This window comes from Bradyrhizobium sp. ma5 (genome assembly GCF_042258955.1).
Classification (GTDB): domain Bacteria; phylum Pseudomonadota; class Alphaproteobacteria; order Rhizobiales; family Xanthobacteraceae; genus Bradyrhizobium.
In genome coordinates this window covers 3,187,724-3,245,394 of the sequence record NZ_CP170156.1, presented here as the reverse complement: position 1 = coordinate 3,245,394, position 57,671 = coordinate 3,187,724, and the positions used below count along the sequence as shown (strand labels likewise).

The following is a 57,671-nucleotide window of genomic DNA, read 5'->3' as shown; positions in this document are numbered from 1 at the left end:
CACCCACAAGGAGCGCATCCTGAAGCCGATGATCCGCGAACGGATCGAGGATCCCTGGCAGGAAGTGTCGTGGGACGAAGCGTTCAACTTCGCCGCCGCGAAGTTCAAGGGCATCCAGCAGAAATACGGCCGCGACGCGGTCGGCGGCATCACCTCCTCGCGCTGCACCAACGAAGAGACCTACCTTGTGCAGAAGCTGATCCGCGGCGGATTCGGCAACAACAACGTCGACACCTGCGCGCGCGTCTGCCATTCGCCGACCGGTTACGGCCTGTCGCAGACCTTCGGCACCTCGGCCGGCACGCAGGATTTCGATTCGGTTGAAGACACCGACGTCGTGATGATCATCGGCGCCAACCCGGCCTCGGCTCACCCGGTGTTCGCCTCGCGGCTGAAGAAGCGGCTGCGCCAGGGCGCCAAGCTGATCGTGCTCGATCCGCGCCGCACCGAGATGGTGGAATCGCCGCATGTAAAGGCGCTGCATCTGCCGCTGATGCCCGGCACCAACGTCGCGGTGGTCACGGCGCTCGCCCACGTCATCGTCACCGAAGGGCTCGTCAACGAGAGCTTCGTGCGCGAACGCTGCGACTGGAGCGAGTTCGAGGAATGGGCCGCCTTCGTCGCCCAGGAGAAATACAGCCCCGAAGCGACCGCGATCATGACCGGCGTCGATCCCAAGGATCTGCGCGAGGCGGCGCGGATCTACGCCACCGGTGGCAACGGCGCGATCTATTACGGGCTCGGCGTCACCGAGCACAGCCAGGGCTCGACCACGGTGATCGCGATCGCCAACCTCGCGATGGTCACCGGCAATATCGGCCGGCCCGGCGTCGGCGTGAACCCGCTGCGCGGCCAGAACAACGTGCAGGGCTCCTGCGACATGGGCTCGTTCCCGCACGAGCTGCCCGGCTATCGCCACATCTCCGGCGATGCGGTGCGCGAGCAGTTCGAGGCGATGTGGAACGTCAAGCTCAACAAGGAGCCGGGCCTGCGCATCCCCAACATGTTCGATGCCGCGATCGAAGGTACCTTCATGGGCCTCTATGTGCAGGGTGAGGACATCTTGCAATCCGACCCGAACACCAAGCATGTGGTGGCGGCGCTGTCGGCGATGGAATGCGTCATCGTCCACGATCTCTTCCTGAACGAGACCGCGAACTACGCCCATGTCTTCCTGCCCGGCTCGACCTTCCTCGAGAAGGACGGCACCTTCACCAATGCCGAGCGTCGCATCCAGCGCGTCCGCAAGGTGATGACGCCGCGCAACGGCTATGCCGACTGGGAAGTGACGATCCTGCTCGCCAAGGCGATGGGCTTCGAGATGCACTACAACCATCCGTCCGAGATCATGGACGAGATCGCGGCGCTGACACCGACCTTCACCGGCGTGTCCTACGAAAAGCTCGACGAGCTCGGCTCGGTGCAGTGGCCGTGCAACGAGAGGGCGCCGGAAGGCACGCCGATCATGCATATCGGCGGTTTCGTGCGCGGCAAGGGCAAGTTCATCATCACCGAATATGTCGCGACCGACGAGCGCACCGGCCCGCGCTACCCGCTGTTGCTCACCACCGGCCGCATCCTCAGCCAGTACAATGTCGGTGCGCAGACCCGCCGCACTGAGAACGTGGTCTGGCACGCCGAGGACCGTCTCGAGATCCACCCGCACGACGCCGAGCTGCGCGGCGTGCGCGACGGCGACTGGGTGCGGCTGGCGAGCCGCGCCGGCGAGACGACGCTGCGCGCCGAGATCACCGACCGCGTGGCGCCGGGTGTGGTCTACACCACGTTCCATCACCCGGACACCCAGGCCAACGTCATCACGACCGATTTCTCGGACTGGGCGACCAACTGTCCGGAGTATAAGGTGACAGCCGTGCAGATCTCGCCGTCGAACGGTCCGTCCGACTGGCAGAAGGCCTATGACGAGCAGGCCCGCCACTCGCGCCGCATCGCGCCGGTGGTGGAAGCCGCGGAGTAACGATGCGCGAGCCGGTCCACAAGGCGAACCGAAAGGTCTGGCGCGACGGCGTCTTCAGCGACGGCGCGCGCCTGATCCCGGAAGAGACGCCGCTGGCGCTGACCTATAATGGCGGCACCTACGCCGTGATGATGGGTTCGCCCGAGGACCTCGGCGACTTCGCGGTCGGCTTCAGCCTCAGCGAAGGCATCGTGCAATCGGCCGATGAGATCGAGACCCTCGACATTGTCGAGCTCGATGACGGCATCGAGCTCCGGATGTGGCTCAAGCCCGACAAGGCCGCGCGGATCGCCGAGCGGCGGCGCAACATCGCCGGCCCGACCGGCTGCGGCCTGTGCGGGTTAGATTCCATCAGCGAGGCGGTCCGGCCGGCCGCGGTGGTGCCCGCGGGCCGCGTCTTCGCGCCGCGCGAGATCATGACCGCGGTGGCCGCGGTCCCGCCGCTGCAGGAGATCAACCACCAGACCCGCGCGGTGCACGCCGCCGCGTTCTGGACCGCGGCGCGCGGCATCGTCGCGCTGCGCGAGGATGTCGGCCGCCACAATGCGCTCGACAAGCTCGCCGGCGCGCTGGCCCGCGACAAGGTCGTCGCAAGCGACGGCATCGTGCTGGTGACCAGCCGTGTCTCGGTCGAAATGGTGCAGAAGACCGCCGCGATCGGCGCGCCGCTGATTACTGCCGTGTCGGCGCCGACCGCGCTTGCGGTGCGGATGGCGGATGCCGCCGGCATCACGCTGGCCGCGATCGCGCGCGCCGATGGATTTGAAATCTTTACGCACCCGGAACGCGTCACAGGCGCGGTGCCCGGCAAGGAGACCGCTTATGTCGTCGTCGCCTGACAAACTGGTCTATATGGCGAACCAGATCGGAAAATTCTTCCAGAGCCAGGGGCACGACCGCGCCGTGCCGGGCATCTCCGAGCACATCTGGAAGTTCTGGGACCCGCGGATGCGCAAGCAGATCTTCGCCCATCTCGACACCGGCGGCGCCGGCCTCGACCCCGACGTCCGCGAAGCCTTGCAGAAGCTGCAGCAGCAGGCGTAGCAAGTAGCAACCACGCGAGGCTTTCTATCTCCGTCACCTGAGGAGCGCGTAGCGCGTCTCGAAGGGTCGACGGGTCGACGGCCCGACCGTGGCCGTGCATCCTTCGAGGCTCGCAAGGGCTCGCACCTCAGGATGACGGGTCGAGAATCGTGGGCGCTACCCCCCACCGACAATCGCGTTGAACACCCGGCGTACCTCGCTCTGGGTCTCGCGCAGGCGCGCTTCCAGCGCGGAGAAGTCCGGTGCGTCGCCCGCTCGCGCCATCACGCGCCGCAGATCCTCGCCCGCGGTCTCCGGATTGAACTTGCCGGTAACGCAGAGCCGCAGGATCTGCGTCAAATCATGATAGAGCCGCGCCGCCGAGCGCAGGATCTCGGCCTCGGACTGGCCGAGCAGGCCGAGCTTGGCGGCATGATCCAGTACCTGCAGCGTCGAGACGCTGAGGATCTCCGGCTTCACGGATGCGTGCGCGAGCTGGAGATATTGCGCAATGAAATCGATGTCGACGAGCCCGCCGGCGGCAAGCTTGAGGTCCCAGACATCGTCCTCGCCCTTCTCCAGCGCGATCGCGCGCCGCATGTCGGCAACGTCGGCCGCGGTCGAGGCCGGATCGCGCGGCCGGGTCAGCACGCTGCGGATGATCGCCTCGATCTTCTCGCGGAATTCCGCCGACGACGAGATCACGCGCGCGCGCGTCAGCGCCATGTGCTCCCAGGTCCACGCCTCGCGTTCCTGATAGTCGGAAAACGAATCGATTCGCGAGGCGACCGGGCCGGCACGCCCCGACGGCCGCAGCCGCATGTCGACCTCGTATAGGACGCCGTAATTGGTCCGGGTCGTGAACGCACTGATCAGGCGCTGGGTGAAGCGGGCAAAATATTGCGCGCCATGCAGCGAGCGCTCGCCGTCGGAGTCCGGCGCCTCGCTGTCGAAATCGTAGAGCAGGATCAGATCGAGGTCTGAGGATGCCGTCATCTCGCGGCTGCCGAGCCGGCCCATCGCGACGATCGCGGTCTCCTGCCCCTTGATCCGGCCATATTGCGCGGCGAACTGGTCGGTGACGAGACCATGCACGGTGTGCACGATACCTTCGGCGACATCGGCAAACGCCGTGCTGGCGTGCTGCGCCGACACGGTGCCGGACAGGATCCGCGTGCCGATCAGGAACAGGCTCTCCTGGCCGAACAGTCTCAGACGATCGAGGAAGTCCTCATAGGACGACGCATCCTGCAGCGTCGCCGCAAGCCGCTCCGACAGCTCCTTCTTGTCCGGCATCGCGCCAAAGAAGCGTGGATCGACCAGGCCGTCCATGATCTGCGGCTGCCGCGCCAGCATGTCGCCGAGCCGCGGTGCCGCGCCGAGGATCAGAGCCACCAGCGCGACGAAATCACGGTTCTGGCTGAGCAGCGAGATCAGCCGCCCGCCCCGCTGCAGCGCGCCCAGGAAACGGTCGAACGCCGCGACCGCATCGTCAGGTTCCTCGGCATCCGCGAGGCCATCAATCAGGCCGGGAATGAATTCGAGGAACGCCGCCCGCGTCGCTTCTACGCGCAGCGCGCGATAATCGCCCTCGATCCACTGCTGCACGGTGCCGGCGACCATGACCGGCTTCTTGAAGCCGAGACTGGCGAGATGCTCGATCAGGCGGCCGTCTTCGGGCCCCGCCCCGTAGTCGACATCCGGCAGCTTCGCGCTCCCGGTTGGATCGTCGCCCTCGAACAGCTTGCCGTAATGGTTCTGCACGATGTTGAGCTGGCCGAGCAGATCCCTAGCGAAGGCCTCGCGATTCTCGTAGCCGAAGAAATGCGCAAAACGCTCGACGTCCTCAGGCGCTTCGGGCAGCGAGTGGGTCTGCTCGTCGGCGATCATCTGCAGCCGATGCTCGACCCGGCGCAGGAATTCGTAGGCCTTGGTCAGCTCGTCGCGCGCCTCAAAAGTGATCCAGTTGCTGTCGGCGAGCACATTGAGCGCCTCCAGCGTCGGCCGCACCCGCAACTCCGGATGGCGGCCACCGGCGATCAGCTGCTGGGTCTGGGCGAAGAACTCGATCTCGCGGATGCCGCCGCGGCCGACCTTGACGTTGTGCCCCTCGACCGAGATCTCGCTCTGGCCGCGATAGGTCTGCATCTGCCGCTTCATGTCGTGGACATCGGCCAGCGCGGCAAAGTCCAGATGCTTGCGCCAGACGAAGGGCGCGAGCTCGCCGATCAGCGCGTCGCCGGCTTTGGGATCGCCGGCGCAGGGCCGCGCCTTGATCATCGCTGCGCGTTCCCAGGTACGCCCTTCACGCTCGTAATAATGCAACGCCGCGTCGGTCGAGATCGCGACCTGGGTCGAGGCCGGGTCCGGGCGCAGCCTGAGATCGACCCGGAATACATAGCCCTCGCCCGAGCGCTGCTGCAGCATCCGCGCCATCGCCTGGGTAACACGGACGAAGAACGGCTGCGGCTCGATGTCCTCGGCAAGCGAGGTGGCTGTGCGATCGAAGAACACGATCAGGTCGATGTCGCTGGAATAGTTCAGCTCGCCCGCGCCCATCTTGCCCATCGCAAGCACGATCAGGCCGGAGCCCGCTTCCGGATGGTCGGGATCGACGGCAGTCATGCGGCCGCGGGCGATTTCCTGCCGGAGCAGATATCGCAGCGCCGACTGCACCGAATTCACCGCGATGTCGGTCAGCGCCGCCGTCACCCGCATCACCGGCCAGACGCCGCCGATGTCGCACAGCGCGATGATCAGCGCGGCCTCCGCCTTCATGCGGCGAAGCAGGACCATCACGTCGGCCTCGCTGCCGGCGGCGAGCACGTCGCGCGAGGTGGTCTCGATCAGATTGGCCAGATGCGACTCCGGGTCGCATGACAGGATCCGGATCAACCGCGCGGCATCGGCCCGCGCGAGCTCGAATAGATAGGGCGAGAACTCGACAATGCCGCGCAGGATGTCTCGTGCGAACGGGTGCTCCAGCAGCACCGCGAGCGCAGCCGATTGCGCCGGTTCGAGCTCGGCGAACCAGTCGGTCAGACGCTGATCGGCAGATACGGAAGCGGCGACACGCGGTCCATCCGCGAACCGCGCGGCCAGATGGTGTCGATCCGCGTTTCCCGGCGCGGCGGCATTCATGCCGCCTTCTGTGGCACATCCTGCGTTTGAGCCGCAAGCCTGTCACTGCTGCCCGCCCGCGCCGGCAGCACCAGGGTGGCCACCAGCCCCGGATGGGCATCGCCGAGCCGCAGCTCGCCGCCGTGGAGCGTGGCAACCGCCGAGGCCAGGCTAAGGCCGAGACCGGACCCGGGTAAGGTGCGGCTGGCCTCGAGCCGGACGAAGCGCTCCACCGCGTGCTTGCGGTCGCCCTCGGGGATGCCCGGACCGTGGTCGGTGACGCTGAGCAGGACCTGATCGCCCTCACGGCGGGCCTCGATCAGGATCTCCCGCGCATCGGCCTTCATCGGCTCCACGCCCGGTTCGGGCTTGCCATATTTGATGGCGTTCTCGACCAGGTTGGCGACCGCCTGACTGATCAATTCACGGTTGCCGTGAATCGGCGCCGGCGCGGTCTTCACCTGCAGCGTCATGCCGTCGTCCTCGGCCAGCGGCTCGTACAGTTCGTGGATGCCGTTGGCGACGTCGGCGCCGTCGAAATCGTCCATGTTGCCGCGCGCCTGGCCGGACTCGGCGCGCGCGATCATCAACAGCGCGTTGAAGGTGCGGATCAGGCCGTCCGATTCCTCGATCGTCCGCTCCAGCGCCGCGCGATAGTCGGCCTCGCCGCCCGACCGCGCCAGCGCCTCCTCGGCGCGATTGCGCAGCCGCGTCAACGGCGTCTTGAGGTCATGGGCGATGTTGTCGGAGACCTCCTTCAGCCCCGTCATCAGCGCCTCGATGCGCTCCAGCATAACATTGAGATTTTCCGCGAGACGGTCGAGCTCGTCGCCGCTGCGGCCGACCGGCAGCCGGCCGGACAAATCGCCCGCCATGATCCGCTTGGTGGTGCCGGTCATGGCGTCGATCCGGCGCAGCACGCGGCGGGCGACGAAGATGCCGCCACCGATGCCGAGCACGACGACGACGAGGATCGACCATTGCGCCGCCTTGGCGACGATGCCGAACAGCCGCCGCCGCTCCTCGAGGTCGCGCCCGACCAGAAGGCGGAAACCGTTGTCCATCTCGGTGACCCGAACCAGCGCACGGTGATCGGTCTTGTCCAGGTCGTCGAACCGGCGATAGGCGGTCTCGCTCCAGCCCTGCACGCTCATCACACCAGGCGCCAGCGAGCCGACATTGCCGGCCAGCGCCTGCCCGTTCGGCGCCGTCAGGAGATAGAGGTTGGCGCCCGGCCGCAGCGCACGATTGCCCATCGTGGTCAGCAGGCCGTGCAGACCGCGGCGGTTATAGATGGAGGTGATCTCGCCGATCTCGACGTTGACGGTCGCCGTGATCTGCTCGGTGATCAGCCGCCGCGTATTCCAGGCGAAGTAAGCCAGCAGCGAGGCGGCAAACAGCGCGAACAGGAACAGGTAGACCAGCGTCAGCCGAAACGCCGTGGTCCGGATCAGTTTACCGAATGCCGTCACGGATCATGTACCCCGCGCCGCGGATGGTGTGCAGCAGCGGCCGCTCGAAACCCTTGTCGATCTTGGAGCGCAGCCGCGAGATGTGGACGTCGATGACGTTGGTCTGCGGATCGAAATGATAATCCCAGACGTTCTCGAGCAGCATGGTGCGCGTCACCACCTGCCCTGCATGCTTCATCAGATATTCGAGCAGGCGGAACTCGCGCGGCTGCAAGGTCAGCTCATCCTTGCCGCGGGCGACGCGATGCGACAGCCGATCGAGCTCGAGATCGCCGACTTTGTAGGTGGTCTCCTCGGCTGGCCCGACGTTGCGCCGTGACAGCACCTCGACGCGGGCGAGCAGCTCGGCGAAGGAATAGGGTTTTGGCAGGTAGTCGTCGCCGCCGGCGCGCAGGCCCTTGATGCGGTCATCGACCTGGCCGAGCGCCGAGAGGATCAGGACCGGCGTCCGGTTGCCCTTGTCGCGCAGAATGCCGATCAGCGACAGGCCGTCCCGCTTCGGCAGCATGCGATCCACAACCATCACGTCGTAATCGCCGGTTTCCGCCATCGACAGGCCTTCCTCGCCGTCGGACGCGAGATCGGCGATATAGCCGACTTCACGGAATGCCTTGACCAGATAGTCGGCTGACTCGCGGTCGTCTTCGATGATCAGGATGCGCATTTGCGGAGCGGTTGCGGTCACGGGAATGGGCCCTCTGTCAGCATGGCGCGGCCGGCCTGCACATGCAAGACGACCGCGAATATTCCAGATTGTTTGAAAAAAGTGGGCGGTGAAGCTGGGGGACCTCACCGCCCTGAGACCTTCCGACGGAGGGGGGCATATTCCATCGAAAGGCAACATAGGGAGCGAGCAAGGCGCCCGCCCCCCGGAACGCGCCGTCGGCGGGGGCGACTAATGCCGGCGACGCGTTCCAACTCATAGATAGTTATCCCTTGGCCAGCGGCACAGCCACAAAGCGCGACGAACCGCCGCTCTTCACGCGCATGAGAACGCTGTTCTTGTTGTCACTGCGCGCCGCGGTGATCGCATCACGCACCTCACCGGCGGTGCCGACGGTCTTGCCGGCGACCTCGAGGATCACGTCGCCTTCCTTGAAGCCCCGCTCAGCGGCAGCACTCTTGGGATCGACTTCGGTCACGACCACGCCTTCCTTGCCAGCGCCGGCCACGCTGTTGGCGGGTGCCACAGTGAGGCCCAGTTTCGGCACGTCGGTGCCGCGGGACGAGTTGCCCTTGTCGCTGTTGTCGGTGTCAGCCTTGGCCTCCAGGGTGTTCGGCAACTGGCCGAGCGTGAGGTTGACGGTCTTGTCCTGACCCTTGTGCAGCACGTTCAGCTTCACGGCATTGCCGGGCGCGAGGCCCCCGATGGTGCGGGCGAGTTCGCGCGCATCCTTCACCGGCTCGCCATTGACGGCGGTGATGACGTCACCGGACTCGATACCGGCCTTGGCCGCGGGGCCGTTGGCCTGCGGTTCGGCAACCAGCGCGCCTTCGGCCTTCTTCATGCCGAGGCTGTCGGCGATGTCGGAGGTCACCGGCTGGATCTGGACGCCGATCCAGCCGCGGCTGACCGAGCCCTTGTCCTTCAGCTGGGCAACGACGCTCTTGACGGTCGCAGCGGGAATCGAGAACGCGATGCCGACGCTGCCGCCGGACGGCGAGTAGATCGCGGTGTTGACGCCCATCACCTCACCGGACACATCGAACGCCGGGCCACCCGAATTGCCCTTGTTCACGGGCGCATCGATCTGGATGAAATCGTCATACGGGCCGTTGCCGATGTCGCGGCCGGAGGCCGAGACGATGCCCGCGGTCACGGTGCCGCCGAGACCGAAGGGATTGCCGACCGCAAGCACCCAGTCGCCGATGCGCGGCTTGGTGTCGGAGAGCTTGGCGAACTGGAAGTTGGAGCCGCCCTCGACCTTGATCAGCGCGAGATCGGTGCGCGGATCGGTGCCGATCACCTTGGCGGAAAAGGTCTTGCCGTCGTCGGTCGTGACCTCGACCTTGTCGGCGCCGTCGACGACGTGATTGTTGGTCACGGCGAAGCCGTCAGCCGAGATGAAGAAGCCGGAGCCCTGGCCCGTCACCACGCCACCGCCACGCGGTCCACCGCGCAGACCCGGGGGCAAGCCATCCGGACCGCCGAAGCGGCGGAAGAAGCGCTCCATCGGCGAACCCGGCTGGAACGGCGAATCGTCATTATTGTTGCTGTCGTCCTTCGCGACCTTCTCGCGAATGTTGACCTTGACCGAGATCACCGACGGCTTCACCCGCTCGACGATGTCGGCAAACCCGACCGGCTGCTGAACCTTCTTGACCTCGTTATTGACCTGCGCATGCGCGGGGGTCGTGAACAGGTCGGCCGGGTTGTGGGTGGGGCTGAAGCCGTAGGTGGCGGCACCAAGGCCGGCCACGACCGACGCCATCAGCGCGAGTTTGCGGGCAGAGAACAGCGAGCGCTTCGGCGCCTTGTAGGACGGAAGGGTCGAGAGGTCGGGACGGTCGGTCATGTCTTGAGATCTCCAGGGCCAGAATCATTCGGTGCGGGGGCAAGCACCTGATGCGTCTGAACATGGGGTCATCAGCCTTACGGCGCGCTGGCTGCGGAATTAAACTTTGGTAATTGAGCAATCCTGCGCTGCGGCAGAATAGCGCATGCAAATTAAGGGCTTAGAAAGGAACTAAAGCGGCTTGTCCGGCGCGGATTCGGCGGCCAGCAGCCGTTCCAGGCGCGCCTCTTCGTCGGGCGTCAGCCCTGGGGCGGAATCGCCCCCGCCGGGGAGCGGATTTGCCTTCCGGCGGCCAAGGCGCCAGAGCGCGAAACCGCCCAGCAGAAGCGCCAGCGGCGGGGTCAGCCACAGCACCAGCGTATGCTCGTTGAGGCGCGGCTTGAGCAGCACGAATTCGCCGTAGCGGGCCACCAGGAAATCGATCACCTGGCGGTCGCTGTCGCCCGCCGAGATCCGTTCACGCACCAGCAAACGGAGATCGCGCGCCAGCGGCGCCTCGGAATCGTCGATCGACTGGTTCTGGCAGACCATGCAGCGCAGCTCTTTCGAAAGCTCGCGCGCCCTCGCCTCCTTCGCCGGGTCCGCCATGATCTCGTCGGGCAGCACGGCCCGGGCCGGCATCGCACCGAGCATCAGGGTCGCCGCAAGCGCGGCGGCTGCAAGGGTGCGCGACCGCATCACTCGGCCGCCTGCAGCGCACGCGCCGCTGCTTTGGCCGGCTTCGGCGCACCGACCCGCAAGCGGCGGTCCGACAGCGACAGCAAGCCGCCGAAGGCCATCAGCACCGGGCCCCACCAGATCATCAGCACCAGCGGCTTGTGATAGATGCGCACCGCGATCGCGCCGGCGGCCGAGGTATCGCCGAGCGAGATATAGAGCTGGCTCGCGCCGCGCGTCAGCAGCGCGGCCTCGGTCGTCGAGGCGCCGCGGGTCGTGAAGTTGCGCTTCGACGGCGTCATCACGCTGACCTTCTCGCCGTCACGGGTCACGGTGAATTGCGCGACCATCTCGCGGAAGTTCGGCCCCTGCCGCGGATTCAACCCGTCGAGCCGCAGCTCATAGCCGGCGACCTTGGCAACGTCGTCCGGCTTCATCGAGCCGATATATTCGCTGTTCCAGGTGGTCTCGCAGACGATTCCGATCAGTGCGACGCCGAGGCCAGCATGCGCGAAGACCGTGCCCCAGGTCGCCCGCGGCAGGCCGCGTGCGCGGCGCAGCGAGAGCGACAGCGGAATCCGGAACAGCGCGATGCGGTCGGCGAGATCGCACAGCGCGCCCATGATCACGAAGGCGGCAAGCCCGATCGCGAGCGGCGCCAGGGTCGCGCCGCCATAGGTCCATGCAAACACCACCGCGATCGCAACCAGCGCGACGATGCCAGCGACCATCAGCCGCTGCGCCGCGCCGAGCAGGTCGCCGCGCTTCCAGGCCAGCAGCGGCCCGAACGGCACCGCCAGCAGCAGCGGCACGAACAGCGGCGCGAAGGTGAAATTGAAGAACGGCGCGCCGACCGAGATCTTCTCGCCGGTCAGGACCTCGAGCGCCAGTGGATACAGCGTGCCGATGAACACCGTCGCGCAGGCGGTGGTGAGCAGCAAATTGTTGAGCACCAGCGCGCCCTCGCGCGAGATCGGCGCGAACAGCCCGCCCTGCTTCAGCGCCGGCGCGCGCCAGGCATAGAGCGACAGGCTGCCGCCGATGAAGACGAACAGGATCAGCAGGATGAACACGCCGCGGGTCGGATCGGTGGCGAAGGCGTGGACCGATGTGAGCACACCGGAGCGCACCAGGAAGGTGCCGAGCAGCGACAGCGAGAACGTCAGGATCGACAGCAGGACGGTCCAGACCTTCAGCGCGTTGCGCTTCTCCATCACCAGCGCCGAATGCAGCAGCGCGGTGCCGGCCAGCCACGGCATCAGCGAGGCGTTCTCGACCGGATCCCAGAACCACCAGCCGCCCCAGCCGAGCTCGTAATAGGCCCAGTAGGAGCCCATCGCGATGCCGAGCGTCAGGAAGATCCACGCCATCAGCGTCCACGGCCGCACCCAGCGCGCCCAGGCGGCGTCGATCCGCCCTTCAAGCAACGCCGCCACCGCGAACGAGAACGAGATCGAGAATCCGACATAGCCGAGATAGAGCATCGGCGGATGCACGGCGAGGCCGATGTCCTGCAGCACCGGATTGAGGTCGCGTCCCTCGATCGGCGGGTTGGCGATCCGCAGGAACGGATTCGAGGTGATCAGGATGAACAGATAGAACGCGCTGGCGACCCAGGCCTGCACCGCCAGCACATGCGCGCGCAGCGACAGCGGCAGATTGTTGCCGAAGGCCGCGACGAGGCCGCCGAACAGCGCCAGGATCGACACCCACAGCAGCATCGAGCCTTCATGGTTTCCCCACACGCCGGTGATCTTGTAGAGCAGCGGCTTCAGCGAATGCGAATTCTCGAAGACATTGGCGACCGAGAAATCCGAGGTGACGTGCAAGGTCACCAGCGCCGCGAACGACGCCGCGACGAACAGCAACTGGGCAAGCGCAGTAGAGCGCGCGACATTCATCAACGCCGCATCGCGCCAGCGCGCCCCGACGATCGGCACGATCGACTGGATCAGCGCCAGCGCCAGCGCGAGCACCAGGGCATAATGTCCGCTTTCGGCGATCACCGCATCGCTCCCTGGGTCGGCGCCGCGGAGGCGCTCGGCATGCTGTTCGGCTTGGCGCCGTAGTCGTCCTTCCAATGGCCCTGCTTTTTCAGGGCATCGGCGACGTCCTTCGGCATGTAGGTCTCGTCATGCTTGGCGAGCACGGTGTCGGCACGGAACACGCCGTCGGCATCGAGCGCGCCTTCGGCAACCACGCCCTGCCCCTCGCGGAACAGGTCCGGCAGGATACCCTTGTAGGCGACCGGCAGCGTCGCGCCGCCGTCGCCGACGGTGAAGCTCACCGCGAGATTGTCGCCGCGCTTGAGCGAGCCCTGCTCAACCAGCCCGCCGAGGCGGAAACGCTTGCCCGGACCGAGATGCTTTTCGGCGACCATCGACGGCGTCGAGAAGAACACGATGGAATCGCGTAGCGCGTTCAGCACCAGGCCCGCGGCGATCGCGAGCACGACGAGCGCGCAGCCGATCAGTGTCAAACGCCGTTGCTTCCTGGTCATGGTGCTTCCTTGCGCAAGACGTCTGCCGAAAACCGCTGCACATGTTTCGGCATCATGCGTTATCCATCCAATCCGAGACTCTTCAGCCCCTCATTGAGCTGACGCAACCGGTCCGCATCATTGGCCACCGCCTGACGGGCATCCGCAAGCGCGCTGATCGCCTTGTCGCGCTCGCCCATCACGAGATAGGCGCGAACCAGCCGCAGCCAGCCCTCGACGTCGTCGCCGTTGGTCTTCAGCCGCGTCGCCAGCCGATCGACCATACCCTTGATCATGGTGCCGCGATCGGCCTCGCTCATGTCCTTGGCCGCCGCCACCGCGCCATCCGGCAGCGCGGGTGCGCTGACGCCACCGACCCGAACCAGCGCAGCCTGCACCAGCGGCCGCCACGGCGCATCCGACGGCGCCTTCGCCAGCATCTTCTGCCAGAGCGCAGCGGCGTCGGCCTTGCGGCCGTCCTGCTCGGCGGCGAGGCCGAGGAAATAATTGGCCTTGGCGTCGTCGCCATTCAGCGCGACCGAGCGCTCGAACTCCGCCTTGGCGTCGGCAGTGACGACGCCACCGGCGCTCCCCATCAACGCCTCGCCGAGATCGGCGCGGCGATCGGCATTGTCGCCAGCATAGGTGATGGCATTGCGATAGGCACGGACGGCATCATCGTAGCGGCCGAGGCGCGACAGCACCGGCGCCAGCACCGTCCAGCCGCGGCCGTCGGTCGGGTTCTTCTCCAAATGAGCCTCGACCTGCGCGACCAGATTGGTGAGCGGCTGGTTGGCATCGGCCACATGGCTGCGCTCGGCGAGCGGAAAGTCGCCAAGACGCGGCGAGCCGAGCGCGAGATAGAAGCTGGAGGCAATCACCGGCAGCCCAACCAGGGCCACGACCGCGGCAGCGCGCCGCAGCGTGATGCTGCCTGTCACCGGGGCGTCACGTCCGCTCTGGTCGGCGGCAGCCAGCAGCCGGCGGCTGATCTCGATCCGCGCGGCATCGGCCTCGGCGGCGCCGATGATGCCTGAGGCCATATCGCGGTCGATTTCGGCGAGCTGGTCGCGGTAGACCACGACCTCGCTGCCCCCGCTATCCGCCCGTCCGCGGCGGCTGAGCGGCCACAGCACGGCAAAGATCGCCGCGACCGTCATCAGCGCGAACACAAACCACAGCGTCATCAAGCGGTTCCCGGATGGAACGGCGGCTTCAGGCAAGCCGCCTTAGAATCGCTTTACACTACCGGCGCCAAGCCCGGCAATTGACAATTGCTGGATCGACCGAAGGTCGAAATCAGCCGGTCTCCGGTGCCGTTCCGGCGGTATTGCAACGGCGTCGCCGGGCGAAAAGGCGCATACGACCAAAATATCGAAAACAACCCCATGCACAGTAGCCGGCGGGCGCCCGCTGGCGCTCGAATGCCGACTTGACACGTCGGGCAAATCAGCGCCACACTTCCATTATTCCGAAATTGCGCAAATGCGTGCCGTCCCGACTTGGCGGCCTCGTCGGCTTGCCGTCGAAAACGCTCAGGACCTACGCTTGATCCATGAGATTGTCCGGCGGTGCTTCCCGTCAGGGCGCGACTGTGCGATCGAATGCACTGTCACCGTAATCCCCCAAGCAGCGCTTGCTTGTTATCGCATCGTCTCAAACGACGCAGCAACAACATCAAACAGTTCAATGTTGGCTCGAATTCCAAGAACTTCGTCGCTGGCATCCCCGCCGCCGCTGTACAATCGACTCCCGTAAACAAGCCGATCAAACGGATCGTTACCTCTCAATTCAAAAGCACATTCTGGATCGCTCTCATGGAATATCCAGAAAACCAACGGGTCCCCTACGCGCTTGGGATCGCCCCCAAGATCCAGTCCAACCTCGAAGATGAGACCGCAACCCAGCTTCTTTTGCCAGCGGTTCCGGCGACGCTTGAATGCGAGCGCGGTGCAGAATTGGTCGACGAGCGGAATGACCCCCCTCTTTTTTCCCGTCCATCCCGTCGTCTGGATCTCTAAACACTCCCTTTCGCGCTTTCTCCAACCCCTAATGGCGATTAATTCGTGCTCTCTAAATTCCCGATCATGCCAGTACTTCCTGAAATGCTCGAGCAGGCATCTGACAGGAGGTCCATTCGGAACATCCGCGTGAGGAAAATCTTTGCGGGCGAACAGCTCATCCAAGAAGGCCGAGCGATATCGCGGCTCAATGCGAAATGTCCTGTTGTCCGAATTCACCTTTCCAACGGCTCGCATCGTCTCCATCGCTACCTCATCCCAATAGCGATTAAGCAAGTCCGCTTGGCCTGCTCCGCAGAACTCGATCATCCTGTTCTGCCACGCAGCCGGCATCAAGAAGCCGCGCGCTTCAAACGCAAGCTGCGTCGAAACTCGGCCTGGCCAGTTTTCCAAGACATCAAAAATAGGGTGATCGTCCATTCAGTTAAGTCTCATGGGGATTACGGTGACACTTGGCTTCTCGTTGGCGATTGAGTGCATTGTCACCCAAATTCTTGCCGTCGAACATGCCCGCGAATTGCGCGGTCTCGCTACCCCGCGCGGGACGACTTCCGTTCGCCGGTCACGGCATTCTCCGCCGCCCGGTTCATCAGCGAGGCGTAGTCGTGGCCGAACAGCACTTCGCAGAAGCGGATCGCGGCCTTGACTTGCTGCTGGCGGAAGGTGCGGACCCGTGCGTCGCCGCCGCGCAGTGATTGCACCAGTCCCTCGGTCGACTGCTCGACATAATGTTGCAGGTCCGAGAAGGTTCGCAGCGTCACCTCGTTGATGGCGAGCTCGCTGGCATAGGTGCGGCACACCGCGACGAAATCGATCAGGGCGGCGGCATCCTCGACCTCGGACGCATCGATCTTGGCGCCGGCCGCAATGTCCTTGTCGGCGCGCTGGCGCAGGATACGGCGGACCCGACCCGGCACGCTGTCGATCTCCGATTGCAGCGCGTTGGAGGTATCGGCGCGCACCGAGGTGAGCTGGCGGCCCCAGGTGGAGTCGTTGCGCAGGTCGAGTTCGGTGCGCAGGCCGCGGACCCCGTCATGCAGGGTCTTGAGCTGGTCGCTGACATAATCGAAATGCCCGCGCTTGATGTCGGTGCGCAGACAGGCCGCGACGAATGACAGGTCGTGCAGCGCGATGGTGACGGCGATGCCGTACGGCGTGGCCGCGACCCGCAGCTCGTCGTCGGAGGCCGCCATCTTGATGGCGAGGCGGATGATCTGCCATGGCGCGGCGAGCCGCTGCGCAATCAATGACAGCGCGAACGGCAGCAGTTGCGGCGTCTGCAATGACGGCAGCTTGAGCGCCTCCATCGCCGAGGCGATCTGGGAATCGGAAAACACCCGGATCTGGCTCGGCAGCCGGCTGCCCAGGGTTTCCAGCGCCTCTCGCGCCTGCAGGACGAGGCCGATCGGCAGCAGGTCCTCGACAACGCTCGGCGGGCCCACGCGCGCCAGCGCGCGCTGGCGGTCGTCCTGCATCGGCCCCGCGACCTTGATGATGGCTTCCGCAGCCGCAAGCTGGAACCTGCGCGCAGCGATCTCCATCGGACCGCTTTCCGTGGCAGCCGCCAGCGCCGTCTCGAATTCGCGGGCGGCCTCGGGCGCGCCCTCGCGGGCCAGCCACTGCCAGATCGGCAGCAGCGAGGCACGCCGGAGCTGGCCCGGTCGGGTCGGGAAATTGGTCTCGGCGAGGAACGGCTCGAGCGGCCGGAACAGGAGCCGCGCCGGATCGTCGCTGCGCGGCTGGATCTGCTCGTCCTGCTCGGCCCCGCGCACGATCTTGCGCAGCTGCTCCAGGACCAGATTGGCGATCGCGACGTCGTCGCCGCGTTCCACGGCGCGCTCCAGCTCCCGCATCAGCAGCGCCTGCGATTGCGGCGGAAGCTGCGCGAGATAATCCCTCAGCCGCTCGATCGATTTCTGGCTCATGCCCGGTCGTGAAAGCTAGGTGCCCGGCAAACGCCGCAGCCCGTCCGCCCGCGATGATAGAGGTGGGCGCGTTAAGAAGCCGTTTAGGAATATTGACGGCAACGCCGCCCAAGAGGCTGCGCAGCATCCGTATGCCAAATCGCATATGATGTCTGCGACGATTGTCCGCGAGCTCCCCTCGCCTCTCCCGCTTGTGGGTGCTGTCCCAATGCGGGCACTCGCTCTGGGAACCAGGACACTTGTCAAACACCCGGGAAAGCGTGGCAGTTTATTTGCGTACGATTCACACAGGTGATTTCTGAAACCGCCCGCTGATTCGATCCTTTCGCGACTGGGCAGGGCGTTTCATTAAGATCAAATTACAGCCCGGAAGGGGCCGCCAATTATCGGCAACCGGCGGCTCGGCGTGAGAATGGGAATAAGAACGGCTCCAACATTACCTCCAAGGGTGCTGGGGCCGTTCGTTTTGCGCGCCACAGGAACGAGGCGTGCGGGCTGGCGGTTGTTTATGTCCGGCGTCCACGTCGGGTCCGTCGGATGACGTATGTCAACTCGGTCCCGGCTTGCCCCCTCGCTGGGGCCTTTCTTTTTCACGGCTAGGAACAGCCCCCGGTGACAAGGACTTCTGCGTCGCGTCAACAATTCAGCGCGATCCCGCCTGCTGCGTTGGAGCGAGCATATCATGCTGTTTGTGTACGACGCGATTGATGGCGACGTCGGTAAAGAGCCTTTAGGTCGTAGATGATTGAAGCCCCCCACCGCGCAGCCATTCGGTCATGCTGGCGCCAGCCTCAGCTTGCCGGGCTAGCTTCAGGAGCGCTTCTCTCTCGATCCCGGGGGCGAGCGCTGCGGCCTGTTCGCGTAGCTCTCTAGCTCTCTCAAAAAGGCGCGCTTCAAGTGAATTGGTGTGTCTGACCCGACGTCGAATTTGGCCCATATGACCTTTTTCCTCGCTCAGTTCCTTACGGGAACGGGGCTGTAAATCCACATGGGAACGCAAAGTTCCTATCCTGCTTCCTTCATGGTTCGCTCGACCTCATCGGCCAGCGTCCGGTGATGTGCGGCCAACCTGGCGAACAGCTCTTTCTTGGCCTTATTGGTCGCCAGCTTGCTGATTAACTCGCACTCTTCCGCCTCGACGCGAAGCTTCTCCAAGTGCGCCTGCATGTCCTTCATGGGCAGTCTCCCAAGATCGGGGATGATTGCACGCGCACTCGGTTCACCCACGGAGAAGCCCCGGATTGGATCTAAATCCTTTGATCTAGATCAGGGGCAAGAACAGATGGCGTCCCATCCGGGGCTTAAATACGGACGGCGCCTACAAGCGGAAGCGGGAGCGCACCGCCTTCGCGACCGCATGCAACCGAATTCCATCATGCCCTACACCGCCGGCAGCATGAGTTCGGCCCGCAGACCACCGATCGGCGCGTCATTCAGGGCGAGCTTGCCGCCATAGAGGCCGGCGAGATCGGTCACGATCGAAAGGCCGAGGCCCGAGCCGGGCTTCGATTCGTCGAGCCGCTGGCCGCGCCGCGACACCTGGGCGCGCTCGGCCTCCGACAGGCCGCGCCCGTCGTCGTCGACCACAATGCGCAGCCTGGGACCCGCGCCCGACGCCTCCGGCGGGACCACGCTGACTTCGATGAACACCTGCGACGCCGCCCATTTGCAGGCGTTGTCGACGAGATTGCCGACCATCTCCTCGAGGTCCTGTCGCTCGCCGCGAAACCGCGCCGCCGGGTCGGCCTTCGCCTCGATCGCGAGGTCGCGATCGCGATGGATCTTCTCCATGGTCCGGCGCAGCGCCTCGATGACAGGGGCGACGTCGGTGATGGTGCTGACGATGGTAGCCCGGGCGGCGATCCGCGCGCGCTCGAGGTGATGCGCGACCTGGTCACGCATCAGGTCGGCCTGCTCCAGCACCTTGCTCGCGAAGGGATCGCCGGCATGCGTGCCCGCTTCGTTCACGATCACCGACAGCGGCGTCTTGATCGCGTGCGCAAGATTGCCGACATGGGTGCGCGAACGCTCGACGATCTCGCGGTTGGCATCGATCAGCGCGTTGGTCTCGCGCGCCAGTGGCGCGATCTCGACCGGAAACTGGCCCTCCAACCGCTCGGCGCGGCCGGAGCGGATATCGGCGATCGAATCCGAAATGCGCTTCAGCGGCGCAAGGCCGTAGCGCACCTGGAAGATCGTGGTCAGCAGCAGCACGATGCCGAGGGCGGCGAAGGTGCCGCCGAGGTAATAGTCGAAGCTGCGCGTCTCATCGAATATCTCGGTGGCATCGCCGGCGACGCTGACCAGGAACCTGCCGTCGGCCCCGAGATCGACCGGCCGCTCCACCACGCGCAGGCTTTGGCCTTCGGGTCCATCGACATAGCCGAGCCGGACCCCGGCGGCGGTCAGGTCGGCGCCGTGCTCCTCGAGCTTCGGCAGCTTCTTGTCCCACAGCGAACGCGAGGCACGGGTTTCGCCCTTCTCGGTATCGGTGCGGGTGATCTGCCAGTACCAGCCCGACAGCGGCAGGTCGAACAGCGGCTCGCCGAGCGACTGGAACTGGCGGTCCGCCGGCTCGTCCGGCGTCGCCACCTCGGCGATCAGGGTGCGCAGATAGAGATTGAGCCGCCGGTCGAAGGCGCGCTCGGTGGCGTCGCGATAGACCGACGAAAGGATGACGCCGGTGATCGCCAGGATCACCACCACCCAGGCGGTCGCCGAGACGAACAGGCGCGTCGCAAGCGAGCTGCCGCCCATCAGAGCACGGGCTCGAACGGCGTGTCAGCGGCAACAGACGTCAGGGATTCAAACATTGGCGAATCCAGTTCTCCCGGCGCGGATCATGCCAATGCCCGTATACGCCGATCAAGCGCTCTAAGAACATGATCCGATTGAACAGGATATGCTCTCATCCTTTTGTTTGGTCGTGTTTTCTTCACGCGAGCGAACTGGTTATCCACTTCGCTCGAAAACGCTTTAAGTCGGCGGCGACAGCATGTAGCCGAGGCCCCGAACAGTCTGGATAATATCGACTTCCAGCTTCTTGCGGATGCGGCCGACGAACACCTCGATGGTGTTGGAGTCGCGGTCGAAGTCCTGGTCGTAGAGGTGCTCGACCAGCTCGGTGCGCGAGACCACCCGCCCGGTGTGGTGCATCAGATAGTCGAGCAGGTTGTACTCGTGCGAGGTCAGCTTGATCGGGTTGCCGTTGACGGTGACCCGTTTGGTGCGGGTGTTGAGCGCCACCGGCCCGCAGACCAGCTCGACCTGGGCATGCCCGGTCGCGCGGCGCAGCAGCGCGCGGATCCGCGCCAGCACCTCCTCCAGATGGAAGGGCTTTGCGACATAGTCGTCGGCGCCGGCGTCGAACCCCTGAACCTTGTCGCTCCAGCGGTCGCGCGCGGTGAGAATCAGCACCGGCATCACCCGCTTGTTCCGCCGCCAGGCCTCCAGCACCGAGATACCGTCCATCTTCGGCAGGCCGATATCGAGCACGACCGCGTCGTAGGGCTCGCTGTCGCCAAGGAAATGCCCCTCCTCGCCGTCGAACGCCCGATCGACCACATAGCCGGCGTCCGTCAGCGCGGTGGTGAGCTGGCGGTTCAGATCCGGGTCATCCTCAACGACGAGCAGACGCACTTTAGCCTCCGAGAGTGAGCATTGCGATATTCCGGCATCAAATGAGGCTCCCGGCCGTGAACGGCCTATGAATGGAGCCACGGGCGAAACCTTATTTTTTCGTCAGGTGCACCATGCCGGGAACCCGCGCAAGCGCGACAGGTTCCCGCTGAGAGATGCGTGCCAAATGGGATTGAGTTTCAATTCAAGGTATTTAAATACCTTTTTTGGCAACAAGACGACGCGTCGTGGCTGCCACAGTCGGCGGGCAAGTTAACCTTCGGCGACCATTTCCATGTCACCGGCGCGAGTGATGCGCTAATCAGCCCCGGGGGTCGTCTGCGGTACAGGACCGGGAATACTTTGTTGGAAATTTCACAGATACGGAAGTTCGGCGTGATTGCGGGCTGGCTCGCGCTTGCCTTTATCGCCTTCGTGACACTGTCGCCGATCCAGGACCGTCCGTCGTTCTTCCCCCCTCAGACCGAGCGCTTCGCCGCATATGCAGTGATGGCAACGGCCTTTGTGTTGGGTTACCCGCGGCGTACCGCGCTGATCGTGCTCTTTGTGGTCTTCAGCTCGTTCACACTCGAAGCGATGCAACTGCTGACACCGGACCGTCACGGCCGCCTGCTTGACGCGATCGTCAAGGTGTCGGGAGGTCTTGCCGGCATCGGCGCGGGTCACCTCATCCTGCTGGTGCTGCGCAGCCAGTTCGGCCGGTTGAGGTCGCGCACGGACGCAGCCTAGAGCATTTTCGGTTCTGATTGAATCAGAACCGAAGCTCTAGATTCTTGTTTTGACGCGTTTTCTTCACGCGAACCGGCGTCCACTTCGCTCGAAAACGCTCTAGTCTTCCGCCATCTTGGGCATGATATTCGCGCAAACGCGTTCCGCGTTTGTCGCGACGGAAAGCCGCTTCGCACCTTTCCGGATCATGCTCTATCGCCGGCGCGGATGCGCCTTCTGGTGCCACGCCCAGGCCGAGCGAATGATGTAGCCGAGATCCGACCGGCTCGCCCTGAAGCCGAGGCTGCTCTCCGACTTTGAGGGATCGGCGACCAGGATCGGCGGATCGCCGGCCCTGCGTTCGCGCACCACGCTCGGCACCGCCTCACCGGTCTCGGCGCGGATCGCGTCGAGCACCTCGCGCACCGAATAGCCGGTGCCGGTGCCGAGGTTGAACACACCGCCGACGCTCCCCTTCAAAAGCAGTTCGAGCGCCGCGATATGGGCGGCGGCGAGATCGTCGACATGGATATAGTCGCGCACCGCGGTACCGTCAGGCGTCTCATAATCTTCGCCGAAGATCGCAAAGTCCGGAACATACCCGAGCAGCGCCATCAGCGCGCGCGGAATCAAATGCGTCTCGGGATCGCGCAGCTCGCCGATGGTGCCGGATGCATCGGCGCCGCAGGCGTTGAAGTAACGCAGGCAGACCGATTTGAACTGATAGGCAGCGCGATAGTCAGCGAGGATCTGCTCGATCATGAACTTGGAGCGGCCGTAGGGATTGACGGTTGGCCCCGCGGCGCTCTCGGGAATGGGATCGCGTCCGGCATTGCCGTAGACGGCGCCGGTGGAGGAGAACACCAGGCGATCGCAGCCCACCTCGCGCATGCCGCGCAGCAGGCCGATCGTGCCGTCAACATTGTTAGTGTAGTATTTCTGCGGATCCGCGACGGACTCGCCGACTGCGCTGAACGCGGCGAAGTGCATCACGGCCAGCACATTGTGCTCGCGGATGGTGGCGGCGATCTTGTCGTGATCGGCGACGTCGCCGATCACGAGCGGTCCCCATTGCACGAAATTGCGATGGCCGGTGGAGAGGTTGTCATAGACGACCGGAACAAACCCGGCCTCGGCGACCGCCTTGGCGCAATGGGATCCGATGTACCCCGCGCCGCCCGTGATGAGGATCGAACCCCTGCTCGCCATTTAAAATGCCGTCCCTGCGCGGACCGATCCCGCGCGTCACCAAACGCAATCATCGCATGGGTACGACATTCCGTCCGGCGCGGCAAAATGACGGTGAGAATAGCGTTAAGGCCGAACGGATTTGCTGCCGCAGCGACGGTTAACGCGCCGCAAGCGGCGCGTTGGCTAACTCAGATGTTATTAGACGCCGGCCTGTGCGAGGGCGGCCCAGCGACCGGGGTTCGCCGGGGTCTGCATCCTGACCCAGCGATAGCGCGCCTGCGACCAGTTGCGGATCTGCGCGTTCAGATTGTCGAGCACGACATCGCCACCCTGGGCGCGGACCACCAGCACGAGATGATGCTCGCCCCAGGAAGTCACGACCTCGCTCAGCAGCAGGTTGCGCATCGGCCAGCCGCGCGCCAGCAGCTCATGGCGCTTGCTGACGGCATAGTCGTTGCAGTCGCCGCGCGCCGGATTGATCAGCCATTCCTCGCCGGCGAGGCCGCGCTCGTTGCGCTGTGGCGCGATGCTACGATTGACCGTGGCATTGACTTCGATCAGGTCGGCCATGCGCTGCTTGGTCAGACGTGTGGCGCCGCCGCGGAACACCATGCGGGCGCGCGGCTTCTGCTTGCATTCGTCGGCATAGCGCATGCAGAACATCATGTAGGCCATCGGCGCCAGCGTCGGCTCGCTGAAGCGGATCTTCTCGACCATGCCGCGCAGCGGCAGCGGCGAGCCGATCATTGCAGCCTGCGTGTGCTGGGCGCTGGTCCCCAACGCGACGATGGCCAGCAGCAGGGCCATCACTTTCTTGACGTTGTACATTCTTCACTCCCCACAGTGAGAGGAAGCATGTACGGGAAATGTCTTGAGCTTAGGCTCAAGCGCGCGGCGGCATTTGCCTCAAATGCCGAGAGGCGCGCGAGCAGTCCGTTAACCAAAAAAGGTTCGCGCGCCGGCAAGCCTTTCGGCTGCCGAACGATAACGCGCGTGCAGGCCGACGGATCGCGACTCCATCGCGGTTGCGGGCCATTTCTCCTGCGGTCTCAGCGGACGCCGCCGTCAGACGAACGGGCAGTTGCGGCGCGGGATTTCTTGTTCGCATGCAGGCATGGTTAGCCTGATGTGAAGCGGCCGGAGCGCTCGGCCAATCTAGACCGTCACGCGCTGCCGGGGTGCGATCCCGCACCAGTTCATGACGAGATCGGCGAGCGTCTTGATCTCGATATCCGCGGGCGTGCCGCTGGCGAAATCGGCGACCGATTGTCCCAGCGCGACGGCGCGAACATAGGCCGAGCGGCTTCCGATCATCGGCCCGATCTCTTCGTCGAGCGTATCCAGCTCCTCGATCAGTTGCTGGCCTTCTAGTGTGCGCTGGTCGACGCGGTTCGGCACGATCATGGCACGGAGCGCCGTTCGTCGCGCTGCACGCACCTCACGCACGATGTCGAGCGTCCGCGCAGTGGCTTCGATGTCGAGGCCCGACGGCGTACAGGGCATCAGCACGATATTGGCGACCGCGAGCACGGCGCCCAGGACCCGGTCGTTGGGCGCGGAATCCACGACGATGATCTGATGCGGAATCTGGCGCATCAGCTTGGCCCATTCGGCGACGGGGCGGGTTTCCGGATCTAGCTGGTAGACGGGGAACGACAAATTGCCGGGCTCGGCCCAGTGACATGCGGACGCCTGGGAGTCGGCGTCGACCAGTCCCACCAAGCCCGTACGCCGATCCAGTTCTGCGGCCAGCAAGACCGCAAGGGTCGTCTTTCCGACCCCGCCCTTGCGCTGGGCAACCGAGATGACAAGCGGCATCGCTAGCTCCTGGCGTTATCCGCCGTACGTGCGCGGTAGGACACCTTCATCGACAAGCGTCAGCATCCGGGGCAGACAGACCCGCTTTGCGTCGTAATTGTCTCGCACAAAGCTCCGCGCCTTCATCCGCATCTTCTTGAAGGTCTTCGGCCGTGACAGCACCGAGACGACCTGATCGGACAGCGCATCAATATCAAAGAACGGCGCCAGCAGGCCGTTGCCGTCCGAGATGATATCGCGAAGCGGGGCGGTGTCGGATGCCACCACCGCACATCCCGCACTCATGGCCTCCAGCAGCGACCATGACAGCACGAAGGGATAGGTCAGATAGACGTGCACCGAGGAGATCTGCAGCAGCGCGAGATACTGGTCCCGGGGAATCCGGCCGAGGAAATGCACGCGGCGCAGGTCGATGTCCGATCTGATCTCGTCCAGGAACATCGACTTCCAGCTCGAGCCCTTGGGCGGATTGGCGCCGTAGGATGTCCCGCTGCCGCCGACGATCACCACCTGCGCATTCGGCCGCGCAGCCAATATCCTCGGCAGCGATCGCATGAAGACATGGAAGCCGCGTACCGGCTCCAGATTGCGCGAGACGTAGGTGATCACCTCGTCGTCCGCCGACAGTGTCGCACCATTCGGAAGCTGAAACCTGGCGACCGGATTGGGCTTCACCTCGTCGGTGTCGACGCCCTCGTGAATGACCTCGATCTTGCTCTGAAACTCGCGGGGAAAGGTCGACCTCTGCCATGGCGTCGGCGAAACGCCGGAATCACATTCGGTGAGCGCCAGCAGCGTCGTCGCGTTCTTCAGATGGAGTGCGACATTGCCGTCAAGACCTGTCATCGGAAACTCGGGATCGAAGCCGACGTCCCGGCCCTCGGCGCCGTAGTAGAATTCGCAATAGAGGATGATCCGCGCTTTCGGAAACATCGTGCGCAGCGGCAGCGTCTCGCCCCAACCGGGATGCGCGAAGATCAGGTCGGGCACGAAGCCCTGCCCCGACAGCGACGACAGCGCATACAGGACCTCCTCGGCACGCCGCGCCTCGACATCGAAGCGGCGGGCAAAGGGATGCACCATCGCGGAGTCCGACTTGGTCGTCGAATATTTCAGCAGCCGGATATCCCGCGTCGTGCTCGCGGTCGATGAACCGACCGCAACGACCTTGTTTCCGGGCTGCTCCGCGAGCGCACGCGCAATATGGCGGTACTGGGCTGGAAAGTTGTTGTGGACGAAGAGGACGTTCATTGGCGGGCGGGCGCGCCCCCCGGCCGCGCGGTCTTCGATTGGGGTCAGACTCGAGATCATGACCGGTAGGGTGTCTTCGATATGCACGTGCGAACTATCTCACCGGATTAACATTAAGCCCCCTTCTATCACACCAATTTTTGGGGCACACTGTGTGAGAGATATATCGACCCATTCCGCTAGGCTCGCAGGCGACCATGAACGAACAGATTCAGCAGAAAACCATCGACCTGGCACGAGGTCTCTTCCTGGTTCGCTACAATGGCGCGGAAGACAAGACATCACCTCCGGTGGTGCGCGTCTATGCCGATCGCACCAGTCTTAACAATTGTAACATCATTACCGGGCCCGACGCGGCCAATGGAACCCTGTTTGCGCCCGAGACCGCGCTGGTCGTGTCGGTGGCCCGGCCAAGCCGCCTGATCGTCGAGGTCACGGCGGGGCGCGCCGGCGGCTCGACCGCCGCCAATATCAAGATCGAACCGCTGACCCAGGGACAACCGGCCGTGCAGCCGATCGGTCAGCCGGCCAGCCTGCCGTTCGACACCTACGAACCCGAGCCTGGCCCCGAGGAACTGAGCGCCCTCAAGCTGCTCGCGCATGTCGCGGGTTTGGGTGACGTGACGGTCGGCCCGAATACGTGGATCGCCGGCCCGGCCGCGCCGGCCCGAATCGAGGGAATTTCGCTCGAATGGCCGAACAAGCCGCACGATCTCAACCTGCAATATGCGGTCAAGTTCGCCCGGCCGCAGCGCGGCGACAACCAGTTCGTTCCGCTCGGAACCTTTGCCGGAACCCGGGGCCGCGCGCTGGCCATCACGGGGTTCTCGCTGGAAGCCACAGGCCCCGGCGCGGATCGTTACGCCATCGCCGCCGAAACCATCTTCCTCGGGGCTCCCGCGTTGCGCGTGACCGGGAACCGGATTGTGGTGTCGGGCCCTTCGGGCCGGGAACCCCTGGTGGGCCTCAAGCTCAGTCTCGAAGAGCACCGGGTGCAAGCAGCCCCCCTCGCGCCGCGGCAACCGATGCGCGTCGAGCCCACCCCCGCGATGCCGCGCCAGGAGGCCCCACGCCTCGAGGGACGGGTACGCGTGTTCCGGAGCCGGCAGAACGCGGTCAAGACGGCGGGCTGACCATGCGGGCAGACAAGGGCGACACTTGACCGCCGAGGCGCGCAGGATCGCCTTTACGTCCAGAACGCTGCACCACGTCGATCTCGAGCGGGCCGCAGTCGGGGCGCTCGAGGCACGCGACTTCCGTCGCGCATTCGGGCTCGCCGACCGCCGCTGCCGGATACTGCCGCATCCGGGCGCCCGCGCCCATTTGCTGCGCGCCGAAGCGCTGTTTCGCCTCGATCTCAAGGAGGCAGCCGTCGCCGGCGTAGCCAAAGCGCTCGAGCTCGAACCGGACGATCTTGCCGCCGCACGGCGAATGATGGCCTGGGGCGACGGCCCTGCGCAGATCGAAGCCGCGCAAAGCGTCGCGCGACGCGATGACGATCCGGATTCAGTCCGGAGCGCGCTCCTGCTGCTCGAGCAGAGTGGTCAGGACAGCTGCGCCCGTATCGACTTCCTCGATGAGGAGGTGAAGGGATGGGTGACGTGGCGAGGCGCGGACGATCCACACCTTTCACTGGCGCAAGCGGATCAATCCAGCACCGTCCAGCTTCCCGCCGATCCCCGTCACAGGTTTGCGCTCAATGGGCGACGTGCTGCGAGCTTCCGACTGATGCGGCCAGCGTCCGAGACCTCGCAACGCCTCGAGATCACACAAGCGAGTCGCGTCATCGCGAGCGTTCAGCTCCCGGCCAACCGCGCGCCGGAGCGCCGCGACGCGCCACAACGGCCGCTTCGCGCCGGGAGCGCCGACGCTTCGCCGCTCACCATCATCATTCCGGTGTACCGGGATCTGGCCGCGACGCGTGCCTGCATCGAGAGCGCATTGGCGGCGGTGGCCTGCACGCCGGGCGCGACCATCGTCGCAGTCGATGATGCCTCGCCCGAGCCCGACATCAAGCGCCTGCTCGGCGAGCTGGCGTCCGAGCAGCGTATCCGGCTCCTGACCAACGCGCACAATCTGGGCTTTGTCGGCGCGGTCAACCGGGCGCTTGCCGAGACTGGTAGCGGCGACGTCGTGCTGCTGAACTCGGATACGACAGTGCCGAAACGCGCGCTGCAACGCTTGCGAAGCGCCGTGCAATCGACGCCGGGCGTGGGCACCGCGACCCCGCTCTCGAACAACGGCGAATATACCAGCTTTCCAATTCCGAACCGGTCGAACCCCCTGCCCTCGCCCGACGAGCTGGAATTGCTGGACGCGCTTGCCGGCACGGCAAATTTCGGGATCGCAATCGACATTCCCAACGGCATCGGGTTCTGCCTCTACATCACCCGCGAATGCCTCGACGCCGTGCGTGAGCTCTCCGACGACTTCTATCGCGGCTATCTTGAAGACGTCGACTTCTGCCTGCGCGCCGCGGAGGCCGGTTTCCGCAATGTGTGCATCCCGTCGGTCTTTGTCGGACACGAGGGCTCGCGCTCGTTTCTCGGCGAGAAGCGTTCGCTGGTGCTGCGCAATCTTCGCGTGCTCGAGCACCGCTACCGGCGCTATGCGACGGAGTGCGCGGCGTTCCTGCTTGCCGATCCGCTGCGCGATTGCCGCGCTGCACTCGAGCTCAAGCTGGTCTGCAACGAACAGCGTACCTTCAGCCCGCACGTCATCCTCTGCGGCTCCGCCGTTGGCCGCGAGATTGCCGTCAGGCGGTGCCGGCAGCTCGCGGCGGACAACAAGCGCGGTCTGATCGTTCAAGTCCGCGCCGAGGGACGACGCCAGCTCGCCGCGATCTTCGCTCCGGACGGCGGAGCCCCGCAGTCGATCACACTCGACGTTGCGACGACTGAGGGCCGCGAAGCTCTTCTGAGGTTTCTCAACGATCTCCAAATCCGCGCGCTCGAGATTGCGGAGCCGAACCGCATCCCCGGCGCATGTCTCGCGCAGCTCACTCAACATTTCGCCTACGAGCTCCTGATCACCGACACCAGGCTTGCGGTGCGCGCCGTGATTGGAGCGGGCCTCCATCCGGACTGGACGGGTCTCGTCGAAGGCGCCCGAGGCGTGATCGCGATCGGCGAAGAGGGAGCAGCCTTTTCGGTGTCGGTTCTCGGCCTGCAAGTGGTCAGGCCGAGCGACCCGCCGGCGCGGCCGGTGCGGCATCCTGCCGTGGACGGCCCGGCGCGCCTCGGCCTGCTTGCCCTGCACGGCAGCGCGGCGGAATTTCGCTTCGTCAGAGCGCTCAGCGATCAAATGGCCGACGCCAATGCAGACGCCGAGATCATCGTGCTCGGTACCACCCTCGACGATCTCAAGCTGATGCAGCGGACCAATGTGATGGTCACCGGCGAAATCGCCGTCGACGACGTTGCGACGCTGATCGAAGGTCACGGCATCACGAAACTGGTTCTCGACATGGGCGAACCGGCATTCGGGCATCCGCTGGTCGATGCGCTGCTGGCGAGCGGATTGCCGGCCGCCGCGACGGAATGGCTTCCGACACCACCGGGACGTGGCCGAAAGACCGACCTGAAGCTGCCGCCCGGCCTCGATGCCGATGACGCGATTGCCGCTGTCCTCGACTGGGCGGTCGAAGCCGTGCAGCTACATCCCGATCGGAGGAGCAGTCGGCACCGGCGGGAGGTTGGCGCGCGGCTTCCATGACCGCGGCGGCCATGCGAGCGAAGAGAACGGGGTCGAATCCAGCCCCAGCAGCGGGCTGTAATAGGGATCATCGAGCAGCACCTCGCCCCACTTCGCGCGCAGCATCGCCAGCTCGCGCCCGAAGCGGGCCTTGCGGTCCGGCGCGGAATCGCGGCCGCGGCTTGCCGACTCCAGGTGAACGAGTTTCGCGTCCGGCGTGAATACGATCCGCTTTCCGAGCTGGCGCAGCTTCAGGCAGAGATCGATATCGTTGAAACTGATCGGAAAGCGAACCTCGTCCATGCCGCCGACGGCGACGAAATCGCGCTTGCGCATCAAGAGGCAGGCGGCCGTCACCGCCGAACATTCGTGCGCCACCTGGAGCAGATCGCCGTAGCCGGGATCACCGTCCATCCGGTCGTTGAAGGCGTGCGCAGCCGAGAAGTTGGCGCCCAGCACCACCCCGCCATGCTGCACGACGCTGCTCGGCCAAAGCAGCTTTGCGCCGACGGCTCCGACATCGGGCGCGGACAGCCGCCACAGCATCTCAGCCAGCCAGCCGTCATCGAGCGCCTGGACGTCGTTGTTGAGGAAGCAGATGTTGTCCGTGTCGACGCAATCGACGGCGGCGTTGTTGATGGTTGCGAAGTTGAACGGCCCTTCGACCGAAATGACGTCGATTTCGTCCGCTGAGAGACCGTCGAGATAGTCCAGCGCGTCCGGCTCGCTCGAGCTGTTGTCGACGACGAGAATCCGGGCGTTGGTCTCATGTGCGGCCGGCAGAACCGTCTCGATGCAACGCTTGAGCAATTCGGCGCGGTTTCTGGTCGGGATGATGATGGTGGTGCGCTCGTTCCAATCGACCGCGCGCTTGACCCGCACGGCTGGAAGAAGCCCCGCTTTCCGCGGCTCGACATTCGCCTCGACGCCAGTCCTGGCCAAATACGCCTTGCTTGCAGCGACCAGTTCGGCGGTCGCGGCGGACACATCAATCCGCGGCAACGCCGCGACCGATCCCGGCAGATGATAGGTTCTCTCACGCTCCACGCAGCCAATGAATATTTCGTAGAGCGACGCCGCCGATCGCAGCGCTTCCACGGCGCGTTCCCGGCGCACCGCAAAGCAATACGCGCCATAGCCCTGCTCCAGCGCACGTTCAAGATCGAGTGCCGAAAACGCCAGCGGCCAGACCGCGCCGGCGCCGGCCGCGACCTCGACGTCGCCATAGACGAGATCGCAGCCGGGCTCGGCCGTGAACACATCGGCGAAGCGCTGCAAGGCATCTTCCGCGAGGATCGTCCCGCTCAGGCAGAAGACGAAGAACGTACTGCTGGCGGCATCGCCGTCGACGAACTCGCGCGCAGCGCCGGAATCGAACTGACTGAAGCCCCGCGCCGGCAGAGACACCGCCGACCAGGCCGCGTGCCGCTGGGCCTCCAGGCTCTCGATGCTTTCGTCCACCCTGGCATCCCCGATCAGGACGACCGCGACCTCGGATGGAACGTCAGGCGGTGCTGGCGGCGAGAAGCGCTCTTTCCAGCTGCGATAAGTGTGAAACGGCACCGAGGCAGGCAGGAGCTGATCGAACAATTGGCCGCGCAGCCGCTCGCTATCCCAACGTCCGAGCTCGGCGATGGTCTGCTCCAGCCCGCGCTCGAAAGCGACGAATGCAACCGGCTCGGAGATCAGGCTCCGTCCGGAAATGGTCCGCGCGGACAGCCCGCGCACGCGACCGTCGGCAAAATGCTCGGGCAGATGAAAATCGATCCGGCGGCCGACGCCGAACTCGCTGCCGCGCGCAACGTTGGTCCACCCGGTCGGCTTCACGGTCATCACCGGCCGTTGCGCAATCAGGATTTCGACGTCTTCGTCGACGTCCTGCGAGAGCCAGCCCTCGAAGCGCAAGCCTCCGACCCATTTGATCTCGCCGATTCGGTGCCACTGCGCTTCCGGTGCAGCAACATCGCAGCGAATCGGAGCACCGACCGGACTGCCGATATTCGCCAGCCTTGCCTCGATGATCGCAGCGCTCGAGCTGACCTCATCCTGCACGTTGAAAGTAAAGCCAAATCGACCGTCGCCGATTCCGGCCTCGGCAAGCTCTGTTACAAACTCGTCACACAATGATGACATGTATGGCTCGCCGTCGACCAGCAGCTCGACGGCGTAGCGTCGGCTCGGATCGGCGCGGTCATAAACAAATCCAGAAAACGTCGTGCGATCGTATCTGGAGAATTGCGTCTGCAAAGACGCGTATTCAGCTCCTGAGGGCCTCTGCTTGCCTATCGTCTTCGTGCTCATGTCCACCCCTCAAACGGCGGCTCGATTGTCGGTCGATTTCAAGTTGAGAATGTGTCCATGGCGCGCCCTGGGTGACTAGCGAGCACTCAACTGCACTGAGGCCATCACCGTTTGCACAAAAAGCCGCCGAGCTCCAACACAAACGATACGCTATAAAACTTGGCGTTATCGGCGCCAATTGTGCTAGTGCTAACTCCTCCTCTCCACACTGATCGACGAGCGGATTCATGAAGATTGCAATGGTTGGAACGGGATATGTAGGTCTCGTATCCGGAGCGTGTTTTGCCGATTTCGGCCATCAGGTCGTGTGTGTCGACAAGGACGCCGACAAGATCGAAGCTCTGAAGCGCGGCAAGATCCCGATCTACGAAACCGACCTCGATAAGCTCGTCGAGACCAATACCGCCGCCGGACGGCTGACCTTCACGACGGAGCTTGCCGGGGCTGTAGGCGACGCCGATGCCGTCTTCATCGCGGTGGGGACACCCTCGCGGCGCGGCGATGGCCATGCGGACCTGAGCTACGTCTATGCTGCCGCCAAGGAGATCGGCGCAGCGCTCAAGAAGTTCACCGTGGTGGTGACGAAGTCGACCGTGCCCGTGGGCACCGGCGACGAGGTGGAGCGCCTGATCCGCGAGACCCGTCCCGACGCGGATTTCGCGGTTGCTTCGAACCCGGAATTCCTGCGCGAAGGCGCCGCGATCCAGGATTTTCGCCATCCCGACCGGATCGTCGTCGGCACCGAGGACGATCGGGCCAAGAGGGTGATGGGCGAAGTCTATCGCCCGCTCTATTTGAACCAGGCGCCGATCCTTTATACCGCACGACGCACTGCGGAATTGATCAAATACGCCGCGAATGCCTTCCTCGCCACCAAGATCACCTTCATCAACGAGATCGCCGATCTCTCCGAAAAGGTCGGGGCGAACGTACAGGAAGTCGCGCGCGGCATCGGGCTCGACAACCGGATCGGAACTAAGTTCCTGCATGCCGGCGCAGGCTATGGCGGCTCTTGCTTCCCGAAGGATACCCGCGCCTTGTTCAAGACGGCGCTCGATCACGACGTCCAGCTGAAGATCGTCGAAGCCACGCTGACCGCGAACGACAACCGCAAGCGCGCGATGGCGCGCAAGGTCGCCAACGTGCTCGGCGGCGAGCTGCGCGGCAAGACGATCGGCGTGCTCGGCCTGACCTTCAAGCCCGATACCGACGATATGCGCGAGGCACCGTCGATCCCGCTGATCAACGGCCTGATCGACTTCGGCGCGAGCGTTCGCGCCTACGATCCGGTCGGCATGGAGCAGGCCCGCAAGGAATTGCCCGAGATCGCGTACTGCAAGGACGCCTATGAATGCGCCCATCAGGCGGATGCGCTTGTCATCGTGACCGAGTGGCGTCAGTTCCGCGCGCTCGATCTGAAGCGCATCAAGCAGGAGATGAAGCATCCGGTCGTCGTCGACCTGCGCAACATCTACCGTCCGGACGAGATGGCCGCGCACGGCTTCACCTACGACAGCATCGGCCGGCCGCGCTAAGCGGCCGCGCCGGCGCCGTCTAATCCAAAAGCGCGATGGGGTTGAATCCTCATCGCGCTTTTTGCTTGTTGTCTCACGATCAACTCAGCGCAAATGCCTGGCATTTGCCGCAGGAAAATCCGCTCAGCGCTTTGGGCTCTAGGCGTGGGCGGGCGCACCGAGCTGGACATACGAGTCCAGCTCGCTTGCGAGCGCTTCCTGCCACGTCGGCATCGAGACCCCGAACTGCGCCTTGAGCCGCGTCAGATCCAGTCGTGAATTGCCCGGACGTACCGCTTTAGTCGGGAAATCGGCCGTCGCAATCGGCACGATGTTGTCGACCGCGAGCGTGACGCCACGCGACCTCAGCCCGCCGACAATGGCGGTTGCAAAGCCGTGCCAACTGGTTTCGCCGGCGCAAACCAGATTGACGACACCGCCCCTGCGCGCGAGCTGATCATGCAGCGAGGTGATGTTCGGCAGGACGATGCCGGCGACCGCACTCGCAATCGCCTGCGCCGTCGTCGGCGCGCCGACTTGATCGGCCACGATCCGCAGCTCCTTACGCTCGCCGGCGAGCCGCGCGATGGTACGCAGGAAATTCGTGCCTCTTGCAGCATAGACCCAGGAGGTGCGGGCGATCAGATGCGCCCCGCCCGCCGCCTGGATCGCGACATCGCCGGCAAGCTTGCTCGCGCCGTAGGCCGACAACGGTTCGGTCGGGCTGTCCTCGCGCCACGACCGGTCGCCCGAACCGTTGAAGACGTAGTCCGTGGAGAAATGCACCAGCGGCACACGGTTCGCCGCCGCCCATTTGGCCAGCGCTTCGGGTCCCCTGGCGTTGACCAGGAACGCCAGCTCGCGCTCGTCCTCGGCGCGATCGACGGCCGTATAGGCGGCGGGATTGATGATGAGATCGGGCTTCAGTCGCTCAAGCTCGTCCGTCAACATCTCCGGCTTCGCGAGATCGAACTCCGCGGTCGGCGGCGCGATGATGGTGCCGTGGCCTTCCAGCAGAGGCTTGAGCGCACTGCCGACCTGGCCGCGCGTTCCCGTTAAAAGAATCCGCATCAGATTTGTCCATAGGTCGGAAGATTGCTGGCGTCGGCGAGCAGCGGTGCATCCGCATCCTTGGCCGACAGCCGTGGCTTATCGACGCCCCATTTGATCCCGATCGCCGGATCGTTCCACCGGATCGAGAGCTCGTCCTTCGGGCTGTAGAAGTCATCGCATTTGTAGAAGAAGTCGGCGGTTTCCGAGAGCACCACGAAGCCGTGGGCAAAGCCGCGCGGCACCCATAGCTGGCGGCGGTTGTCCTCGCTCAACTCGACCGCGACATGCCTGCCGAAGTTCGGGCTGCCGATACGCACGTCGACGGCAACGTCCAGCACCTTGCCGCGCAGCACGGTCACGAGCTTGCCCTGGGTGAGCGGGTTTTGCAGGTGCAGCCCGCGCAGCACACCGTAGGCCGAGCGGGACATGTTGTCCTGCACGAAGGGACGCGTGATGCCGTGCTCGACATAACGGGGCGACTGGTAGGTCTCGAGGAAGAAGCCGCGCTGGTCGCCGAACAGCTTTGGCTCGACGATCAGAACTTCAGGAAGCTCGGTCTTGATTACGTTCATTTAACATTTGTTCCAGTTTGATGCGCCAGAAATGTTAATTTTCACCTCATAACAAACTTGTGCGGCGCACGCTATATGTTATGTTTTGATAATCAAACTGTGAGGGACCATGAAAGGCATTATCCTTGCCGGTGGCACCGGCTCGCGCCTCTATCCGGTGACGACCGTCGTCTCCAAACAGCTGCTGCCCGTCTTCGACAAGCCGATGATCTATTATCCGCTGTCGACGCTGATGCTCGGCGGAATCCGCGATATCCTGATCATCTCCACGCCGCAGGACAAGCCGCTGTTCCAGCGCCTGCTCGGCGACGGCAGCGAGATGGGCGTCCGGTTTGCCTACGCCACGCAGGAGACCCCGCGAGGCCTCGCCGACGCCTTTATCGTCGGACGCGAGTTCATCGGTGATGACTCCGTTGCCCTTGTGTTAGGCGATAACATTTTCTACGGCCACGGCCTGCCGAGCATGCTGTCGGCCGCCTCGATCCGCAAGAAGGGCGCCACCGTGTTCGGCTACGTCGTCAACGCGCCGGAACAGTACGGCGTGATCGAGCTGGACGGCACCGGACGGGCGCTGTCGATCGAGGAGAAGCCGAAACGGCCGAAGTCCAACGTCGCCGTCACCGGCCTCTACTTCTACGACAATGACGTGGTCGACATCGCCGCCGGCATCAGGCCGTCGCCGCGCGGCGAGATCGAGATCACCGACGTCAACAAGGCCTATCTCGAGCGCGGCGATCTCTATGTCGAGGTGCTCGGCCGCGGTTTCGCCTGGCTCGACACCGGCACCCATTCCTCGCTGGTCGAGGCCAGCCATTTCGTCCAGATCCTGGAGCAGCGCCAGGGCTTGCGCATCGCCTGCCCCGAGGAGATCGCGCTGCGCCAGGGCTACATCTCGCTGGAAGCCTTCGCGCGGGTGGCACAGAAGACCGCCAAGAGCAGCTACGGCGAGTACCTGCTGTCGGTCTACCGCTCGTTCCAGGGTCAGCCCCGCCCAGCCGAGGTCTTCAAACATGCGGTTTAAGGGATCGACGATCTTCGTCACCGGCGGCGCGGGCTTCATCGGCTCCGCCGTGGTCCGGCACCTGCTGCGAGACACCCACGCCCGCGTCGTCAACATCGACAAGCTGACCTATGCGGCGAACCTGGCCTCCCTGCCCGGCTCGACCGAGAGCCTGAACTACACCTTCGAGAAGGCCTGCATCTGCGAAGCACAAGTCCTGCGCCGGCTGTTCGAGAAGTATCAGCCCGATGCGGTGATGAATCTTGCGGCGGAAAGCCATGTCGACCGCTCGATCGACGGCCCCGGCGAATTCATCCAAACCAACATCGTCGGTACATTCACGATCCTGCAGGAGGCGCTGCGCCACTGGCGGACGCTCTCGCCCGAGAAGCGCGACCAGTTCCGCTTGCTGCATATCTCGACCGACGAGGTGTTCGGTTCGCTCGGCGACGAAGGCCTGTTCACCGAGACCACGGCCTATGCGCCGAACTCGCCCTATTCGGCCAGCAAGGCATCGTCCGATCATCTGGTGCGCGCCTGGCGCGAGACCTACGAGCTGCCGACCCTGGTGACCAACTGCTCCAACAATTACGGCCCTTATCATTTCCCGGAAAAGCTGATCCCGCACATGATCATCAAGGGGCTCGCCGGCGAGCCGCTGCCGGTCTATGGCGACGGCCAGAACGTCCGCGACTGGCTGTTCGTCGAGGATCACGCCAAGGCGCTGACCTTGGTGCTGGAGCGCGGTGAGGTCGGCGAGACCTACAATGTCGGCGGCCGCAACGAGCGCACCAATTTGCACGTCGTGGAAAGCATCTGCGACCTGCTCGACGAGGTCGCGCCGGCTGCGGCGGGCCCGCGGCGCCAGCTGATCAATTTCGTCGCCGACCGGCCCGGCCACGATCGCCGCTACGCCATCGACGCCACCAAGCTCGAGACCGAGCTCGGCTGGCGCGCCGAGGAGAATTTCGAGACCGGCATCGCCAAGACAGTGCGCTGGTATGTCGACGAGCAACCCTGGTGGCGCGCGATCCTGGAGCGCGGCTACAAGGTGGAGCGCGTCGGGCTGAATCAATAATCGCCGCTCTCTCCAAGCCGTCGGCGTGGACAGCGAACGGGAAGCCGGGAAGCGCGATGAAGATTCAACCGGATCCCATCGCGGCCTGACGAGCCGCGACCGCCTGCCGACGGTGGATTGGCAACCACCCGCCAGACAACAAATCGAGAAACCAAGGTATCCCGCCATGAACATCGCAATGGACGGTCAGGAACAAACATTGTTCAAAAGCTTCGTGGATCTCTCGACGCGCTATCTGGAATTCGGGTCGGGAGGCAGCACCTGGCTCGCCTGCCAGACCAAGAAGGAGTGGGTCATCTCCATCGATTCCTCGTCGGAATGGCTCTCCAAGGTCGCCGACGGCACGCGCGGTGCGAGCACCCAGCCGCTGCTGCTGCACGTCGATATCGGCAAGCTGCGCGAGTGGGGTTACCCGGTGGAGAAAGAGAAGGAGAGCTCCTGGCCCGACTATCACGAACGCATCTGGGAGCGTCCGGAAAGCAAGACGGCGGACTTGTACTTCGTCGACGGCCGGTTTCGCGTAGCCTGCTTCGTGCAGTGCGTGCTGCACGCCGCGCCGGGAGCCTTCATCGCAATTCACGACTTCGAGAACCGTCCTCACTACCATTCCGTGCGGTCGGTCGCGCGCGAAATCGCGCGGGCCAACAACATGTCCGTCTTCCAAAGGCCGCCAAGGATCGACGTCGATGCCGCACAAGCCCTGCTCGCGAAATACCGCCTGGAGCCGCTATAGCCGACCAGAGCCTCTGTAGCCGGCCGCTACGGTCGACGATCACTTCAGCGCACGAAACAAAGTGCTCGCCGGTTGGCGCGCCCTTCTTGTTTTTCCCGGATTTTAGGCCTGGACCAGCTTCTTCAGCTCCGGAAGAAACCGCTGGATCGTCGCGTCTTCGATATCGTTGCGATCCCGCAACGTGAAGAACTCCATCGCGCGGATCTTCTCAGGATCTCCGTCGGCGAGCGGCCTGCCGCGCTCACGCTTCTTCAGCAATTGCTGCCGCGACTTGGTGTAGTAGTGATTGATCACCAGCTTGTCCCGCTTGGGAGCCGTGCAGCGGCCACCGATCGGGAAAACAGGCGTGCCATCTTCGGCGACGTAGCAGCCCAGAACGAGCGATTGATGGGGATGCAGGTAGGACACGATGGTGTCCGGCCGAATGATCGACTTCATGATGAAATGATCCGGGAAGTCGTCCGGCGCGCGACGCGTGAAGGACTCGATGCACAGGCCCGCCGGCTTGGCGTCGTGACCGTTCGATCCGAAGTTCAGCCAATGCACCGCCACCGCCGGCGCCGACCCAACCTCCGCAAGGACATCCCTGATGTTGCCGGCCTGCGTCGGAAACAGGTACTCATCGGCATCGATGAACGCGCACCATTCCGCGCAATTGCGATAGCTGTCGATCGCGTGAGAGAATGCGCGCATCTGGCCGAATTCCCCCTCCACGAAATGATAGGTGATCATTTCGGGCCACGGGAAGGATTCGATCACGTCGCGCGTGTTGTCGGTGCTGCCGTTGTCGTAGAGGTAGAAGTGATCGACTCCGACCAACCTGTGAAAGTGCAGCCATTCCAGCAGGTCGTCGCCCTCGTTCTTGATGGCGCACACGGCGGCCAAGCCGTGCTTCTTCCGATCGACCCCGACATAGAGCTTCTTCGCCTCCATCACGCGCAGGAGGCCCGCAAACTCTCGCCGCAGGTTTTCGCTTTTCGGGGCCGCAGCGAGCGCGGAAAGATAAACGTCCTGCGCTTCGTGGGCTGATCCCATGTTGAGATCCGCGATCGCAAGGCGATGCAATATCCGCGAGTCGGACGGCAGCTGCTTGACGAGATCGAGAAGGATTGCGCGCGCTCCGGCGAAATCACATGCCTGCACAAGCGCCGCCGCCTTTGCAAACTGGAATTCCTTGTAGTGGCCGTATTGCTGCTCCAACTGCTCGACCGATTGGATGAGGTCGTCGGGCTTCGGATTTGCGATCCGCCCGGAAAAGAAATCTCGAAGCCTTGTCTCGATCTCACTTGCTGGAAGCGTATCGAGATTCACGCCTGAGCTGAAACTAGACAATGCAGGAATTTCCATGTCCAACCTGAGCCGCTCCCCACGAGATCAACAAGCAATTACCATTGGTTCGCACCACGAATTCCCTATTAGCGCACTTATCCTACAAGAATAAGGCTATAACACGTAGCGCTCACATTTAACTGTTGTAAGGTTATTTCGAGGAAAATCAATACAATAGAAGCAGAGGGTTCGCTGTCATCTGCACGAAACCGTCGCACCGGACGGGAACGATCGGAGCTCGCCAATGGACAATGGGAATGCAGCAGTCCGTAAGCCGTTCGCGCTTACAAGACGGATGTTTTTGACAACGTTATCCGCAAGCCTGCTGCCCGGCTCGCTCAGTGTGCTGTGTTCCGGCCATCCCGCCGCGGCGGCGGCAGCTTCCCGGCCGTTGGTCGGAGCGATCCGATGGGACGCCTGGTACGCGCCGGGCTCGCAGCCGACGGAAGCCATGAAGCAATCGCTCGGTCCCGAAAAATATCGTTGGCGAACGCCCTTCTTCGGAACGCAGACGAACCGCGATCCCAACGCGCTGGATTTTTCGGCTGCGATCGAGGCCGAGATGGACAAGGAGATCGACCAGGCGATCTTTGCCGGGCTGGACTATTGGGCGTTTGCCGCCTACGGCGCAAACCACCCGATGTCGAAAGCCCTGTACGCGTTCAGAGGCCGGCCAAAGGCAGCCGAACTGAAATACTGCATGTTCACCGAGCTCGGACGATGGGGATCGGCAGCCAAGCTATCCGCACTGCCCCAGGAGCACATCGGCCTGATGGCGGACAAGAACTATCTGAAGGTCGAGAACGATCGGCCGCTGTACTTCCTGGGCTTCATCAAGGGTGCGGACGTGCAGCGAAGCTGGGGCGGCGTGCAAGGTCTGCGCGCCCAGCTGAGCAAGTTCAAATCCGACGCCAACGGAGCCGGGCTTGCCGATCCCTACGTCGTGCTGGCGGGTGACACGAAATTCCTGAGCCAGGAGGCCGCCAATCTGGGCGCCGACGCCGTCGGGTCCTATGCGATCACGACCGGCAACGGCCGCGGCAGCTTTGCAGATCTCGCAAAGTACGCCGAGAAAGGCTGGAATGATCTTTCCGCGAGCCAGGTCCCGGTCGTACCCACGGTGATGACCGGATGGGACAGGCGCCCGCGTATCGAACGTCCGGTCCCCTGGGAAAAGTCGCAGCGTCCCGGCGATGGGGTCACTAACTTCTATGTCGCGCCGACGAAGAAGGAATTGGCCGGCCATCTGGCGCAATCGATCAGTTGGGTGAACAGCCGTGCGCCCGATCGCCGGGCCCCCGCGGTGCTGATCTATGCCTGGAACGAAAATGACGAAGGCGGTTGGCTGGTCCCGACGGTGCCCTGCCAGACCGATCGCCTGGAAGCGCTGCGCGAGGTTCTCAAGACGACGGCAAAGACGGCGTCGAAAAACCTCTGCTAGATCGGTTTCAGAGACGTGTGTCGCGGCTTGCGTGGGGCCGCACCGCACGCGCAATCAGGGCTCCGTTCCGATTAAGATCGGAACGGACAAGGCAGGCTTTCCCCCGATCAGCGCCAACGAAGCGGCCTGGTCCGATCGTTCGAGTCCACCGTGCGATGCTCCGGATGGTAGGGCGCATAGATCTGCTTGACCCAGTAGTTGAAGTTCGGGTGCAGCTTCACGAAGTCATAGAATGAATCGCCGAAATTGGAGGGACTGAGGCAGGTCTTGTTCTGCGGCCGCGACGAGATCGCATTCAGGCAATACGACTCCATGCACGCCTTGGTCTCGCTCTCCGCCACCTTGCTCAGACTTCGGAAGCTGTTGGTCGAGTGAAGCCGATACAGATATCGGTCGGTCTCGAGATAGGTCGGCTCGACCTTGGTGACGGCGCGCAGGGCGAAGTCCCAGTCGTGACAGTATTTGAGGTCGGCGAGCCAGCCCACTTGCCGCAGCAACTCACGGCTGAAGACGAAGTTTCCGGTCGACGCGGCAATCTGGGAATCCAGGAACGTCCATGACAGCGGTGCACCTGCAATCTGGGCCCGGTCGATTGCATAGCGCAGGCGCGTCGGAAATTGGTAGTTGCTGATCGACTTGCCGTGTTCGTCGATCGGCTCGACGGCCGAGAAGCCGAAGAACAGCCGCTCATTGGCATACTGATCGGCAAACAGCCGGACCCGCTCCTTCGAAAAGGCATCGTCCGAGTTCAAAAGGAAGATCATGTCGCCGCTCGTCAGCGACAATGCCCTGTTCCAGGTGTAGTGGGCGCCAAGGTTTTGGGGGTTCTTGAGCAGCTTGCAGGACACAAAGCGCTTTCCGAACGACCGCTTCTTGATCACCTTCTGCGCGACTTCAAAACTCTTGTCCGGCGAATGGTCGTCGACGATGACGAGCTCGATGTCGGCAAAAGTCTGCTGATAGACAGTCTCGAGGCATTCCTCGAGATACTGCTCGTGCTTGTAGCACGCGATGACCACGCTTGCGAGCATCGGCGGTGACCTCAACGTCTCACGATGATCGAATGGCGGGACCGCACGAGCGCACTGGCGCCGTCGCCGACCTCCAGGACCGCGAGCTGATATTCACCATCCGGCAAATCCCGAATCGAGAACGACAGCTGGAAGCCGAAATAGCAGTCCTTGCTTTCGGCCTTCATGTATTCCTTCACGTCGACGCGCTCGTGCCAATCGACGATCAGGCAGTACCCGCTGTTGACCGCGCTATCCAGCGCAAGCGCCGACAGAACCAGGAATCCGGTTCTTTGCCGGCTTGCTTCAAACGTATTGCCTGCGCAGATCCATCCCCGCACCAATATCTCGAAGCGCGGATCGACGATCACGCGCTCGCCGGTCTGCGAATTGATATTCTCGATGACCAGCAACGAACCTGCCGGATTGTCCGACGCGCCTGCTGCCTCGACCGGCGTGCCGCTTCTGACACGCTGCACGCCCGAATGGGTGAGGCCCGACCGGTGCAGGTTTGCCAGCACTTCGACATGCGTCGAGGCTTCCTTCACCGCCCACTCCAGCTCCTGCCGGCTCAGGCAATCGAGCAAATCCGGGCTATTTCGGATCTGCGCCGAAATCGGCTCAGCCGAAGCCACCCTTCGCACGACGTCGAGAAACGCGCGTCCGTGACGCGAGTCCGGCTCGAGATGCGCCCCCTCTGCCCACTCGTTCCAGGAATTGATGAACACCAACGACTCGGAGAAGCTGTTGCCCTTGGCCCGCAGCGTCGCGTCGCGAAGCCAGACCTCGAACGCCTCCGGACTGGACCTGGTGAAGACGTGACCGCGCGCGCCCTTGCGCGGCGTATTGTCCCAGCGCGGCATCACGGCAGGAAAGAACGGGAAATCGTAGGTCTTGCCGATCGACGATCGCATCGCATCGACATAGTCGTACACCTTTCCGGCGAAGGTCGGCGGCGCATCGACTTCGGCCGGCGGCACCTCCCGCGTCGAGACCGTGTGCGGCGGAAACTCGATCGCAGCATCACAATTGACGTCACGCGGATCGAACTCGCCGAAGGTCATCGCATTGCAGATCAGCAGCTCGCCGATTCCAAGCTCCCTGGCCCTCTCGCGCCAGATCTCGAACAGGCGCTGCTTGTCCGGCAACAATGACGGCCGGTAGACGACGATGATCTTTCGACCATCGACGGTGATGTAGCGCTCATCGAGCAGCAGGTCGGCCATGTCGTCAATGAAGCGGACATCGTCGTCCAGCGAGTGATTTTGGCCCAACAGGAGTTCGGCATCGGAGCCGTCCCACCGGCGGGACCAGTTCTCGTTTGCCCAGCAGATGCAGAAAGGCAGGTTCGGCTCGCCGTCCTCGAGCAACAGCTGAAGCGGCTTTTCCAGCAGCCGTCGTCCCTGAAACCAGTAGACGTAGTAGCAGAACCCATCGATGCCGTACTTGCGCGCGAGGTCGCCCTGCTGACGGCGCGTCTCCGGCAGGCGGACGTCATAAAATCCAAGATCGGCCGGCAACCACGGAGATTCGTGAGCCGGAAACTGGGCGCGCATGCGCGCGACGTTGGTCCACTCGGTGAACCCCGGTCCCCACCACCTGTCATTTTCTTCAAATGAATGGAATTGCGGCAGGTAGAAGCAGATGTAGCGCACCTCTTTAGTGGCGACGCCCGCCGGTCCGGCAATGGTCCTGTTGTCGTTGTTTGGAAACAGCAGGTCATCGTAGTCTTCGATCGAGAAACCCAACGCGACGACCACTTCGCTCGGCGTAAAATTCTCGAACAGCGGTATCTCGTAATATTCGCCATCGCTCAGGCTGATGCGCAGATAGATCTGCACATGCTTGGGCTCGACGAGCGTGTTTCTCAGGGCGCGCGCCAGCCTGCGGCGCACGCCCGGCGTGGACAGATCGATCCGGAATCCGGGACGCCCGATCACGCTCCGCGGACCGATGCGGGCCGGCATGGATCGGCCGGTGCGTCCCTCTTCGACACAGTGGGAAGCGATGAAGAGCGCTAGCGAAACGGTTGAAGCAGGCGACTGGGCATCGACAATCCAACCCGAGATTCCCCGCCCTGAATATTCGAGGATCGCGCCACGCAACCGCGATCCTGACTGGAGATCGCTGATATCGGGATCCAGGAACAGGCTCTGCGGATGGTCTTCCTGCTGAACCGGGCTGGCAACGGGCAATATATCCTTCGTATCCCTGACGCTCCGTTCGACCATCTTGTTCATCGCCACTCAATCTCCTGCCAACGCCTGGCGCTGGCTCCAGTTTCTTTCCCGGTCACGCGGACGTTCGATCCCGAGATCACATTGCCTGACACGTTCCAGATCGTGACATCTCGATTCTTATCGATGATCTTCACACAACCAGAGGTGCAATGAACATTTATTCCGCGAACCCACATTAACGCAATCTCTCTATCGTCGATATGAAAGCCATTGTTAGTTCTGCCTAGATTGTCACGCGGACGTGCACGCTTGCGTGCCTTCGCGCCCAAAAACAAAGCCGCTCACCGTCTCTGCCATTGCCTGCGCGCGCGTGATGTCCGCCTCCAACAATCTCAGCCGACGCTCTCGCCCATTGCCTGCAGACGACGCTGCGCGCCTTCGTTGTTCTGCTGCGCCGCCTGTCGATACCAGTGCAGCGCCTGATCGCGGTCCTGCGCGACGCCGTTGCCGGCGCGCAGCGCATCACCAATCGCGAGTTGGGCTTCGACCATGCCTTGCTTTGCTGCTGCTTCGAACCACTCGGCCGCCTTCGCCGGATCGGCGTCGCAGCCCTGTCCTCGCCCCAGCATCGCGGCGAGGTTGTACTGCGCAGTCGTATGGCCCTGGCGCGCCGCGGCCTCGTACCATTTCACGCCCTGGGCAAGATCCTGCTCGACGCCCTGCCCGGTGCAATACATCACCGCAAGCTTGAACTGCGCTGCGGCGCTGCCGCCATCGGCGGCCTTGACGATCCAGCCGGCGGCCGCCTGCGGATCCTTCAGGGCGCTCTTGGGATCGGAGTACAGCAACGCCAATGTGTGCTGGGCCTCGACATGGCCGGCACTCGCTGCGCGCTTGAACCATTGCGCCGCGGCCGGAAGATCGACCGCGCCACCGGACCTTCCCATGTGAAGCCCGCCCAACTGGAATGCCGCGGCGGAATGACCGACCTCGGCGGCATCGGTGAGCAGCGTGCGTGCTTGCGCAAGACCCGCTTCGGATGGCTCCTGCTGGATGAGAAACACGGCAAAGGCCGTCTTTGCATCGGCGTCGCCGCCCTTGGCCGCCTTGCTGAGCCATTCGGCAGCGCGCACCTGATCGCGCGGCACACCGTTGCCCGCCGAGTACAGCCGGCCGAGTTGCACGCCTGCGGCGCTGATGCCTCCCTCGGACGCACGCTCGAACCATTTGATCGCAGCCGGGACATCGCGCGTCACGCCGTTGCCGTTGAGATAGAACACCGCGATGTTGTGGGCCGCCGTGGCATGGCCGCTCTCGGCGGCGCGTTCGAACCATTTCGCAGCCTGACGGACGCTAGGCGGAACGCCGGTGCCGGTGGCATAGAAACGCCCGGTAAAGAACTGCGCCTGCGCATCGCCGCGCTCGGCCGCCTTCTCGTACCAATACGCCGCCTCGCGCAGGTCCGGCTCGGCTGAGGTGCCGAGCGCATAGAACTCGGCCAGCGCCTGGATGGCCGGCAGATAGTCCTTCCGCGCTGCCTTGCGCAAGGCGGTCTCGGCCTTGTCGAGGTCCTTGGCGACCCCTTTGCCGCTCAGCCGCAACAGCGCGATGTTGTAGAGCGCGATGCTGTCATCATGGGCAGCGGCACTCTGGAACAGCCGCGCGGCTTCTTCGACATTTTCGGGAAGCCCGGTGCCCTTGAGACACATGAAGGCGAGCGCCACCTGCGCGCGGACATGCCCCTGCTCCGCGGCCTTGTGATACCAGATCGCGGCCTGCGCGAAATCGACGGGAACGCCGCGCCCCTGATAATGCACGTCACCGAGCGCGAATTCGCCGGCCGCCGCTTTCTGCTCGGCCGCCGCCTCGTACCAGCGCAAGGCAATAGCGTGATCCTTGGTGCAGCCTTGCCCGTTGGCGTACATGTCTCCCAGGAGCGCCTGTGCGTCCGCCTTGCCGGCCTCCGCCGCTACAGACATCCACAGGAAAGCGGCGTCGAGATCCCTGGTGACGCCAATCCCGTTCGGAAACACCAGATCGTGGAGGTTGGTCGCCTTGTCCCCCAGCCGCGCCGCAGTGGATTGCCGCCACATCTCGGGCCGGTTCGGTCCGAGCGCGGCCTGAAACCCGTGGAAGTAGATCAAGCCGAGCTGGAATTGCGCCTCGGTATGTCCGTTCAAGGCGGCGCGCTCATACCACGCGACCGCGTCCGGAATGTTGCCGATGACGCCCTCGTTCCGCGCATAGAGCAGCCCGATCCGGTAGTCCGCCTCCGGGTTGCCGGCGCGCGACGCCAGCCGCCACAAGCGCAGCGCCTCAAGATACTGCCGGTTCTCGTAAGCCTCCAGTCCCCGTTCAAACTGCGATGAGTCTGAACGGGAGGAACCGGGCCGGAGCAAGTCGAGAAGCGATCGCGTCGATACCGTCATGGCTCGCGCATTGCTTCTTTTGCGCTGCGCAGCATGCCGCCGAGCAGGTACATCGCGACCGATCGGGTGCCGACATTGACATCGCCCTGCAGCGTCATGCCCGGAATCAGGCGGAAGTTGTTCGGAACATCCTTGAAGTTGGTCTGGTCGACCGAACACCGCGCCTTGTAGTAGGCATCGACGGGCTTTCCATCATCGTCGGTGGTGAAGGCGCCCTCGCTGATCCAGCGAATCTTGCCCTGCGCGGTGCCGTGCTCGGCCGCGTTGAAGGCGTCGACCTTCATCGTGCACGGATCGTTCGGCCGAACGAAGCCGACGTCACGCGACAGGATCTGGATCTCGGCTTCGAGCCGCGTCTTGAGCGGCATCAGCGTGATGAAGGGATCGCCGGGCTTCAGCACCGATCCGACCGAGAGCTTGGCAAGGGTCAGGACGACCGACGGCTCGGCTGCCGTCCAGCGGACCAGGTCCTGATGCTTGATTGCCTTGTCATACTGTGAGCGGGCCGTATCGAGGCTGTTGCGCGTCGTGACCAGATCCTGGCTCAGCTGCGCGTTCCACTGCTCGGTGAAGGCGCTGCGATCCGCCTTCAGCGAATCCAGCTGATGCTGCGCCTCCAGCAGGGTGTTGTGCGTGTTGTCGATCTGACGCAACAGCTCCAGGCGATTATCTTGGGACAGATACAGGTTCAGCTTGGATCCGCTGCCGCTTTCGGCGAGCGTCGAGCGCATGTCCTCGATCTTGCCGGCGATCTCGGCACGCTGACTGTACCGCTCGTCGTCCTTCTTCGACTTCTGGATGGTCGCCTCGGTCTGACTGATCTTGGAATCGTAACTGTTCACTTGCGCGTGGTACTGCGCGACGCGCTGGTCGTAGAGCGCCTTTTGCAGGGCGTTGTACCTGGTCGCGTCCTGATCGTTGGATTGGCCGAACGACAACGGCTTTCCGGACAATTCGGCTTCGTCGCGGGCGACCTGCGCCTCGAGGCTCGCAATCTGCAGCTTGTACTGCGTGACGTCGGCCGCGGTGAAGGTCGAGTCGAGGGTCGCGAGCAGTTGCCCGGTCTCGACCTGCTGGCCTTCCCGAACATCGATCGTCTTGATAATCGACGCATCCAGGGCCTGCAGCACGTTGATCTGGTCGACGGGAACTATCCTGCCGCCGACGCTGGTGATGACGCGATCGACGCGCGTGAGGCACATGATCGCCACGACACAGACCATGAATGCCGACAGCACGAACAGCGTCGCACGGGCCAGCAACGGCTCGGCCGCCTCGCGGATGGCATCGGTTTCGGACTGGAACTGGCGAACGGTCGCGAGCGAAGCCTGATTAGGAGACAAGGGTCGGACTCCTGAAGTTCTTCTCGTTGCGGCCCGCCGACACGAGATGCGTATTCTGCTGGTACCAGAGCGAGCTATAGATGTCGTTTCGTTCCAGAAGCTCGTCGTGGCGCCCGATGTCGTTGACCACGCCGCGATTGAGCACGAGGATCGCATCGGCCTTGGTGAGCGACGACAGCCGGTGCGAGATGATGATCAGCGTGCGCCCTTGGGCGATCCGCGAAATATTCGCGTTGACGATCGTCTCGCTCTCGGCATCGAGCGCGCTGGTCGCTTCGTCCAGGATCAGGATCGGCGGATTGACGATCAGCGCGCGCGCGATCGCAAGGCGCTGACGCTGGCCGCCGGAGAGATTGGTGGATCCCTCGTAGATGTAGGTCTCATAGCCGCGCGGCAGCTTGTCGATGAACTCCTCGGCGCCGGCCAATCGCGCCGCCCTGACGATGTCGTCGAAGGTCGCGTCGGGCTTTGCGGCCGAAATATTCTCGCGGATCGTGCCGCTGAACAGGAAGTTCTCCTGCAGCACGACGCCGACGTTGCGCCGCAGATGGTCGACATCGTATTCGCGGACATCGATACCGTCGACCTTGATCAAACCACCGTAATCGGAGTGCAGGCGCTGTAACAGCCGCGTGATCGTGGTCTTGCCAGAGCCGCTCTTGCCCATCACGCCGAGCGTCGTGCCGAGCGGAATCTCGAACGAGATGTTGTTCAGTGCCGGCGACACCGCCCCCTTGTACTTGAACGTGACGCCGGAGAATTCGACCAGTCCCTTGAGCGGGACCCTCACGCCATGGCCGGAACGTCCCTCCTCGGGCGGCTGATTCACCAGCCTGCCGACGATCGTGACCGCCGTGCGGGCCTCGTCATACTGGTTGATGAGCTGGGCCATCTGCATCAGCGGGCCGGCCACACGTTGCGACAGCATCAGAAAGGCAAACAGCGCGCCGACATAGACCGGATCGCCGCTCGACACGGCCAGGTAGACACCGAACGCGTAGGGCGCACTCACCGCCAACCGTTCCAACGGGCGCACCACCGTCTGGATGGCGGTTCCGGTCAGGCCCTCGGCAAGACGCGCCTTGGCGACGCGGGCCACCAGCACATCCCACATGTGGCGCTGCCGCGTGTCGAGCGCCAGCGACTTGATGGTCCGCATGCCGTTCAGGCTCTGGATCAGGAACGCGCCCTGTGCGCCTTCGGCCGCCAGGGTCGCCGAGGACTTCTTCCGGTAGGTCGGCAGCATCAGGATAAGCCAGGTTACGATCACCCCGGCAAAGGCAAGAACCATCAGCGTCATGATCGGGCTGAAGAAGAACATGACCGGCAGGAAGAAGAACAGCGTCGTCGAATCGAGGATGGTCCCGAACAACTGCCCGGTGAGGAAGCCGCGAATTCGAAACACCTCGCGGATATCCCGCGAAATTAGGCCGACAGCGTTCTGCTCGAAGTAGTCGATCGGCAGATTGAGCACCTTCTCGAACACGTAGGTCGACAGCTTGACGTCGAGACGCGCCGTCAGACGCTGCACCAGGTACTGCCGCAGGAACGTGAACGCCGCCTCGAACATGATGACCACGAACATGGCAATGCACAGCACGTAGAACGTGTTGTAAGCCTTGTAGAAAATGACCTTGTCGGAGAGCAGCCGCCAGAACATGATCGGCGCCAGGCCCATGAAGCCCAGGATCAGCGCCGCGATCGCGACGTCGCGCAGGATCCGCCGCTCGCGGAACAGCAATGCGGTGACGAAGCCGAAGCTGAACGGCTGGGTCTCGTCGGATATCTCATAGTCGCGCTTGGCCATGACGACGTCGCCCGACCAGATGTCCTCAAAGCGCGGTTGGTCGATGACGAGCAGCGCATCCTCGCTCGCGTTCGGATCCTGCAAGACCACCCGGGTGCTGTTTTCATCGCCTTCGAGGCGCAGCAAGACCATGTGGCTGCCATCACGCAGGCGAACGATTGCCGGCAGCGCCCGCTTGAGATGGCTCAGCCCCTTCCAGTCCAGCGTGACGGCCTTTGCCGTCATGCCCGAGGAATTCGCGCACTTCAGAAGCTCGGCGAGCGTGACTTCCTGGTCGCCCAACAGATTGTCATGGATGAGCTGGGACGGGGTCAGATGCAAACCATGCTGTCTTGCCACGATGACGAGACAGGCGAGACCCGAGGGTGGCAGCGCCTCCACCGAAGGTGCGCCGACGAGCGAGAGGTGTTTGGTCATGGAGGCCTCGAGGTTTCGACTGCGCAGGATCCGGTCTCAAGCGATATATAACTTATCACTGTTAGTTCGCTAACGCAGCATTTTCAGCGCGTGGTTCCGAAAAGATATGTGTCGGACAGGCAAGGAAGCCGGTTCCGGCCATTGCTACCAGCGGTTTTAGCCACGCAACCTTATAACATTATTTAACATATACACTCATGGCGCGGCGATCACCGTCTCCCGGAAATCGAAGCCGCAGGCTTCGAGCTGAGGCCGGATCCGCCTCTCCTCGGCCTCCGGCATGAGCGCCAGCGCGCAGACCTCGAAGTTCCCGCTGCGAACGGAGACCGTCGGGAATCCGGCACTCAGCAGCAGATTTCCCATCCGATCGCACGAAAAGCCGGTCTTGTGCGCCATATGGTGGCGTCCCTGCTCGATCGCGCCGGAGTGGCCGTAGATCATATCCAGTGGCCGGATCGGACCGGCCGGCGAGACATAGGCGACCGCACCGAGGCCCTGGGTCAGCATGTGCTGAGCCACCGCCTCCAGGTCGGGCGACATGATCAGCGCGAATCCGTCCGGCTTCAGAGCCTCGCGGAACTGGACGAATGTTGGGTGGATCTCATGGGCATAGAGATGCTCCATCAAATGAGAGCACCAGATCGCGTCGAACGAGGCCGGCCGGCACAATTTGGCAAGATCGGTGATCGAGCCGACGATGTCCGGGTTCACGCTGCCGTCGACATCGAGGCGAACCTCCTCCCACTCATGCGACGTCAGGAGCGGCTGGATCCGCTTGGCAACCGTCGTTCCAGCGCCGGCGTTCAGCAGTTTCTTCTTGGCCAATTCGAGAGCTCCGCGGTTCGCGCATTAAGCGGCTGATTTCTGCAGCGATCGTTCGCCTTGACCAAAGCTTGCCGGCGCCGCGGAAACCACGGCACGGCATCACTCAGTCGAGCGAGCCACACGCCTTTACAAAAGCTACGTGGTCCGAATGTGACGAACTAACTTCTAACATTCGTTGGCAAAAATGCCAGAAGCGGAACTTGTGATGGAGACAGGCAGATTCGACGCGGATCGGTCGACAAAGTTCCGATTATCACATTCGTACGCAAGAAGAGCGCCGTCTCAACCGGGTTGAGACGGCGCCTTCGCTTGATGCAAACCCGGGATCCTACAGCCTGGTCCATTGACCATCGTTGAAGATCAGGTATTCGATGTTGCTGATCTGGGTCACCTGGCCATTGCTGAAGTTGATGTCCAGAGAACCGTCCTTGCCCGCGGCGATATCGGTCACGTCAGTCGAGGCGTGATCCAGGAAGGTCAGCGAGTCCTTGCTGCCGCCGCCGCCGTCGATGGTGTCCTTGCTGGTCGCGTTGGACAAATAGAAATAGTCCTGACCCGAGCCGCCGACCATCGACGCCGCACCGGTGGCGGAGCCGACGAACGACGAACCACCATTGCCGCCGATCAGCGTCTGCGTACCCGAGCCGGCGACCATCGTGTCGTGGCCGAAGCCGCCATGCAGCGTGTCGTTGCCGGCACCGCCATAGAGCGAGTCGTTGCCGTCGCCGCCGTAGAGCGAGGTCGCATGCGAGGCAAAGCTGCCCGAGTAGAGGATGTCGTTACCGCTGCCGCCATACTCGGCAACAGTGCCGGTGCCGCCCACCAGCAGGTCGTTACCGGCACCGCCGTACATGGTGTCCGAACCCGCACCGCCATACAGCGAGTCGTTGCCCGCACCGCCGTCGAGGATCGTGCCGTGCGACATATCCGAGTGCGAGTAGACCGCATCGTTGCCACTGCCACCATACTCCGCAACAGTCCCGGCAGCGCCGATCAGCAGGTCGTTGCCGCTACCGCCGTCCAGCGTGTCGGAACCGATATCCTTAGGGTTATACCCCGCACCGGCAACCAGCGTGTCGTCACCTGCACCGCCGTCGAGCAGCGTCCCGAACGTCGCACCGGAGCCTGAATAGAGAAGGTCGTTACCGCTGCCACCGTACTCCGCAGCGGTCCTGATGCCGCCCTTCAGCAGGTCGTCGCCGGCGCCGCCATCCAGCGTGTCGGCAACGCCACTGGCACCACCGTCCAGCGTGTCGTTGCCGTCACCGCCCGACAGAAACGAGCCGTACCACGCAAACAAATTCGCGTAGAGCAGGTCGTCGCCGGCGCCGCCGTAGAGCTGATCGCTGTATACGCCGGCGACCAGCGTGTCATTGCCCGCGCCGCCGTCGAGAGTCTCGTTGTAGAAACCCCCGCTCAACCAGTCGTCACCGGCGCCACCATACAGGCGATCATTGCCCCAGCCACCGAACAGCAAGTCGTTGCCGCTACCGCCGTCCAGCGTGTTGATCCGGTCCAGTGAGTCCAGCGAGCTGCCGGACAGCAGAGTATCGTTGCCGCTACCGCCGTGCAGATCCGACCAGTCACTGCCATAAAGCCAGTCGTTGCCGGCGTCGCCGTAAATCTGGGTGTGGCCCACGCCGCCACCGTACACCGTGTCGTTGCCGGCCCCGGCAAGAACCGTCGTACCGCGGTTGTTGTTGATGGTGATATCGTCGTTGCCGTCGCTGGTCGCGACCACCACCGGGGCGGCGCCGTTCACGGTCAGCGTCACGTCGCTCCTGGTGGCTTCGATGATCGCCTTCAGCTTGGCGTCAAGCTTGATCGTATTGTTGGCGTTGGTTTCGATCAGAACATTGGCGTTCGGATCCGGGTTGCTGATCCCGGCGCCGACCTCGACCGGGATCGTCGCGCCGTCATCCGGGCTGGTGTAACCGATCCCCGCGCTGATCAGATAGTCGAGAATCTGTTGCCGGCTTGCGTGATCGATCGTGGAGCTAAGCGCTGCCTTGAGCTGCGTCTGGTTCAGGTTTTGCGTCACCATCGATCAAGCCCCTGCTTCGACGCGCTACATCATCGCCAAGCAAATACTCAAATGATCTCGATGATTCACAATTGGAGCAGGCAGCAACACTGCGACATTATCAGACGACGCTTCATAACACCACCTGTAATCGCAAAAAAGCGCCGCCTCAACCAGGGATGAGGCGGCGCCTTCGTTTAGTGCGGACCTGAGATCTTAGTTCAGGTTTGGGATCTTACAGCTTGGTCGAGTGACCATCGTTGAAGATCAGGTATTCGATGTTGCTGATCTGGGTCACCTGGCCGTTGCTGAAGTTGACATCCAGCGAACCGTCCTTGCCCGCGGTGATGCCGGTCACATCGGTCGAGGCGTGATCCAGGAAGGTCAGCGAGTCCTTGCTGCCGGCACCACCGTCGATGGTGTCGCTGCTGTGGAGATTGGACAGGTAGAAGTAGTCCTGACCAGAGCCGCCAACCATCGAGGCCGTACCAGTGGCGGAGCCAACGAACGAGTCGTTGCCGCCGCCGCCGAACAGCGTCTGCGTGCCCGAACCGGCGACCAGGGTGTCGCTGCCGGAGCCGCCATACAGCGTGTCGTTGCCGGCACCGCCATAGAGCGAGTCGTTGCCGTCACCGCCAAACAGCTTCGTCGCATGCGACGCATCGCTGCCCGAGTAGAGCACGTCCTTGCCGGCGCCACCGTATTCGGCAACGGTGCCGGTACCGCCGACCAGCAGGTCGTTGCCGGCACCGCCGTACAGGGTGTCGGCACCCGCACCGCCATACAGCGAGTCGTTGCCGGCACCGCCGTCGAGGATCGAGCCGTGCGATGCATCCGAGTTCGAATAGAGCGCATCGTTGCCGGCACCGCCGAACAGCTCGTTGTTACCCGAACCGCCGATCAGGACGTCGTTGCCCTTGCCACCGTCGAGAATCTGGTTGCCCGAACCGCCGGTCAGCGTATCGTTGCCGTCGCCGCCGAACAAGCGATCGTTGCCGGCACCGCCGTACAGCGCGTCGTTGCCCGTGCCGCCAAGCAGGATGCTGGAATTACCGACAGTGCTGCCGGACACCAACACGTCGTTGCCGCTGCCACCCAACAGGGTCGACGAGCTGCCGCCGTAAAGCGTATCGTTGCCGGAGCCACCGATCAGGGTGTCTGCACCAATGCCGGACAGCAGATCATCGCCCTTGCCGCCATCGAGCGTGCTGTGACCGGAAACGTTGTCGATCAAGACGTCGTCGCCGTTGCCGCCGGAGAGCGAGTCGTGACCCGCGCCACCGAAGATCGTGTCGTTGCCGTTGCCGGCGAGAACCGTGGTGTCACCGGTGTTGTTGATGAAGATCTGATCGTTGCCGTTGCCGGACGCGACCAGCACCGGGGTGCTGCCGTTCACCGTCAGCGTGACGTCCTGGTTGGTCGCCTCGATGATCGCCTTCAGGCTGGCGTCAGTGTTAACAGTGTTATCCGGGTTGGTTTCGATGAGAACGTTGGCGTTCGGGTCGGGGTTGCTGATGCCGGCGCCCACTTGCACCGGGATCGTGCTGCCGTCATCCGGGCTGGTGTACCCGATGCCTGCGTTGATCAGATAGTCAAGAATCTGTTGCTGGGTCGCGTGATCGATCGTGGAGTTGATCGCATGTTTGAGGTCAGTCTGGTCGAGATTGTAAGTCGCCATCGTTGTAGCCCCTGCTTGGGATACGAGGATTCAAGCCGCTCGCCCGCACGTAAGCTGTTGATCCACAACTGGTTTGTTGCGACGCAGCTCAAATGTGGACACACGTTACGAACTTGTTAAGTCCATTGTTAAGTCCGCCATACCGAAGTGTCAATCGACAATGCGCCATTAACCTCTGGTTCCCTGAGACTTATGTGAGACTTAGCGCGATTTCGGATGCGCACTAACATTCGACGCGAACCGCTCACAAATGTTAGCCGCGGCGCAAAAAAGGATAGTGATTATACGGGGTTTCGTCGGGTCCCCCGATGGCGCCGGAGCGCGGAATTTCGCAGCCATTGCGCGCGCTTCGGCGCGATTTTCCGATCTGAAAAAATATTTCTGCGCCGCGCGAGAGCTTTTGCAAAAAAGCTTCAAACTTCACAACCGGCCGGCAAGTGGAGCGGCGTTATGCCGGGTTCTGGTTGCAGGCCACGAGCGCCAGGCAGGAGAAAACCAGGGAATCGATCGCAGAATCGGAGCAATTGGCGCCAGAGCCGGCGAGGAGCCAGATCGAGCGTTCGCTATAACAAATTAACATCAGATTCGCCGCAATCCGTTAGGGGCAAGAGTGCCGCAACGGCCCCCGATCATGGGCGAGATAACCGTCTGCGGCGATCATCCGGCGGCGGCGCGCGCATAGATGGCCTCGAGCAGCCGCAGATTCTCATCCGGGGCGTAGCGCTCGAGATAGGCGGCCCGTGCAGCCTGCCCCCATGCCGTTGCGCGATCGGGCGCGTCCAGAAGCTCGACAATCCGCTGTCTTAGCCCGGCCGCATCGCCCGGCGGCACCAATGCGCCGGTCTTGCCGGCGCTCACCACCTCGGCAAGTCCACCGATCTCGGATGCGATCACCGGCGTCCCCTGCGCGAAAGCCTCGACCACGACCATCGGAAATCCCTCGTACCAGAGCGACGGCACGACCAACGCCCGGGCACTCGCCATCTCCCGCAGCACGTCAGCGCGCGCGAGCGCGCCGAGGAACCTGACATTGGCGGAAGCGCGCGCCTCCAGCGCAGCGCGCTCCGGTCCGTCACCGACGATCCGCAGGGGCATGCCGGTCCCGGCAACGGCGTCGAGCAACACGCCAACGCCCTTCTCGCGGCTCAGCCGTCCGACATAGAGCAGCCCTGTGCGTCGCATGGCCGGATCGGGCGCCCCCGGATCGGCCATGAAGTTCGGCTTCACGTCGATCCGGCCGGCATCGAAGCCGGCCTGCGTGAACAGCGTTCGGGCAAACTGCGTCAGCGCGATCAGGCGCAGGCCGGGACGCGTCCAGGTGCCACGGCGCTGGTGCCGCGCGATCATGTAGGCCGAGGCCAGCGAACCCGGCAGCGATCCGCGGTAGCAGCGGTGCACGACGCCCCAGAGATGCCCGCGGTCCAGGCATTTGTGGCAGATGCGGCCGTCGCGCAGCAGCATGCCGCCGGTGCAGATGCTGCGATAATTGTGCAGCGTCACCACCGCAGGCACGCGCTGTTGCCGGCAGACATCGAACACGGCGGGCGAAAGCAGCGGGAAGAAATTGTGGACGTGGACGACGTCGGGACGAAAGCAGTCGATCGCTTCCGCCAAGGCCCGCTTGCCCTCCGCATTGTCGGCGATCGACAGCGTCGTCGCGGTCCGCGCGGCAAGCGAATTGATCGCCTCGTTGCTGACCGTGAGTGTCTCGACACTGTGTCCAGCTTCGCGCAACAGGTCGACTTCCGCTTCGAACACGACGTCTTCGCCGCCGCGTCCCTGATACCTGTTGTGAGCAACCAGGATCTTCACGATCGGCGTGCCGGCTCGGGAAACCAGCGCAGCTCCGTCACCAGGCTTTGGCCGGCGGCCAGCGTTCCGGAGCCGATCAGCGTCGTCGCCGGCACCTTGAGATCGAACGACGGCGAATACCAGCCGGCCGGCACGGTCTCGTCACCGCGATACGCTTTCCAGTCGAGCGCCGCCGGCAGATCGAGCTCGCCGCGTCCGCCCGGCCATGCGAGCCGCGCCGTCCCCCCTTCGAGCTTGCATTCGACGTCGGGACCGAGATGCCAGCTGAGGCTCGCCGGCACCGCAAGCCCTTCACCGGCAAGTACAATATCGGTGACGACGAGCCGCGCCGCCTGGCGCTGCAATTGCACCGAACGGCGATGCACGAGACGATCTGCTGTGTCCTGATATCCCGAATGCTCCGCGACCCAGCTTGCGTCCGCATCACGATCGTCCAGCCCGCTCGATGCGATCAGCCGGCTCTGCGCATGCCGCGTCCAGAGAAACGGGCCGCCCGACACCGACTGGTCGCGCCCGAACAGGCAGAGCGTGTTGTGCGCCAGCGTGGAACGGAAATAGGCCCGCCATCGCGGATCGCCGTGATAGCAATAGGTGCCGGGGTCGGCGAGGATATCGACGCCGCCGATCCTGCATTCGAGCGCCAGCGCATCCGCATGCGCATGTCCCGCGATGCGGCCGAAGCCATGCGGGCCGTGATCGCAGCGGCACCACACCGCTCGGTGGGAATCGACGAGAAAGGTCTGTCCCGCCTCGTCAAGCAAATGCGGACGGCGCGCGGGCCGCGCGGCGATCGCACGCGCCCCGATGCCGTCGGTCAGAACAAACGTGCGCAGATCGGGCTCCGGCAGCCTGGGCCACCACGGCAGATCGCCGAACAGACGCGCGCCGGTGGCGAGCAGACCGAGCCAGCGATTTCCGGCCGGATCGTCGAGCAGCAGGCCAACGCCTTCGTCGCCATCGCCTTGACGGGGAGGATGGGCGCGATCGTCGAGCATCGCGGCGATGACATCGCTCATGCGGCACATCGTGGTCCAGACCATTTCGCCCAGCTGGTGCCCGGACGCTTCGCCTTGCACTGCCGCGGCCAGCAGCAGCTCGAGGACGAAGCCGTGATAATCGGTCGCGAGTTCACGATTGCTGCCGCAGGCGAAGGTCTGCGCAACAGCTTCGTCTGCCAGCGTCCTGGCGGCATTCTGGCGCCACAGCGCGCTATCGCGAAAGAACGGAAACACGCAGGCCGCCACGAACTGCCCGGCGGCCTCCGCGATGACGTGGTTGTTGGCGGAGGAGCCACGGCTCGGGAACTGCGACAACCAGTATTGATGCGCGTAAAGCTGCGTCAGGAACTGCTCGTTGTCCTCGAACAATGCTGGCGCGCCAGGCCAGTTCTGCAGCAACTGGCGCACCCAGGCCCACGAGATCAACCGCACGCCGAGCTCGATGCCGCTGATCCAGTGCGGGCCGCGCGGAAACGGATTTTCGCGCCACCAGCTTGTGAGGTGCGCGGCGACGCGCCTGGCGTAGCGTTCGTCCGAGGTCAGGTAATACGCCGACGCGAGCACCGTGAGATGGTGGTGACGCGACGGCTCCCAAATGTATTTGATGTTCCCGACCGCGGCTTCGTCGCGATAGGGC

43 protein-coding genes (2 of these 43 running past the window's edge) are annotated in these 57,671 nt (G+C 63.8%); 12 read left to right on the top strand and 31 right to left on the bottom strand.

The annotated features are described in order from the left end of the window. The 3 genes in view from fdhF to ACE103_RS14815 are tightly spaced (at most 2 nt apart) and all read left to right on the top strand, a layout consistent with a single transcriptional unit that may run on beyond the window. Window positions 1–1,978, top strand: the 3' portion of a protein-coding gene (gene fdhF, locus ACE103_RS14825) for a formate dehydrogenase subunit alpha (RefSeq protein ID WP_375780016.1). It extends 899 nt beyond the left edge of the window; only the last 1,978 of its 2,877 coding nucleotides appear in the window; its start codon lies beyond the left edge, outside the window; its stop codon occupies window positions 1,976–1,978. 2 nt (window positions 1,979–1,980) lie between these two features. Next, the gene (fdhD, locus tag ACE103_RS14820; protein WP_375780015.1) at window positions 1,981–2,817 is read left to right on the top strand and encodes a formate dehydrogenase accessory sulfurtransferase FdhD; all 837 of its coding nucleotides are present in this window, start codon (window positions 1,981–1,983) and stop codon (window positions 2,815–2,817) included. Then, window positions 2,801–3,022: a formate dehydrogenase subunit delta gene (locus tag ACE103_RS14815; RefSeq protein WP_375780014.1), complete on the top strand. Its 222-nt coding sequence runs from the start codon at window positions 2,801–2,803 to the stop codon at window positions 3,020–3,022. The genes fdhD and ACE103_RS14815 overlap by 17 nt, the downstream gene beginning before the upstream one ends. A gap of 156 nt (window positions 3,023–3,178) precedes the next feature. Here the strand turns inward: ACE103_RS14815 and ACE103_RS14810 are convergent, their stop codons facing one another. The 13 genes from ACE103_RS14810 to ACE103_RS14750 all read right to left on the bottom strand — a co-directional run bounded on the left by ACE103_RS14810 (window position 3,179) and on the right by ACE103_RS14750 (window position 20,830). Then, on the bottom strand, window positions 3,179–6,142 hold the full coding sequence (locus ACE103_RS14810) for a bifunctional [glutamine synthetase] adenylyltransferase/[glutamine synthetase]-adenylyl-L-tyrosine phosphorylase (RefSeq protein WP_375780013.1): 2,964 nt from the start codon (window positions 6,140–6,142) through the stop codon (window positions 3,179–3,181). After that, on the bottom strand, window positions 6,139–7,593 hold the full coding sequence (locus tag ACE103_RS14805; RefSeq protein WP_375780012.1) for a sensor histidine kinase: 1,455 nt from the start codon (window positions 7,591–7,593) through the stop codon (window positions 6,139–6,141). Before ACE103_RS14805 ends, ACE103_RS14810 begins: the two co-directional genes overlap by 4 nt. Beyond that, a complete protein-coding gene (locus tag ACE103_RS14800) occupies window positions 7,577–8,257 on the bottom strand; it encodes a winged helix-turn-helix domain-containing protein (RefSeq protein ID WP_375781108.1) in 681 nt (226 codons plus the stop codon). Before ACE103_RS14800 ends, ACE103_RS14805 begins: the two co-directional genes overlap by 17 nt. A gap of 265 nt (window positions 8,258–8,522) precedes the next feature. Further along, the gene (locus ACE103_RS14795) at window positions 8,523–10,109 is read right to left on the bottom strand and encodes a Do family serine endopeptidase (protein WP_375780011.1); all 1,587 of its coding nucleotides are present in this window, start codon (window positions 10,107–10,109) and stop codon (window positions 8,523–8,525) included. 171 nt (window positions 10,110–10,280) lie between these two features. After that, a complete protein-coding gene (locus ACE103_RS14790; RefSeq protein WP_375780010.1) occupies window positions 10,281–10,742 on the bottom strand; it encodes a cytochrome c-type biogenesis protein in 462 nt (153 codons plus the stop codon). A gap of 44 nt (window positions 10,743–10,786) precedes the next feature. Continuing rightward, window positions 10,787–12,772, bottom strand: coding sequence for a heme lyase CcmF/NrfE family subunit (locus ACE103_RS14785; RefSeq protein ID WP_375780009.1), 1,986 nt, complete (start codon window positions 12,770–12,772; stop codon window positions 10,787–10,789). Beyond that, window positions 12,769–13,266, bottom strand: coding sequence for a cytochrome c maturation protein CcmE (gene ccmE, locus ACE103_RS14780; RefSeq protein ID WP_375780008.1), 498 nt, complete (start codon window positions 13,264–13,266; stop codon window positions 12,769–12,771). Before ccmE ends, ACE103_RS14785 begins: the two co-directional genes overlap by 4 nt. Window positions 13,267–13,325: 59 nt before the next feature. Continuing rightward, the gene (gene ccmI, locus ACE103_RS14775) at window positions 13,326–14,432 is read right to left on the bottom strand and encodes a c-type cytochrome biogenesis protein CcmI (RefSeq protein ID WP_375780007.1); all 1,107 of its coding nucleotides are present in this window, start codon (window positions 14,430–14,432) and stop codon (window positions 13,326–13,328) included. A 456-nt stretch (window positions 14,433–14,888) separates the two neighbouring features. After that, entirely contained in the window at window positions 14,889–15,686 is a 798-nt protein-coding gene (locus tag ACE103_RS14770) for a hypothetical protein (RefSeq protein ID WP_223968361.1), read from the bottom strand. Window positions 15,687–15,796: 110 nt separating this feature from the next. Beyond that, window positions 15,797–17,191 (bottom strand): hypothetical protein, encoded by a 1,395-nt coding sequence (locus tag ACE103_RS14765; protein WP_375780006.1) that lies wholly within the window; start codon window positions 17,189–17,191, stop codon window positions 15,797–15,799. A gap of 1,005 nt (window positions 17,192–18,196) precedes the next feature. Continuing rightward, on the bottom strand, window positions 18,197–18,367 hold the full coding sequence (locus ACE103_RS14760; protein WP_223968357.1) for a hypothetical protein: 171 nt from the start codon (window positions 18,365–18,367) through the stop codon (window positions 18,197–18,199). A gap of 204 nt (window positions 18,368–18,571) precedes the next feature. Next, window positions 18,572–19,948: a sensor histidine kinase gene (locus ACE103_RS14755; RefSeq protein ID WP_223968355.1), complete on the bottom strand. Its 1,377-nt coding sequence runs from the start codon at window positions 19,946–19,948 to the stop codon at window positions 18,572–18,574. A gap of 219 nt (window positions 19,949–20,167) precedes the next feature. Continuing rightward, the gene (locus ACE103_RS14750; protein ID WP_163154879.1) at window positions 20,168–20,830 is read right to left on the bottom strand and encodes a response regulator transcription factor; all 663 of its coding nucleotides are present in this window, start codon (window positions 20,828–20,830) and stop codon (window positions 20,168–20,170) included. A 159-nt stretch (window positions 20,831–20,989) separates the two neighbouring features. On the opposite strand from ACE103_RS14750, the gene ACE103_RS14745 reads away from it, so the two are divergent. After that, complete coding sequence (locus ACE103_RS14745; RefSeq protein ID WP_375780005.1) at window positions 20,990–21,559, top strand: hypothetical protein; 570 nt, start codon at window positions 20,990–20,992, stop codon at window positions 21,557–21,559. 192 nt (window positions 21,560–21,751) lie between these two features. Here the strand turns inward: ACE103_RS14745 and galE are convergent, their stop codons facing one another. From galE to ACE103_RS14725, 4 genes are all read right to left on the bottom strand, one after another. Next, on the bottom strand, window positions 21,752–22,747 hold the full coding sequence (gene galE, locus ACE103_RS14740; protein WP_375780004.1) for a UDP-glucose 4-epimerase GalE: 996 nt from the start codon (window positions 22,745–22,747) through the stop codon (window positions 21,752–21,754). Between the two features lie 180 nt (window positions 22,748–22,927). Further along, entirely contained in the window at window positions 22,928–23,557 is a 630-nt protein-coding gene (locus ACE103_RS14735) for a transglutaminase-like cysteine peptidase (RefSeq protein ID WP_223968351.1), read from the bottom strand. Window positions 23,558–23,884: 327 nt separating this feature from the next. Beyond that, window positions 23,885–24,547 carry a ParA family protein gene (locus ACE103_RS14730; RefSeq protein WP_223968350.1) on the bottom strand — a complete coding sequence of 221 codons (663 nt, stop codon included), beginning with the start codon at window positions 24,545–24,547 and terminating at the stop codon, window positions 23,885–23,887. Window positions 24,548–24,562: 15 nt separating this feature from the next. Further along, on the bottom strand, window positions 24,563–25,798 hold the full coding sequence (locus ACE103_RS14725; RefSeq protein WP_375780003.1) for a glycosyltransferase family 4 protein: 1,236 nt from the start codon (window positions 25,796–25,798) through the stop codon (window positions 24,563–24,565). Between the two features lie 197 nt (window positions 25,799–25,995). Between ACE103_RS14725 and ACE103_RS14720 the strand changes: the two genes are divergently transcribed. Next, window positions 25,996–26,931: a hypothetical protein gene (locus ACE103_RS14720; protein ID WP_375780002.1), complete on the top strand. Its 936-nt coding sequence runs from the start codon at window positions 25,996–25,998 to the stop codon at window positions 26,929–26,931. Between the two features lie 25 nt (window positions 26,932–26,956). Then, entirely contained in the window at window positions 26,957–29,512 is a 2,556-nt protein-coding gene (locus ACE103_RS14715; RefSeq protein ID WP_375780001.1) for a glycosyltransferase, read from the top strand. On the opposite strand, the gene ACE103_RS14710 is transcribed toward ACE103_RS14715, so the two are convergent. Continuing rightward, window positions 29,453–31,792, bottom strand: a complete 2,340-nt coding sequence (locus tag ACE103_RS14710) for a glycosyltransferase family 2 protein (RefSeq protein ID WP_375780000.1) — start codon at window positions 31,790–31,792, stop codon at window positions 29,453–29,455. The genes ACE103_RS14715 and ACE103_RS14710 overlap by 60 nt on opposite strands. A gap of 227 nt (window positions 31,793–32,019) precedes the next feature. Between ACE103_RS14710 and ACE103_RS14705 the strand changes: the two genes are divergently transcribed. Further along, entirely contained in the window at window positions 32,020–33,327 is a 1,308-nt protein-coding gene (locus tag ACE103_RS14705) for a UDP-glucose/GDP-mannose dehydrogenase family protein (protein ID WP_342710580.1), read from the top strand. A gap of 138 nt (window positions 33,328–33,465) precedes the next feature. Here the strand turns inward: ACE103_RS14705 and rfbD are convergent, their stop codons facing one another. Further along, window positions 33,466–34,377: a dTDP-4-dehydrorhamnose reductase gene (gene rfbD, locus ACE103_RS14700; protein ID WP_375779999.1), complete on the bottom strand. Its 912-nt coding sequence runs from the start codon at window positions 34,375–34,377 to the stop codon at window positions 33,466–33,468. Next, window positions 34,377–34,931: a dTDP-4-dehydrorhamnose 3,5-epimerase gene (gene rfbC, locus ACE103_RS14695; protein ID WP_375779998.1), complete on the bottom strand. Its 555-nt coding sequence runs from the start codon at window positions 34,929–34,931 to the stop codon at window positions 34,377–34,379. Before rfbC ends, rfbD begins: the two co-directional genes overlap by 1 nt. A gap of 109 nt (window positions 34,932–35,040) precedes the next feature. Between rfbC and rfbA the strand changes: the two genes are divergently transcribed. The 3 genes from rfbA to ACE103_RS14680 are packed head-to-tail and all read left to right on the top strand — an operon-like array spanning window position 35,041 to window position 37,742. Next, complete coding sequence (rfbA, locus tag ACE103_RS14690) at window positions 35,041–35,952, top strand: glucose-1-phosphate thymidylyltransferase RfbA (protein WP_223968342.1); 912 nt, start codon at window positions 35,041–35,043, stop codon at window positions 35,950–35,952. After that, a complete protein-coding gene (gene rfbB, locus ACE103_RS14685) occupies window positions 35,942–37,009 on the top strand; it encodes a dTDP-glucose 4,6-dehydratase (protein ID WP_375779997.1) in 1,068 nt (355 codons plus the stop codon). The genes rfbA and rfbB overlap by 11 nt, the downstream gene beginning before the upstream one ends. Window positions 37,010–37,034: 25 nt before the next feature. Next, window positions 37,035–37,742 (top strand): hypothetical protein, encoded by a 708-nt coding sequence (locus tag ACE103_RS14680; protein ID WP_375779996.1) that lies wholly within the window; start codon window positions 37,035–37,037, stop codon window positions 37,740–37,742. A 102-nt stretch (window positions 37,743–37,844) separates the two neighbouring features. On the opposite strand, the gene ACE103_RS14675 is transcribed toward ACE103_RS14680, so the two are convergent. Beyond that, complete coding sequence (locus ACE103_RS14675; RefSeq protein WP_375779995.1) at window positions 37,845–39,074, bottom strand: glycosyltransferase family 92 protein; 1,230 nt, start codon at window positions 39,072–39,074, stop codon at window positions 37,845–37,847. A gap of 292 nt (window positions 39,075–39,366) precedes the next feature. On the opposite strand from ACE103_RS14675, the gene ACE103_RS14670 reads away from it, so the two are divergent. Further along, window positions 39,367–40,512 (top strand): hypothetical protein, encoded by a 1,146-nt coding sequence (locus ACE103_RS14670; protein ID WP_375779994.1) that lies wholly within the window; start codon window positions 39,367–39,369, stop codon window positions 40,510–40,512. 107 nt (window positions 40,513–40,619) lie between these two features. Here ACE103_RS14670 and ACE103_RS14665 read toward each other — a convergent pair whose 3' ends face one another. Both ACE103_RS14665 and ACE103_RS14660 read right to left on the bottom strand, forming a co-directional pair. Continuing rightward, complete coding sequence (locus ACE103_RS14665) at window positions 40,620–41,543, bottom strand: glycosyltransferase family 2 protein (RefSeq protein WP_375779993.1); 924 nt, start codon at window positions 41,541–41,543, stop codon at window positions 40,620–40,622. A gap of 11 nt (window positions 41,544–41,554) precedes the next feature. Then, the gene (locus ACE103_RS14660; protein WP_375779992.1) at window positions 41,555–43,489 is read right to left on the bottom strand and encodes a glycoside hydrolase family 99-like domain-containing protein; all 1,935 of its coding nucleotides are present in this window, start codon (window positions 43,487–43,489) and stop codon (window positions 41,555–41,557) included. Window positions 43,490–43,681: 192 nt separating this feature from the next. Between ACE103_RS14660 and ACE103_RS14655 the strand changes: the two genes are divergently transcribed. Further along, window positions 43,682–43,915, top strand: a complete 234-nt coding sequence (locus tag ACE103_RS14655) for a hypothetical protein (protein ID WP_375779991.1) — start codon at window positions 43,682–43,684, stop codon at window positions 43,913–43,915. 179 nt (window positions 43,916–44,094) lie between these two features. On the opposite strand, the gene ACE103_RS14650 is transcribed toward ACE103_RS14655, so the two are convergent. The 8 genes from ACE103_RS14650 to ACE103_RS14615 all read right to left on the bottom strand — a co-directional run. After that, window positions 44,095–46,131, bottom strand: a complete 2,037-nt coding sequence (locus tag ACE103_RS14650) for a tetratricopeptide repeat protein (RefSeq protein WP_375779990.1) — start codon at window positions 46,129–46,131, stop codon at window positions 44,095–44,097. Then, window positions 46,128–47,474, bottom strand: a complete 1,347-nt coding sequence (locus ACE103_RS14645) for an HlyD family type I secretion periplasmic adaptor subunit (RefSeq protein ID WP_375779989.1) — start codon at window positions 47,472–47,474, stop codon at window positions 46,128–46,130. Before ACE103_RS14645 ends, ACE103_RS14650 begins: the two co-directional genes overlap by 4 nt. Further along, a complete protein-coding gene (locus ACE103_RS14640; protein WP_375779988.1) occupies window positions 47,464–49,698 on the bottom strand; it encodes a peptidase domain-containing ABC transporter in 2,235 nt (744 codons plus the stop codon). The genes ACE103_RS14645 and ACE103_RS14640 overlap by 11 nt, the downstream gene beginning before the upstream one ends. Window positions 49,699–49,893: 195 nt before the next feature. Further along, entirely contained in the window at window positions 49,894–50,508 is a 615-nt protein-coding gene (locus tag ACE103_RS14635; RefSeq protein WP_223968810.1) for a methyltransferase domain-containing protein, read from the bottom strand. Window positions 50,509–50,851: 343 nt separating this feature from the next. Beyond that, window positions 50,852–52,567, bottom strand: coding sequence for a calcium-binding protein (locus ACE103_RS14630; RefSeq protein WP_375779987.1), 1,716 nt, complete (start codon window positions 52,565–52,567; stop codon window positions 50,852–50,854). Between the two features lie 214 nt (window positions 52,568–52,781). Further along, window positions 52,782–54,224 (bottom strand): calcium-binding protein, encoded by a 1,443-nt coding sequence (locus ACE103_RS14625; RefSeq protein ID WP_375779986.1) that lies wholly within the window; start codon window positions 54,222–54,224, stop codon window positions 52,782–52,784. A 657-nt stretch (window positions 54,225–54,881) separates the two neighbouring features. Next, entirely contained in the window at window positions 54,882–56,036 is a 1,155-nt protein-coding gene (locus ACE103_RS14620; protein WP_375779985.1) for a glycosyltransferase, read from the bottom strand. After that, window positions 56,033–57,671, bottom strand: the 3' portion of a protein-coding gene (locus tag ACE103_RS14615) for an alginate lyase family protein (RefSeq protein WP_375779984.1). Its footprint extends 356 nt past the window's final position; only the last 1,639 of its 1,995 coding nucleotides appear in the window; its start codon lies beyond the right edge, outside the window; it ends in the stop codon at window positions 56,033–56,035. Before ACE103_RS14615 ends, ACE103_RS14620 begins: the two co-directional genes overlap by 4 nt.

Coding starts and splice junctions, on each gene's coding strand:
- fdhD (WP_375780015.1), top strand. CDS start 1,981: ATGCGCGAGCCGGTCCACAAGGCGAACCGAAAGGTCTGGCGCGACGGC.
- ACE103_RS14815 (WP_375780014.1), top strand. CDS start 2,801: ATGTCGTCGTCGCCTGACAAACTGGTCTATATGGCGAACCAGATCGGA.
- ACE103_RS14810 (WP_375780013.1), bottom strand. CDS start 6,142: ATGAATGCCGCCGCGCCGGGAAACGCGGATCGACACCATCTGGCCGCG.
- ACE103_RS14800 (WP_375781108.1), bottom strand. CDS start 8,257: ATGCGCATCCTGATCATCGAAGACGACCGCGAGTCAGCCGACTATCTG.
- ACE103_RS14795 (WP_375780011.1), bottom strand. CDS start 10,109: ATGACCGACCGTCCCGACCTCTCGACCCTTCCGTCCTACAAGGCGCCG.
- ACE103_RS14790 (WP_375780010.1), bottom strand. CDS start 10,742: ATGCTCGGTGCGATGCCGGCCCGGGCCGTGCTGCCCGACGAGATCATG.
- ccmE (WP_375780008.1), bottom strand. CDS start 13,266: ATGACCAGGAAGCAACGGCGTTTGACACTGATCGGCTGCGCGCTCGTC.
- ccmI (WP_375780007.1), bottom strand. CDS start 14,432: ATGACGCTGTGGTTTGTGTTCGCGCTGATGACGGTCGCGGCGATCTTT.
- ACE103_RS14770 (WP_223968361.1), bottom strand. CDS start 15,686: ATGGACGATCACCCTATTTTTGATGTCTTGGAAAACTGGCCAGGCCGA.
- ACE103_RS14765 (WP_375780006.1), bottom strand. CDS start 17,191: ATGAGCCAGAAATCGATCGAGCGGCTGAGGGATTATCTCGCGCAGCTT.
- ACE103_RS14760 (WP_223968357.1), bottom strand. CDS start 18,367: ATGAAGGACATGCAGGCGCACTTGGAGAAGCTTCGCGTCGAGGCGGAA.
- ACE103_RS14755 (WP_223968355.1), bottom strand. CDS start 19,948: ATGGGCGGCAGCTCGCTTGCGACGCGCCTGTTCGTCTCGGCGACCGCC.
- galE (WP_375780004.1), bottom strand. CDS start 22,747: ATGGCGAGCAGGGGTTCGATCCTCATCACGGGCGGCGCGGGGTACATC.
- ACE103_RS14735 (WP_223968351.1), bottom strand. CDS start 23,557: ATGTACAACGTCAAGAAAGTGATGGCCCTGCTGCTGGCCATCGTCGCG.
- ACE103_RS14730 (WP_223968350.1), bottom strand. CDS start 24,547: ATGCCGCTTGTCATCTCGGTTGCCCAGCGCAAGGGCGGGGTCGGAAAG.
- ACE103_RS14725 (WP_375780003.1), bottom strand. CDS start 25,798: ATGAACGTCCTCTTCGTCCACAACAACTTTCCAGCCCAGTACCGCCAT.
- ACE103_RS14720 (WP_375780002.1), top strand. CDS start 25,996: ATGAACGAACAGATTCAGCAGAAAACCATCGACCTGGCACGAGGTCTC.
- ACE103_RS14710 (WP_375780000.1), bottom strand. CDS start 31,792: ATGAGCACGAAGACGATAGGCAAGCAGAGGCCCTCAGGAGCTGAATAC.
- ACE103_RS14705 (WP_342710580.1), top strand. CDS start 32,020: ATGAAGATTGCAATGGTTGGAACGGGATATGTAGGTCTCGTATCCGGA.
- rfbD (WP_375779999.1), bottom strand. CDS start 34,377: ATGCGGATTCTTTTAACGGGAACGCGCGGCCAGGTCGGCAGTGCGCTC.
- rfbC (WP_375779998.1), bottom strand. CDS start 34,931: ATGAACGTAATCAAGACCGAGCTTCCTGAAGTTCTGATCGTCGAGCCA.
- rfbA (WP_223968342.1), top strand. CDS start 35,041: ATGAAAGGCATTATCCTTGCCGGTGGCACCGGCTCGCGCCTCTATCCG.
- rfbB (WP_375779997.1), top strand. CDS start 35,942: ATGCGGTTTAAGGGATCGACGATCTTCGTCACCGGCGGCGCGGGCTTC.
- ACE103_RS14670 (WP_375779994.1), top strand. CDS start 39,367: ATGTTTTTGACAACGTTATCCGCAAGCCTGCTGCCCGGCTCGCTCAGT.
- ACE103_RS14665 (WP_375779993.1), bottom strand. CDS start 41,543: ATGCTCGCAAGCGTGGTCATCGCGTGCTACAAGCACGAGCAGTATCTC.
- ACE103_RS14660 (WP_375779992.1), bottom strand. CDS start 43,489: ATGCCGGCCCGCATCGGTCCGCGGAGCGTGATCGGGCGTCCCGGATTC.
- ACE103_RS14655 (WP_375779991.1), top strand. CDS start 43,682: ATGGTCTTCCTGCTGAACCGGGCTGGCAACGGGCAATATATCCTTCGT.
- ACE103_RS14650 (WP_375779990.1), bottom strand. CDS start 46,131: ATGACGGTATCGACGCGATCGCTTCTCGACTTGCTCCGGCCCGGTTCC.
- ACE103_RS14640 (WP_375779988.1), bottom strand. CDS start 49,698: ATGACCAAACACCTCTCGCTCGTCGGCGCACCTTCGGTGGAGGCGCTG.
- ACE103_RS14630 (WP_375779987.1), bottom strand. CDS start 52,567: ATGGTGACGCAAAACCTGAACCAGACGCAGCTCAAGGCAGCGCTTAGC.
- ACE103_RS14625 (WP_375779986.1), bottom strand. CDS start 54,224: ATGGCGACTTACAATCTCGACCAGACTGACCTCAAACATGCGATCAAC.